Origin of the sequence: Streptomyces sp. Tue6028 (genome assembly GCF_002300165.1) — a bacterium.
Classification (GTDB): Bacteria; Actinomycetota; Actinomycetes; order Streptomycetales; family Streptomycetaceae; genus Streptomyces; species Streptomyces siamensis.
Map to the genome: position 1 here is coordinate 1 of NZ_MLCE01000035.1, position 57,671 is coordinate 57,671.

Annotated in this window: 45 protein-coding genes and 1 pseudogene (1 of these 46 running past the window's edge); 19 read left to right on the plus strand and 27 right to left on the minus strand. The window is 72.0% G+C overall.

Annotation, left to right across the window (positions count from 1 at the left end; translation table 11 throughout):
• The 5 genes and pseudogenes from BKI49_RS31810 to tkt form a co-directional block, all read right to left on the minus strand.
• Window positions 1-714: pseudogene (locus tag BKI49_RS31810) on the minus strand (glucose-6-phosphate isomerase); the annotation flags it as partial.
• A complete protein-coding gene (gene opcA / locus BKI49_RS31815) occupies window positions 707-1,642 on the minus strand; it encodes a glucose-6-phosphate dehydrogenase assembly protein OpcA (RefSeq protein ID WP_095937757.1) in 936 nt (311 codons plus the stop codon). The gene opcA and the pseudogene BKI49_RS31810, both read right to left, overlap by 8 nt.
• Complete coding sequence (gene zwf / locus BKI49_RS31820; protein ID WP_095937758.1) at window positions 1,639-3,360, minus strand: glucose-6-phosphate dehydrogenase; 1,722 nt, start codon at window positions 3,358-3,360, stop codon at window positions 1,639-1,641. The genes opcA and zwf overlap by 4 nt, the downstream gene beginning before the upstream one ends.
• Window positions 3,357-4,502, minus strand: a complete 1,146-nt coding sequence (tal, locus tag BKI49_RS31825) for a transaldolase (RefSeq protein ID WP_095937759.1) — start codon at window positions 4,500-4,502, stop codon at window positions 3,357-3,359. Before tal ends, zwf begins: the two co-directional genes overlap by 4 nt.
• Window positions 4,503-4,521: 19 nt before the next feature.
• Window positions 4,522-6,621, minus strand: coding sequence for a transketolase (tkt, locus tag BKI49_RS31830; protein ID WP_095937760.1), 2,100 nt, complete (start codon window positions 6,619-6,621; stop codon window positions 4,522-4,524).
• A gap of 156 nt (window positions 6,622-6,777) precedes the next feature.
• On the opposite strand from tkt, the gene BKI49_RS31835 reads away from it, so the two are divergent.
• A complete protein-coding gene (locus BKI49_RS31835; RefSeq protein ID WP_095937761.1) occupies window positions 6,778-7,689 on the plus strand; it encodes a helix-turn-helix domain-containing protein in 912 nt (303 codons plus the stop codon).
• A 114-nt stretch (window positions 7,690-7,803) separates the two neighbouring features.
• Here BKI49_RS31835 and BKI49_RS31840 read toward each other — a convergent pair whose 3' ends face one another.
• Both BKI49_RS31840 and BKI49_RS31845 read right to left on the minus strand, forming a co-directional pair.
• On the minus strand, window positions 7,804-9,192 hold the full coding sequence (locus BKI49_RS31840; protein WP_095937762.1) for a glycoside hydrolase family 16 protein: 1,389 nt from the start codon (window positions 9,190-9,192) through the stop codon (window positions 7,804-7,806).
• Window positions 9,193-9,365: 173 nt separating this feature from the next.
• Window positions 9,366-10,196 (minus strand): Ig-like domain-containing protein, encoded by an 831-nt coding sequence (locus BKI49_RS31845; protein WP_095937763.1) that lies wholly within the window; start codon window positions 10,194-10,196, stop codon window positions 9,366-9,368.
• Between the two features lie 303 nt (window positions 10,197-10,499).
• Here BKI49_RS31845 and BKI49_RS31850 point away from each other — a divergent pair, with 303 nt between their 5' ends.
• Both BKI49_RS31850 and BKI49_RS31855 read left to right on the plus strand, forming a co-directional pair.
• Window positions 10,500-13,178, plus strand: a complete 2,679-nt coding sequence (locus tag BKI49_RS31850) for an FAD/NAD(P)-binding protein (RefSeq protein WP_179332649.1) — start codon at window positions 10,500-10,502, stop codon at window positions 13,176-13,178.
• Window positions 13,179-13,262: 84 nt separating this feature from the next.
• On the plus strand, window positions 13,263-14,321 hold the full coding sequence (locus BKI49_RS31855) for a hypothetical protein (protein ID WP_143658541.1): 1,059 nt from the start codon (window positions 13,263-13,265) through the stop codon (window positions 14,319-14,321).
• Window positions 14,322-14,377: 56 nt separating this feature from the next.
• Here the strand turns inward: BKI49_RS31855 and BKI49_RS31860 are convergent, their stop codons facing one another.
• Together BKI49_RS31860 and BKI49_RS31865 are read right to left on the minus strand one after the other, a co-directional pair.
• Entirely contained in the window at window positions 14,378-16,540 is a 2,163-nt protein-coding gene (locus BKI49_RS31860; protein ID WP_095937766.1) for an MMPL family transporter, read from the minus strand.
• Window positions 16,541-16,716: 176 nt separating this feature from the next.
• The gene (locus BKI49_RS31865) at window positions 16,717-18,156 is read right to left on the minus strand and encodes a multicopper oxidase family protein (RefSeq protein WP_257005039.1); all 1,440 of its coding nucleotides are present in this window, start codon (window positions 18,154-18,156) and stop codon (window positions 16,717-16,719) included.
• A 319-nt stretch (window positions 18,157-18,475) separates the two neighbouring features.
• Here BKI49_RS31865 and BKI49_RS31870 point away from each other — a divergent pair, with 319 nt between their 5' ends.
• Window positions 18,476-19,273: a carbon-nitrogen family hydrolase gene (locus BKI49_RS31870; protein WP_095937767.1), complete on the plus strand. Its 798-nt coding sequence runs from the start codon at window positions 18,476-18,478 to the stop codon at window positions 19,271-19,273.
• Between the two features lie 60 nt (window positions 19,274-19,333).
• Here BKI49_RS31870 and BKI49_RS31875 read toward each other — a convergent pair whose 3' ends face one another.
• The 9 genes from BKI49_RS31875 to BKI49_RS31915 all read right to left on the minus strand — a co-directional run bounded on the left by BKI49_RS31875 (window position 19,334) and on the right by BKI49_RS31915 (window position 31,146).
• Window positions 19,334-20,005, minus strand: coding sequence for a response regulator (locus tag BKI49_RS31875; RefSeq protein ID WP_095937768.1), 672 nt, complete (start codon window positions 20,003-20,005; stop codon window positions 19,334-19,336).
• On the minus strand, window positions 20,002-21,243 hold the full coding sequence (locus BKI49_RS31880) for a sensor histidine kinase (RefSeq protein WP_095937769.1): 1,242 nt from the start codon (window positions 21,241-21,243) through the stop codon (window positions 20,002-20,004). Before BKI49_RS31880 ends, BKI49_RS31875 begins: the two co-directional genes overlap by 4 nt.
• A 106-nt stretch (window positions 21,244-21,349) precedes the next feature.
• Complete coding sequence (locus BKI49_RS31885; protein ID WP_095937770.1) at window positions 21,350-22,117, minus strand: IclR family transcriptional regulator; 768 nt, start codon at window positions 22,115-22,117, stop codon at window positions 21,350-21,352.
• A gap of 76 nt (window positions 22,118-22,193) precedes the next feature.
• Window positions 22,194-23,861, minus strand: a complete 1,668-nt coding sequence (locus BKI49_RS31890; RefSeq protein ID WP_095937771.1) for a histidinol-phosphatase — start codon at window positions 23,859-23,861, stop codon at window positions 22,194-22,196.
• A 129-nt stretch (window positions 23,862-23,990) separates the two neighbouring features.
• Complete coding sequence (locus BKI49_RS31895) at window positions 23,991-26,936, minus strand: glycoside hydrolase family 2 TIM barrel-domain containing protein (RefSeq protein WP_095937772.1); 2,946 nt, start codon at window positions 26,934-26,936, stop codon at window positions 23,991-23,993.
• On the minus strand, window positions 26,936-27,772 hold the full coding sequence (locus tag BKI49_RS31900) for a carbohydrate ABC transporter permease (protein WP_095937773.1): 837 nt from the start codon (window positions 27,770-27,772) through the stop codon (window positions 26,936-26,938). The genes BKI49_RS31895 and BKI49_RS31900 overlap by 1 nt, the downstream gene beginning before the upstream one ends.
• 12 nt (window positions 27,773-27,784) lie before the next feature.
• Window positions 27,785-28,747, minus strand: coding sequence for a carbohydrate ABC transporter permease (locus BKI49_RS31905; protein ID WP_095937774.1), 963 nt, complete (start codon window positions 28,745-28,747; stop codon window positions 27,785-27,787).
• A gap of 1 nt (window position 28,748) precedes the next feature.
• Window positions 28,749-30,035 (minus strand): ABC transporter substrate-binding protein, encoded by a 1,287-nt coding sequence (locus BKI49_RS31910; protein ID WP_095937775.1) that lies wholly within the window; start codon window positions 30,033-30,035, stop codon window positions 28,749-28,751.
• A gap of 46 nt (window positions 30,036-30,081) precedes the next feature.
• Window positions 30,082-31,146, minus strand: coding sequence for a carbohydrate kinase family protein (locus BKI49_RS31915; RefSeq protein ID WP_095937776.1), 1,065 nt, complete (start codon window positions 31,144-31,146; stop codon window positions 30,082-30,084).
• 126 nt (window positions 31,147-31,272) lie between these two features.
• Between BKI49_RS31915 and BKI49_RS31920 the strand changes: the two genes are divergently transcribed.
• The 4 genes from BKI49_RS31920 to BKI49_RS31935 all read left to right on the plus strand — a co-directional run bounded on the left by BKI49_RS31920 (window position 31,273) and on the right by BKI49_RS31935 (window position 38,019).
• Window positions 31,273-32,022, plus strand: a complete 750-nt coding sequence (locus tag BKI49_RS31920; RefSeq protein ID WP_028798993.1) for a DeoR/GlpR family DNA-binding transcription regulator — start codon at window positions 31,273-31,275, stop codon at window positions 32,020-32,022.
• A gap of 528 nt (window positions 32,023-32,550) precedes the next feature.
• Window positions 32,551-33,888 (plus strand): 6-phospho-beta-glucosidase, encoded by a 1,338-nt coding sequence (locus tag BKI49_RS31925; RefSeq protein ID WP_095937777.1) that lies wholly within the window; start codon window positions 32,551-32,553, stop codon window positions 33,886-33,888.
• 25 nt (window positions 33,889-33,913) lie between these two features.
• Entirely contained in the window at window positions 33,914-36,961 is a 3,048-nt protein-coding gene (locus tag BKI49_RS31930) for an alpha-mannosidase (RefSeq protein ID WP_095937778.1), read from the plus strand.
• A gap of 173 nt (window positions 36,962-37,134) precedes the next feature.
• Window positions 37,135-38,019 carry a sulfotransferase family protein gene (locus BKI49_RS31935; RefSeq protein WP_257005040.1) on the plus strand — a complete coding sequence of 295 codons (885 nt, stop codon included), beginning with the start codon at window positions 37,135-37,137 and terminating at the stop codon, window positions 38,017-38,019.
• Here the strand turns inward: BKI49_RS31935 and BKI49_RS31940 are convergent.
• From BKI49_RS31940 to BKI49_RS31950, 3 genes are all read right to left on the minus strand, one after another.
• Window positions 37,979-38,992 carry a D-cysteine desulfhydrase family protein gene (locus BKI49_RS31940; RefSeq protein WP_095937924.1) on the minus strand — a complete coding sequence of 338 codons (1,014 nt, stop codon included), beginning with the start codon at window positions 38,990-38,992 and terminating at the stop codon, window positions 37,979-37,981. The two genes, BKI49_RS31935 and BKI49_RS31940, sit on opposite strands and share 41 nt — an antisense overlap.
• 155 nt (window positions 38,993-39,147) lie before the next feature.
• Complete coding sequence (locus BKI49_RS31945) at window positions 39,148-40,833, minus strand: carbohydrate binding domain-containing protein (protein WP_373557620.1); 1,686 nt, start codon at window positions 40,831-40,833, stop codon at window positions 39,148-39,150.
• Between the two features lie 149 nt (window positions 40,834-40,982).
• Entirely contained in the window at window positions 40,983-42,149 is a 1,167-nt protein-coding gene (locus BKI49_RS31950; protein ID WP_095937926.1) for an ATP-grasp domain-containing protein, read from the minus strand.
• A 264-nt stretch (window positions 42,150-42,413) separates the two neighbouring features.
• Here BKI49_RS31950 and BKI49_RS31955 point away from each other — a divergent pair, with 264 nt between their 5' ends.
• Window positions 42,414-43,313 (plus strand): metallophosphoesterase family protein, encoded by a 900-nt coding sequence (locus BKI49_RS31955; RefSeq protein WP_095937780.1) that lies wholly within the window; start codon window positions 42,414-42,416, stop codon window positions 43,311-43,313.
• Window positions 43,261-43,950: a 4'-phosphopantetheinyl transferase family protein gene (locus tag BKI49_RS31960; protein WP_095937781.1), complete on the plus strand. Its 690-nt coding sequence runs from the start codon at window positions 43,261-43,263 to the stop codon at window positions 43,948-43,950. Before BKI49_RS31955 ends, BKI49_RS31960 begins: the two co-directional genes overlap by 53 nt.
• On the opposite strand, the gene BKI49_RS31965 is transcribed toward BKI49_RS31960, so the two are convergent.
• Window positions 43,941-44,177 (minus strand): hypothetical protein, encoded by a 237-nt coding sequence (locus BKI49_RS31965; protein WP_095937782.1) that lies wholly within the window; start codon window positions 44,175-44,177, stop codon window positions 43,941-43,943. The genes BKI49_RS31960 and BKI49_RS31965 overlap by 10 nt on opposite strands.
• Window positions 44,178-44,559: 382 nt before the next feature.
• Between BKI49_RS31965 and BKI49_RS31970 the strand changes: the two genes are divergently transcribed.
• Window positions 44,560-45,603: an alpha/beta fold hydrolase gene (locus tag BKI49_RS31970; RefSeq protein WP_179332650.1), complete on the plus strand. Its 1,044-nt coding sequence runs from the start codon at window positions 44,560-44,562 to the stop codon at window positions 45,601-45,603.
• 79 nt (window positions 45,604-45,682) lie between these two features.
• Here BKI49_RS31970 and BKI49_RS31975 read toward each other — a convergent pair whose 3' ends face one another.
• From BKI49_RS31975 to BKI49_RS31985, 3 genes are read right to left on the minus strand one after another with little or no spacing between them, the layout of a single operon-like run.
• On the minus strand, window positions 45,683-46,900 hold the full coding sequence (locus tag BKI49_RS31975) for an MAB_1171c family putative transporter (protein ID WP_095937783.1): 1,218 nt from the start codon (window positions 46,898-46,900) through the stop codon (window positions 45,683-45,685).
• A gap of 12 nt (window positions 46,901-46,912) precedes the next feature.
• On the minus strand, window positions 46,913-47,443 hold the full coding sequence (locus tag BKI49_RS31980) for a toxin-antitoxin system, toxin component (RefSeq protein WP_095937784.1): 531 nt from the start codon (window positions 47,441-47,443) through the stop codon (window positions 46,913-46,915).
• Window positions 47,444-47,475: 32 nt separating this feature from the next.
• Window positions 47,476-48,126: a helix-turn-helix domain-containing protein gene (locus tag BKI49_RS31985; protein ID WP_095937785.1), complete on the minus strand. Its 651-nt coding sequence runs from the start codon at window positions 48,124-48,126 to the stop codon at window positions 47,476-47,478.
• Window positions 48,127-48,348: 222 nt separating this feature from the next.
• On the opposite strand from BKI49_RS31985, the gene BKI49_RS31990 reads away from it, so the two are divergent.
• A complete protein-coding gene (locus tag BKI49_RS31990; protein WP_095937786.1) occupies window positions 48,349-49,011 on the plus strand; it encodes an MmyB family transcriptional regulator in 663 nt (220 codons plus the stop codon).
• Window positions 49,012-49,015: 4 nt separating this feature from the next.
• Here BKI49_RS31990 and BKI49_RS31995 read toward each other — a convergent pair whose 3' ends face one another.
• Together BKI49_RS31995 and BKI49_RS32000 are read right to left on the minus strand one after the other, a co-directional pair.
• Window positions 49,016-49,795: a cache domain-containing protein gene (locus BKI49_RS31995; RefSeq protein ID WP_095937787.1), complete on the minus strand. Its 780-nt coding sequence runs from the start codon at window positions 49,793-49,795 to the stop codon at window positions 49,016-49,018.
• Window positions 49,752-50,558 carry a FadR/GntR family transcriptional regulator gene (locus BKI49_RS32000; protein ID WP_095937928.1) on the minus strand — a complete coding sequence of 269 codons (807 nt, stop codon included), beginning with the start codon at window positions 50,556-50,558 and terminating at the stop codon, window positions 49,752-49,754. Before BKI49_RS32000 ends, BKI49_RS31995 begins: the two co-directional genes overlap by 44 nt.
• A gap of 134 nt (window positions 50,559-50,692) precedes the next feature.
• Between BKI49_RS32000 and BKI49_RS32005 the strand changes: the two genes are divergently transcribed.
• The 7 genes from BKI49_RS32005 to BKI49_RS32035 all read left to right on the plus strand — a co-directional run.
• Window positions 50,693-51,730, plus strand: coding sequence for an ABC transporter ATP-binding protein (locus tag BKI49_RS32005; RefSeq protein ID WP_028798981.1), 1,038 nt, complete (start codon window positions 50,693-50,695; stop codon window positions 51,728-51,730).
• 37 nt (window positions 51,731-51,767) lie between these two features.
• Window positions 51,768-52,967, plus strand: a complete 1,200-nt coding sequence (locus tag BKI49_RS32010) for an ABC transporter substrate-binding protein (protein ID WP_095937929.1) — start codon at window positions 51,768-51,770, stop codon at window positions 52,965-52,967.
• A 9-nt stretch (window positions 52,968-52,976) separates the two neighbouring features.
• The gene (locus tag BKI49_RS32015; RefSeq protein WP_095937788.1) at window positions 52,977-53,867 is read left to right on the plus strand and encodes an ABC transporter permease; all 891 of its coding nucleotides are present in this window, start codon (window positions 52,977-52,979) and stop codon (window positions 53,865-53,867) included.
• Window positions 53,868-53,877: 10 nt separating this feature from the next.
• The gene (locus tag BKI49_RS32020; RefSeq protein WP_095937789.1) at window positions 53,878-54,693 is read left to right on the plus strand and encodes an ABC transporter permease; all 816 of its coding nucleotides are present in this window, start codon (window positions 53,878-53,880) and stop codon (window positions 54,691-54,693) included.
• A 76-nt stretch (window positions 54,694-54,769) separates the two neighbouring features.
• Window positions 54,770-55,927: an NAD(P)/FAD-dependent oxidoreductase gene (locus BKI49_RS32025; RefSeq protein WP_095937790.1), complete on the plus strand. Its 1,158-nt coding sequence runs from the start codon at window positions 54,770-54,772 to the stop codon at window positions 55,925-55,927.
• Window positions 55,924-56,223, plus strand: coding sequence for a (2Fe-2S)-binding protein (locus BKI49_RS32030; protein ID WP_095937791.1), 300 nt, complete (start codon window positions 55,924-55,926; stop codon window positions 56,221-56,223). The genes BKI49_RS32025 and BKI49_RS32030 overlap by 4 nt, the downstream gene beginning before the upstream one ends.
• Window positions 56,216-57,671, plus strand: the 5' portion of a protein-coding gene (locus tag BKI49_RS32035; protein WP_095937792.1) for an NAD(P)/FAD-dependent oxidoreductase. 158 nt of this gene lie beyond the right edge of the window; only the first 1,456 of its 1,614 coding nucleotides appear in the window; the start codon lies at window positions 56,216-56,218; its stop codon lies beyond the right edge, outside the window. Before BKI49_RS32030 ends, BKI49_RS32035 begins: the two co-directional genes overlap by 8 nt.

A 57,671-nucleotide genomic window follows, 5' to 3' on the forward strand; every position in this document is an offset into this window, starting at 1 on the left:
GGCCTTCTCCTCGCCGCCGAGTCCGTCGAGCAGCCATGAGCGCGCCGAGGTCGCGTTGGTGATCGTCTCGATGGTGGTGAAGGTCTTGGAGGCGATGATGAACAGCGTCTCGGCCGGGTCGAGGTCGTGGGTGGCCTCGTGCAGGTCGGCGCCGTCGACGTTGGACACGAAACGGACCGTGAGGTCGCGGTCGGTGAAGGAGCGCAGCGCCTCGTAGGCCATCGCGGGGCCCAGGTCGGAGCCGCCGATGCCGATGTTCACCACGTTCTTGATGCGCTTGCCGGTGTGACCGGTCCATTCGCCCGAACGGACCCGGTCGGCGAAGCCGGCCATCTTGTCCAGGACCGCGTGCACGGCCGGCACCACGTTCTCACCGTCGACCTCGACGACCGCGTCCCGCGGGGCGCGCAGCGCGGTGTGCAGCACCGCCCGCCCCTCGGTGACGTTGATCTTCTCGCCCCGGAACATGGCGTCCCGCAGCCCGAACACGTCCGTCGCGGTGGCGAGTTCCTGGAGGAGGGCCAGGGTCTCGTCGGTGACGAGATGCTTGGAGTAGTCGATGCGCAGATCGCCGACCTGCACGACGTACCGTTCCGCGCGACCGGGGTCGGCGGCGAACAGCTCACGCAGCCGCGGGTGCAGCAGAGCGCCCGCGCGATGGTCCTCCAGGGCCACCCACTCGGGGCGCCGGGTGAGCTTGGGATGGTCAGACATGACGGGAGGTCTCCTTGGTGCCCTCGCCCCGCAGGGCGACGGCGTACATCTCGTCCGCGTCGAGGCGGCGCAGCTCCTCCGCGATCAGCTGGGCGGTGGAGCGCACCTTCAGCGCGAGGGTGCGCGAGGGCTGTCCCGGCAGGGTGAGCGTGGCCAGCGGGCCCTCGGGGCGGTCGATGACGATCTCGCCGTTCTCGGTGCCCAGCCGTACGGCGGTGACCACGGGCCCCGCGGTGACGACGCGTTCGACGGGGACGTCGAGGCGCGCCTCCAGCCAGCGGGCCAGCAGTTCGGCGCTCGGGTTCTCCGCCTCGCTCTCGACGGCCGCCGAGATCACCTTGGTACGGGCCTGGTCGAGCGCGGCGGCCAGCATGGACCGCCACGGCGTCAACCGGGTCCAGGCGAGGTCGGTGTCACCGGGCGCGTACGAGGCGGCGCGGGCCTCCAGGGCCCGGAGCGGGGCCTCGACGGCATACATGTCGGTGATCCGGCGCTGGGCGAGCGCGCCCAGCGGGTCCTTGGCGGGGACTTCGGGCGCGTCCACCGGCCACCAGACGACGACGGGCGCGTCGGGCAGCAGCAGCGGCAGGACCACGGAGTCGGCGTGGTCGGACACCTCGCCGTACGTCCGCAGGACGACCGTCTCCCCGGTGCCCGCGTCCGAGCCGACGCGCACCTCGGCGTCCAGCCGGGAGTTGGTCCGGTCGCGCGGTGTGCGGGCGACGCGCTTGATGACGACCAGGGTGCGCGAGGGGTGCTCGCGCGAGGCCTCCTCGGCCGCCTTGATCGAGTCGTAGGCGTTCTCCTCGTCGGTCACGATGACCATCGTCAGGACCATGCCCACGGCGGGGGTGCCGATGGCTCGGCGCCCCTGCACGAGCGCCTTGTTGATCTTGCTTGCCGTGGTGTCGGTCAGATCGATCTTCATGGCCTGCGCCAGCTCCGTCCGTCTCGTGCGAGCATCTCGTCGGCTTCCTCGGGTCCCCAGCTTCCCGAGGGGTACTGCGCGGGCTTGCCGTGCTCGTCCCAGTACCCCTCGATCGGGTCGAGGATCTTCCAGGACTCTTCCACCTCCTGGTGACGGGGGAAGAGATTGGCGTCGCCGAGCAGGACATCCAGGATCAGCCGTTCGTACGCCTCCGGGCTGGACTCGGTGAACGACTCGCCGTACGCGAAGTCCATGGTGACGTCCCGGATCTCCATCGACGTACCCGGCACCTTGGAACCGAAGCGCACGGTCATGCCCTCGTCGGGCTGGACCCGGATGACGATCGCGTTCGCGCCGAGTTCCTCGGTGGCGGTGGAGTCGAAGGGGGAGTGCGGGGCGCGCTGGAAGACCACCGCGATCTCGGTGACCCTGCGGCCCAGACGCTTGCCGGTGCGCAGGTAGAAGGGGACGCCCGCCCAACGGCGGTTGTCGACCTCCAGCTTGACGGCCGCGTAGGTGTCGGTCGTCGACGCGGAGTCGATGCCGTCCTCCTGGAGGTAGCCGCGCACCTTCTCACCACCCTGCCAGCTCGCCGCGTACTGGCCGCGCACGGTGTGCTCGCCCAGGTTCTCCGGCAGCTTCACGGCCTTGAGGACCTTCAGCTTCTCGGTGAGCAGCGACTCGGCGTCGAAGGCGGCGGGCTCCTCCATGGCGGTCAGCGCCATCAGCTGGAGCAGATGGTTCTGGATGACGTCACGGGCGGAGCCGATGCCGTCGTAGTAGCCCGCACGGCCGCCGATGCCGATGTCCTCGGCCATCGTGATCTGGACGTGGTCGACGTACGACCGGTTCCAGATCGGCTCGTACATCTGGTTGGCGAAGCGGAGCGCCAGGATGTTCTGGACGGTCTCCTTGCCGAGGTAGTGGTCGATGCGGAACACCTGGTCCGGGTCGAACACCTCGTGCACGATCTTGTTCAGCTCGCGCGCGCTCGCCAGGTCGTGGCCGAAGGGCTTCTCGATGACCGCGCGCCGCCAGGAACCCTCCGGCGCGTCCGCGAGCCCGTGCTTCTTGAGCTGCTGGACGACCTTCGGAAAGAACTTCGGCGGCACGGACAGGTAGAAGGCGTAGTTGCCGCTGGTGCCCCGCGAGGCGTCCAACTCATCCACGGCAGAGCGCAGTTGCTTGAACGCGGTGTCGTCGTCGAAGTCGCCCGGGATGAACCGCATGCCCTCGGCGAGCTGCTGCCAGACCTCCTCGCGGAACTCGGTGCGCGCGTGTTCGCGCACCGAGTCGTGGACGACCTGGGCGAAGTCCTGGTCCGCCCATTCGCGGCGGGCGAAGCCGACGAGCGAGAAGCCCGGCGGCAGCAGCCCGCGGTTGGCGAGGTCGTATACGGCCGGCATCAGCTTCTTGCGGGACAGGTCGCCGGTGACGCCGAAGATGACCAGGCCGGACGGTCCCGCGATGCGCGGGAGACGGCGGTCGCGCGGGTCGCGCAGCGGGTTGTCCCAGTCGGCACCCGCGAGGCCGAGCGCCTCGGCGACGTCCCGGTGCGTCGCGTCGCCCGTGCCCGCGGCGGCCGTGCCCGGCTCCACGGCCGGGTCTCCCTGTGCCGTCGTCACGTCGCCCGGTTCCACGGTCTGGTCACCGGATCCCTCCGGCGCGGCGGCCGCAGCCGCCGTCGTGCCCTCGGCACGCTGTCGACTCCTGGTCATTCCCCTTCAACTCCCTTGCCGCGCAGCGACTCCGTCACCGCTTCGAGGAGGTCCTCCCAGGCCGCCTCGAACTTCGAGACGCCCTCGTCCTCCAGCTGCCCCACGACCTCGTCGTACGAGATCCCGAGCCGCTCGACGGCCGCGAGGTCGGCCCGGGCCTGGGCGTAGCCGCCGGTCACCGTGTCGCCGCGGATGTCGCCGCGGGCGGCGGTGGCGTCCAGCGTCGCCTCCGGCATGGTGTTGACCGTGCCCGGCGCGACCAGCTCGTCGACGTACAGCGTGTCCTTGTACGCGGGGTCCTTGACGCCCGTCGAGGCCCACAGGGGGCGCTGCTTGTGGGCGCCGGACGGGGCGAGCGCGGTCCAGCGGGCACCGCCGAAGACCTCCTCGTACGCCTCGTAGGCGAGCCGCGCGTTGGCGAGCGCCGCCCTGCCCTTGAGCGCGAGCGCCTCGTCCGTGCCGACCTTCGCCAGCCGCTTGTCGATCTCGCTGTCCACGCGGGACACGAAGAAGGACGCCACGGAGTGGATCTGCGACAGGTCCAGACCCCGCTCGCGGGCCTTCTCCAGGCCGGCGATGTAGGCGTCCATCACCTCGCGGTAGCGCTCCAGCGAGAAGATCAGCGTGACGTTGACGCTGATGCCGAGGCCGATGACCTCGGTGATGGCGGGGAGGCCCGCCTTCGTCGCCGGGATCTTGATCATCACGTTCGGGCGGTCGACCAGCCAGGCGAGCTGCTTGGCCTCGGCGATCGTCGCGGCGGTGCGGTGGGCCAGTCGGGGGTCGACCTCGATCGAGACCCGGCCGTCGCGGCCGCCGGTCGTGTCGTACACCGGGCGCAGGATGTCGGCCGCGGCGCGCACGTCGGCGGTCGTCATCATGCGGACGGCCTCGTCGACCGTCACGTCGCGCTCGGCGAGGTCGGCCAGCTGCTCCTCGTACCCCTCGCCGGAGCCGATGGCGGCCTGGAAGATGGACGGGTTGGTCGTGACGCCCACCACGTGCCTGGACGCGATGAGTTCGGCGAGGTTGCCGGACGCGATGCGCTTGCGCGAGAGGTCGTCCAGCCAGATGGAGACGCCTTCGTCGGAGAGGCGCTTGAGGGGTACCGCGGTCGCGGTCGCTTCGGTCACAGTGATCATCTTCCTTCGTGCGAACGGATCAACCGCGGAGGGCGGCAAGGGATTCCCGCGCGGCGGCGGCGACGTTCTCGGCCGTGAAGCCGAACTCGGTGAACAGGGTCCTGGCGTCGGCGGAGGCACCGAAGTGCTCCAGCGAGACGATGCGTCCGGCGTCACCGACGTACCGGTACCAGGTCAGACCGATACCCGCCTCGACCGCCACGCGGGCCTTCACCGACGGCGGAAGGACCTGCTCCCGGTACTCGGCGGGCTGCTCCTCGAACCACTCGACCGACGGCATCGACACGACACGGGTGCCGACGCCCTCGGCCTCCAGCAGCTGCCGTGCCTCGACGGCCAGCGCGACCTCGGAGCCGGTGGCGACGAGGACCACGTCGGGCGTCCCGGTGGAGGAGTCGGCGAGCACGTAACCGCCGCGTGCCGCGTCCGGGTTGACGGGGTAGGTCGGTACGCCCTGACGGGTGAGCGCCAGGCCGTGCGGCGCCGGGTTCGTGGCGTGCCGCTTGAGGATCTCGGCCCAGGCCACGGCGGTCTCGTTGGCGTCCGCGGGACGGACGATGTTCAGGCCCGGGATGGCGCGCAGCGAGGCGAGGTGCTCGACCGGCTGGTGGGTGGGGCCGTCCTCGCCGAGGCCGATGGAGTCGTGCGTCCACACGTACGTCACCGGGAGCTGCATCAGGGCCGACATGCGGACGGCGTTGCGCATGTAGTCGGAGAAGACCAGGAAGGTGCCGCCGTAGACGCGGGTGTTGCCGTGCAGGGCGATGCCGTTCATCTCCGCGGCCATGGAGAACTCGCGGATGCCGAAGTGGACCGTGCGGCCGTACGGGTCGGCCTCCGGCAGCGGGTTGTCCGCCGGCAGGAACGACGACGTCTTGTCGATGGTCGTGTTGTTCGAGCCGGCCAGGTCGGCGGAGCCGCCCCACAGCTCGGGGATGACGGCGCCGAGCGCCTGGAGGACCTTGCCGGAGGCGGCACGGGTCGCCACGGACGTGCCCTCCTCGAAGACGGGAAGCCGTGCCTCCCAGCCCTCGGGGAGCTGGCCGGCCACGATCCGGTCGAACAGCTTCGCGCGCTCCGGGGTGGCCGTGCGCCACTCGGCGATCCGCTTGTCCCAGGCGGCGTGCGCCTCGGCGCCCCGGTCCAGCGCGGTGCGGGCATGCGCCAGCACCTCCGGCTCGACCTGGAAGGTCTGCTCCGGGTCGAAGCCCAGGACCCGCTTGGTGGCGGCGATCTCCTCGGCGCCGAGCGCCGAGCCGTGGGAGGCCTCGGTGTTCTGCGCGTTCGGGGCGGGCCAGGCGATGATCGTGCGCATCGCGATGATCGAGGGGCGCCCGGTCTCGGCCTGCGCCGCCTTGAGCGCCGCGTACAGCGCGTGCACATCGACGTCGCCGTCGGCGGACGGCTCGATCCGCTGGACGTGCCAGCCGTAGGCCTCGTACCGCTTCAGGACGTCCTCGGAGAACGCGGTCGCGGTGTCGCCCTCGATGGAGATGTGGTTGTCGTCGTAGACGAAGACGAGGTTGCCGAGCTTCTGGTGGCCGGCGAGGGAGGAGGCCTCGGCGGAGACGCCCTCCTCCAGGTCGCCGTCGGAGACGATCGCCCAGACGGTGTGGTCGAAGGGGGACTCGCCCGCGGGGGCCTCGGGGTCGAACAGGCCGCGCTCGTAGCGGGCGGCCATCGCCATGCCCACGGCGTTCGCGACACCCTGGCCGAGCGGTCCGGTCGTCGTTTCCACGCCGGCGGTGTGTCCGTACTCGGGGTGCCCCGGGGTCTTCGAACCGTGCGTGCGGAACGCCTTCAGATCGTCCAGTTCGAGTTCGTAGCCCGAGAGGAAGAGCTGGGTGTACAGGGTCAGCGAGGTGTGGCCGGGGGACAGGACGAAGCGGTCACGGCCGGTCCACTCGGGGTCCGCGGGGTCGTGTCGCATCACCTTTTGAAAGAGCGTGTACGCGGCCGGGGCGAGCGCCATCGCGGTGCCCGGGTGGCCGTTCCCGACCTGCTGGACGGCGTCGGCGGCCAGGAGACGTGCGGTGTCGACGGCACGCCGGTCGAGCTCGGTCCACTCCGGACCGTCCGGGGAGCCGTCGGGTGTCGGGGTGCTCTGCTGCGTGCTCATCTTCAAGAAGTCCTTGATCGAAGCGTCGTAACTGCTCGGACGCGTTCAAACCTAAAAGTCTGACTTTTGCTGGGGAAGGTGCCCGTGTGTCAGCCTTCGGTGAAAGTGGGACACGCAGGGCCGCACAGAGCCGCACCGAGCCGCCGCGAGAAGGACATGCCAGACAGAACCACCCAAGGCGCCGCCGGGGGCGCCGACGGGTCCCGGGACGGGATCAAGACCTTCCCCTTCCCGGTCGACCTGAGCCTTTCCGGCGTCGGGATGCAGATCGGCTCGATGGGGCCGGGGCGCACCTGGCACGTGGACGCGCCGCTGGAGCGCGTGCACCGCATCGACTTCCACGTCGTGATGCTCTTCGACTCGGGCCCCGTCCGGCACATGGTCGACTTCGCCGAGTACGACGCCGCCGCGGGCGACGTCCTGTGGATCCGGCCCGGCCAGGTGCACCGCTTCTCCTCGACGGACCGCTACCGCGGCACCGTCCTGACCATGCAGCCCGGCTTCCTGCCGCGGGCGATCGTCGAGGCCACCGGTCTCTACCGCTACGACCTGCCTCCGCTGCTGCACCCCGACGCCGCCCAGCTGGCCGCCCTGGAGCACGCGCTGGCCCAGCTGGAACGCGAGTACGTCGACACGACCACCCTGCCGCTCAGCCTGCACACCTCGGTGCTCCGGCACTCCCTCACGGCGTTCCTGCTGCGCCTCGCCCATCTCGCCGCGAGCTCCGCCGAGGCGGCCCGCGAGCAGACCGACACCACCTTCACCCGCTTCCGTGACGCGGTCGAGAAGAGGTTCGCCACCGTCCACAGCGTCAGCGCGTACGCCGACGCCCTCGGATACTCGCGCCGCACCCTCGTCCGCGCGGTGCGCGCCGCCACCGGCGAGACGCCCAAGGGGTTCATCGACAAGCGCGTGATCCTGGAGGCCAAGCGTCTCCTCGCGCACACGGAGATGCCCATCGGCCGCATCGGCGTCGCGGTGGGCTTCCCCGACTCCGCCAACTTCTCCAAGTTCTTCCATCAGCACACCGGCACGACACCGGTGGCCTTCCGGGCCGAACTGCGCTGAGAGGGGCGGGCCGCACGGCCCGCCCCTCCCGGAGCCGGGCGTCCGCCGGTGACGGATGCCCGTGGTGCGTCGGTCGTGCCCGTGGTGCGTCGGTCGCCGGGCGACCGTCGTGCGTCAGTGACCGAAGTCGAACCAGTTGACGTTCACGAAGTCGGCCGGCTGGCCGCTGGTGAAGGTCAGATAGACGTCGTGGGTGCCCGTGACGGCACCGATGTTCGCCGGCACCGTCCTCCAGGACTGCCAGCCGCCCGTGTTGGCCAGCGCGAAGCTGCCGATCGGGGTGCTCGTACGGCTGTCGAGGCGCACCTCGACCAGGCCGCTGACCCCGCCGGCCGCGCCGCTCGACACCCGGCCGTAGAACTGGTGCGCCGCGGAGGAGCCGAAGTTGACGCCCTTGTAGACGGCCCAGTCGCCGTTCGCCAGCGCGCCGATGTTCTGCCCGCCCCCGGTGTCCGTGGTGCTCTCGGTGATGGTGCCCGACTGGCTGTCGTAGGACTCGGCCTGGATGGCCGCGTAGGCGTCACGGTTGCCCGTCGGAGGAGGTGTGGTACCGCTCCCACTGGACTGGAGCACCTGGACGTAGTCCACGACCATGGGGTGGCCGGGCTCCGTGCCGCTGTCGGGTCCGCCGCCGAAGGCCGCCGGGAAGCCGCCGCCCATCGCCACGTTCAGGATCACGAAGTAGCCGTGGTTGGTGGCGTTCGCCCAGGTCGTCGCGTCGACCTGGTTCGCCCGCACCGTGTGGAAGTTGACGCCGTCGAGGTAGAACCGGATCTCCTCGGTGCTGGTCGACTTGTCCCACTCCATCGCGTAGGTGTGGAACCCCGCCTGGCACGTCGTCCCGGTGCACGGAGTGTTGCCGCCGATCCCGGACGTCTCGTTGCACGGGCCGCCCGGGTTGGTGCCGCAGTGCATCGTCGCCCATTCGGTGTTGAGCCCCTGGACGTTCTCCATGATGTCCAGCTCGCCGACGCCCGGCCAGTTCTGGTAGTTGCCGCGGTACGGCGCGCCCAGCATCCAGAACGCGGGCCAGTAGCCCTTGGCCGCCGCGCCGGTCACGTTCGGCATCTGGATCCGCGACTCGACGCGCAGTTTGCCGCCGGCCGGCGGCTGGAAGTCGGTGCGGTTGGTCTCGATCCGGCCCGAGGTCCAGTTGCCGGAGGCGTCGCGCCGTGGCGTGATCAGCAGATTGCCGTTGCCGTCGAGAGCGACGTTGCTGGTGCTGGAGGTCATGGTCTCGACCTCGCCGGTGCCCCAGTTGGCGGCGCCGCCCGGGTAGCTGGTGCCGGTGTCGTACTGCCAGTTGGCGGTGTTGACGCCGGTCCCGGCGGAGCCGTTGAAGTCGTCGAGGAAGACCTGGGACCAGCCGGAGGGGGGAGTGGGGGCGGAGGCGTTCGCGGGGAGGGTTGCGGCCGTGGCGGCGGCGGCCGCCAGGCCGAGTGTGCTGAACACGGCGACGAGCACGCGCCTGAGGGGGCGAGGTCTGCCGGGCGTTTCTCTCATGGGGGGCCTCTTCGGGTACGGAGTGGGGTGTGCGAGTGTTTTTTGAGAGCGCTCTCAGATCAGCTGCGCGGCCAATGTGCTCTCTGTCACTCCGGTCGTCAAGAGGTAAAGCCCAGAAACTCCTTTGCGCGCTGGGGAGTTCATGAGGTGAAGGGGGTACTTCGCCGGACCCGTCAGCGCAGGGCGCTGCCCGCCTTCCATTGCGTCCACGACAGGTTCCAGCCGTTCAGGCCGTTGGCCGGGTCCACCGTCCGCTCGCCCGAGTTCCGCACCACGACCACGTCGCCGAGCATCGAACTCGTGTAGAACTCGTAGCCCGGCACGGAGCGGTCGGCCGCACCCTTGGCGTCGTGCAGGCCGATGCATCCGTGGTTGGTGTTGCTGCTGCCGAAGACCGACGGGGACGCCCAGTAGTTGCCGTGGACGAAGGTGCCCGAGGTGATCGCCCGCTCGACGGCGGCCCGGTCCGTGACGGCGTGGGTGAAGTCGAGGGACACGGGCATGCCGACGCCGCAGGTCGTGTTCGCCTCGGGGGTGAAGTAGCCCACGAAGGTCTCGCCGGGCGCCCTGGTGACGAAGCCCGCCGTGTGCGTGCCGGCACCGGGCACCTTCGCGGTGACCGTGTACTTGGTCCCCGAGGAGGGGTTCCGGTCGGACGTCCACTTCGTACGGGCGTCGTCGAACGACCCGCTCAGCGTGCCGCCGTCGTTCCCGGCGACCTCCACGTCCGACAACGTGCCGTCCGCCACGGTGACCTCGACCGGGCTGGTGAAGGCGGCCTTCCTCGTCCCGTCGGCCGGGGTGACGGTGACGGTCGGCGTCCGGGCCTCGGCACTGCCGCTCGCCTTCGTCGTCGGTGAGCCGCCGCTCTCCTCCGAGGCGTCGCCCGCGTCGGCGCACCCCGTCAGGGCGACGGCCGGCACGGCGGCACCGAGCGCGGCCAGGACCCCGCGCCGCGACCACGCCGTCCGACCCGACCGGTTCGATATCTGAGGGACGCTCACGGCACGCCTTCCCCGGGTTCTTCGATCACCGCCACGACGCGTGCATCCTGCGCCCCTTACCTGGGTTGATTCTTTGAATCCGAGGGCCGCCACCTGAGATTCCTGTGAAGACACGGCAACAGACGGCCGGAAACCCCGGTTGTCCAGCCACCCCCGGAGGTGAACACAGTATGAGCAGCCGACCGGCACCCTCAGTTTCCGGTGAGATCCCCGACCCGGAAGCCCTCCCCACACGCTTCCGGCCGGACGGCGAAGAAGGAGAACCGCACACCGAGCCCGCCGCAGAACCCGCCGGAGGTATCCGTGAACCCAGCCCGCAAGCGGCACACCGTGGCCATCGTCGGAGCGGGCGCCGCCGGCGCGCTGACCGCCGTGCACCTGTGCGAGACCGCCGCCCGCCGGCGGGCGGCGGTCGACCTCGTGCTGGTCGATCCGGCCCCGGAGGCGGGGCGGGGCACCGCGTACGCGACCCCCGACCCGCGGCACCGCCTGAACGTGCCCGCGAGCGGCATGAGCTGCTACCCCGACGATCCCGGCCACTTCACCCGATGGCTCTGCCGCCACGGCGAACCCGACGTCAGAGGAACCGACTTCGCCACCCGCTACCGCTACGGCGCCTACCTGGCCGACACCCTGGCCGGGGCGATCGTCCGCGCCCACGGCACGGTCGCCGTGCGACGGTTGCGGACCCGGGCGGACGCCTGCACCGGCGCGCCCGGAGACGCGCTCGAGCTGCACCTCGCCGACGGGAGCCTGCTGCGGGCCGACAGCGCCGTGCTCGCCACCGGGCCCGCGCCCGCGCGCGCCGACCGGGTCCCGCCCGCGCTGCGCGCCAGCGCACGCTTCGTGCCGTCGCCGTGGGCGCCGGGCGCCCTCGACGGACCGCTCGCCGACTCCGCGGACGTCCTGCTGGTCGGCACCGGACTCACCGCCGTCGACCTCGCCCTGAGCCTCGACCGGCCGGGCCGCACCGTGCACGCCGCGTCCCGCAACGGACTGCTGCCCCAACCGCACGCGCTCAGCCCCGCCCCGGCCATGTCCGCCCCGGACGACCTCGACACGCCCTCGCTGGCCGCGCTGCGCAGGACCGTCTACCGCCACATCGGCCGCGCCGTGCGCACCCGGGGCGACTGGCGTCCCGCCCTCGACAGCCTGCGGCCGCACACCGCCCGGCTGTGGCGCAGCCTGACGCCCGACGAGCGTGCCGCGTTCCTGGAACGTGAGGGCGCGCTGTGGAACACCCACCGCCACCGGATGGCACCCGTGACCGCCGAGTCGGTGGCCCGCGCCCGTACCGCCCGGCGGCTGCGCGTGCACTCCGGCGCGGTCACCGGCGCCGTGGTCCGTGACGACGACGTGCTGGTCGCGCTCTCCGACGGCACGCGGATCCGGGTGGGCTGGGTCGTCGACTGCACCGGGCCGGGGCCCCGTCCCGAAGACCCCCTGTGGCGTTCGCTGTTCGACTCCGGCGCCGCGGTCCCCGGCCCGCTCGGCATGGGGGTGGCGACCCGCGACGGCCGTCTCCTCGACGCCGAAGGCCGCGCCGGGCGCCCGCTGTTCACCCTCGGCGCCCCGCGCCGCGGGGAGCTGTGGGAGACCACCGCCGTCCCCGAGATCCGCGCCCAGGCGGCCGCGCTCGCCGGACAGCTCCTCGCCCCCGTCCCCGGTCCGCGCCGCGGCACCCGCCGGCGGCCCGTCGACGCGCACGGACTCGCGCTGTCCACCCACGCCGAGGCCGCCGCCGCCTACCGCACCGGACTCGACCGGGTCCTCAGGGTCAGGGCGGGTGCCGAGGACGCCTTCGAGCGCGCGGTCGCCCTCGATCCGGGCTTCGCGCTCGGACACGCGGCGCTCGCCCTGCTCGGCCACGAGTGCGGTGCCGCCGTCGACGTGCCGCGGGAACTGGCCGACGCCCAGCGGTCCGCCCGTGAACGGGCCGACGAACGGGAGCGCTCCTTCGTCGACGTCGTCACGCGCCGCATCCACGGCGACGACGCGGACCACGGCGCCGGCGCCCTGCTCGGACACCTCGACACGTATCCCGCCGACGCGCTCGCGCTGTCCACCGCCGTGCCCACCATCGCCTTCTCCGGCCTGCACGACCTCGACGACGGATACGCGCTGCGCCTGGTCGAGCGCACGGCACCCGCCTACGACGGGCACTGGTTCCCCGCCTCCCTCCTCGCCTTCCTGCGCCAGGGGCAGGGCCGTTTCGACGAGGCCGCCGAACTGGCCCACCGAGCCCTGGCCGCCGAACCCGCCTCCGGGCACGCCGTGCACGCGCTCGCCCACGTCCACTACGAGTCCGGCGCCCACGAGACGGGCCGTGACTGGCTCGACGCCTGGGTGTCCGGGCAGGGCCGGGGTGCCGTCCACCGGGCGCATTTCTCCTGGCACGTCGCGCTCCACGAACTGGCCCTCGACGACAGCGCGGCCGTCCGCAGACGCTGGTACGCGCAGCTCGCCCCGGGCCGGGTGACCGGGATCCGGGCGCTGGTCGACTCGGGTTCCCTGCTGTGGCGGGCCCGGCTCAGCGACAGCTGGCGGGGCCGAGTGCCCGCCGAGGACGTCCTCGGCACGGTCGGCCGCCAGATCGTGGAGCGGCCCGCGACCGCCTTCACCGCACTGCACGCGGCGGTCGCCCTCGCCGCCGCCGGAGACCTCGCCGCGCTGAGCCGGCTGCGCGACCACGCCGCGGGCGCCGACCCGGTGCAGCGCGAGGTCGTCGTCCCGCTGTGCGAGGCCTTCGCCGCCCTCGTCGAGGAGCGGTTCCACGAGGCCGTGCGCGGACTCGACGCGCTCCTGCCGGCGCTGCGCAGGGTCGGCGGCAGCGCGGCACAGCGCGAGGTCGTCGAGGAGACCCTGCTGTACGCCCTTGTCGCGGCGGGCCGTTGTGACGCCGCCCGGCGGCTCCTGGACGCCCGCCTCGACCGCGGGTCCGCGCCGCGCGATCGCCGTCTGCTCGCCGCGCTGCCCGGCTGAGCGGTCGTCTCGTGGCGGGCCCTGTTCGATCACGTGTCGGACACGAGGGCCCTCGGGGGAGCACGGGCCGGGCAGTCTGCGGACATGGCGCAACGCGGGGGATGCATGCTGAACGGCTGTCTGGCCGTGCTGACGACGGCGCTGGTCCTGGTGCTGTTCGGGGTGTGGCGGCTCAGTACGGCGCCCGGACGCGCCGACGACCGGGCCCGGCACATGATGCAGGAGAGTGTGGACCGGTCCCGGGACCGGTTGTCCCGGGCGGCGGGGGACGGAGCCCTCCTCGGCACCGAGATCGACCGGTCGTTGGGCGTCGGCAGGGGGGACGAGCCCGAGGTCCGACGGCGGGGCCGGCGGGTCACGGTCACGTCGAGGTTCGCGCATCAGGGGTCCGGCTGGTACGCCGCCCCGGTGCACGGCTGCTACCGCTTCGAGGTCGTCCCGGCGTCCGCGCCACCGCCCGTCTCCGTGCACGAACTGCCGTACGCGGCCTGCGGGGAGCCGGTGCCGCCCCCGGCGCCGCGCAGTCCCGCGGCGGTCGCCGCGGACGTCGTGGTGGAACTGCGGGCCGCCCTCGCCCGGGACGGCTTCCTGGCCGTCCAGAGGGCGGAGGTCTGGCAGACCTACGGCATCCATCTCGCGGACCAGAAGGTGACCGACGGCCGGCTGACCGACCTCGTCCTGCTGGACGCGGGCACGAACGAGCAGGTCTGCTACGAGTTCCGGGCACGTCGGGACACGGACACCGTGACCTCCGAGCAGTCGACCGTGGACGACTGCCGGCGCTTCCAGCGCGAACGCGAGAAGCAGGCCGAGGACGAGGAACGGGCCCTGCTCGACGCGAGCTCCGCCGCGATCGTCCGCCGGCTCGACCACGCGGTCGCCGACGGGACGCTCACGGACGCCGAGTTGAGGCGGGCCCTCGCGATGCAGCAGACGGACGAGGGGAGGGAACTCGTCGGGTACCCCTCGCCGGTCGCCGTGCCCGTCAGCGTGGAGCGCTCGCCCGCCGAGGTCGTCGTGTTCGCCAGGGTCAACCCGCTGGACACGCACGGGGTGGCCCTCGGCTGCTACGAGTTCCGCGCGCATCTCACGAAGCATTCCGTCACCCGCCGCCGGACGGCGGGGACGGAATGCTTCGCTTAGGGCCCGTCCGGCCGTTCGGGGGGAGACGGCCGGACGGGCCCCCGGGGGGATGGTCCTCAGACGCGCGTCAGCTGGGGACTGGGGGCCGGTGCCTCCTCGCTCAGCCCGAACCGGTCGTGCGCCCGCCGCAGTGCGGCCGGCGCCCACCAGGCGCGCTTGCCGAGCAGCGCCATCGTGGCCGGTACTAGGAGCATGCGGACGACGGTGGCGTCGATCAGGACCGCCAGGGTCAGCCCGAGACCGATCTGCAGGATGGGCGAGAAGCCGCCGGTCATGAAGGCGCCGAAGACGATCGCCAGGAGCAGCGCGGCACAGCTGACCACACGGCCCGAGCGGCGCAGACCGGTCACGACGGCGTCGTGCTCGTCACCGGTGCGCAGCCAGGTCTCGCGCATCCGGGCCAGGATGAACAACTCGTAGTCCATGGCGAGTCCGAAGGCGATCGCGATGATCAGCGGCGGTGCCGTCAGACTGAGCGAACCCAGGCCGTCGGCGCCCAGCAGCCCGGCCAGATGCCCGTCCTGGAAGACCCAGACCACCGCGCCGAGTGCGGCACCCAGGCTGAGCAGGGTGGTCACGATCGTCCGCAGCGGGATGAGCACGGAACCGGTGAACGCGAACAGCAGGGCGAAGATGCCGAGGAGAACGGTGGCCGCCGCCCAGGGAGCCCGCTCCGCGAGCATCGAGCGGAAGTCGACGAGCCGGGCCGCGACGCCGGTGACCTCGACCGGTTCGTTCCCGCGCACGTCCCGTACGCGCTCGACCAGGTCGGTCGCCGCCGTGCCGTCGACGCTCCCGCCCGGCCGCAGGTGCACCAGGGTGGAGCCGTCCGGCAGGGCACGCGCGTCGCTCGTGTCCGACAGGGCGCGGATGCGGGGCACCGTGTCCGGGCCCGCGCCGGGCCGCACCAGCACGGTGACCGGGGAGACCCCGGTGCCCGGCGGGAAGTGCGCCTCCAGCGTGTCGTACATCTGCCGTGCCTCGGTGTCGGTGGGCAGCTGCCTGGCGTCGCCGATGCCGATCCTCATCCCGGCCGCGGGAAGGGCCACGACGAGCAGGGCCGGGACGAGGACGGCCAGTACGGCGAGGGGGCGGCGGGACGCGAAGCGGGCGAGGCGGGCGAAGACGCGGCCCTCCTCGGCGGAGCCCCCCGTCGGCGAACCCTCCGGGGCGGCCGCCGCGTCGCCGCTCTCCGCCACTGCCTTGCCCTTGCTCCCGGCCGGTGCGATCCGTGCGCCGAAGCGCGCCAGGAGCGCGGGCAGCAGGGTGACCGCGGCGAGCATGTCGACGACGACCACGGCGGCGACGGCGAGCCCCATGCTGCGCAGGAACGGGCTGGGGAACACCAGGAGTCCGGAAAGGCTGACGGCCACCGTGAGCCCGGAGAACAGGACGGTCCGCCCGGCTCCCGCGACCGTGCGGTGCACCGCGTCGAGGACGTCGTCCGTGTGCCGTCGCTCCTCGCGGAACCGGACCACCATCAACAGCGCGTAGTCCACGGCGAGTCCGAGGCCCAGCATGGTGGTGATCTGGATCGCGTACACCGAGATGTCGGTGACCTGGCTGAAGAGGAAGAGCGCCAGGAACGCGCCCGCGACCCCGCTGACGGCGATCAGCAGGGGCAGTCCGGCGGCCCGCAGCCCGCCGAAGACGACGAGCAGCAGCGCCAGGACGACCGGCAGGGAGATCAACTCGGCACGCTGCACGTCCTCCTGGGCGCGCCCGCCCATCTGCTGCCCGAGCAGCGGGCCGCCGCTGACGTGGACCTCGGGCGCGTCGATCTGCCGGATGCGGTCGGCCGCCGTGTCCACGGCCTTCTTCTCGTCCTTGAACTTCATGTCGCCCTTGAGCGTCACCGGGATGACCAGGGCCCTGCCGTCCTCGGCGGTGAGGCCGCGGGTGGTGTAGGGGTCGGGCACGGAGGCGACCCCGGTGACCGTGCGCAGGTCGGCGACGGCACGGCCCACCTGGGAACGCAGCGCCGGGTCGGAGACCGTCGTGCCGGAGATGACGGCGGTGATCGACTCACCGCTGGTGTCGACGCGGTCGAGGTACGCGGCGGCCCGGTCCGACTCGGTGCCCGGGACGTCGGGCACCGAGTCGACGAGCCGGCCGAAGACGCCCGTGCCGAGGCCGAAGCCGACCAGCAGCATGACGAGCCAGACGAGGATCACGGTGAGTGGGCGGCGGGTCGCCGCCCGGGAGATCGTGGCGAGCACGGTACGCCTCCCGGCGGTCGGTACGGTGAATGACATCGCCACTCAGCGTCGTGCCCGAGGAGGGGTCGGCGGATCGCCGGAGGGAGCGGTATCGGGGGCTCCCCCGTACGACGGATACGGGACGCCGACTCACTCCGGGGAGGGAGGGCGGGAGGGTGCGGCCGGCCCGCGCGCGGTCACTTCTCGATCTGCAGCACCGACATCATCCCCGCGTCCTCGTGGTTGAGGATGTGGCAGTGCAGGACCGACTTGCCCGGATAGTCGAGGAACCGGATGCGGACGACCATGTCTCCCCGGGGCGGGACGTCGACGGTGTCCTGCAGGCCGTAGTTGGTCTGCGGCTTCCCGTCGATGCTCATCACCTGGAAGTCGTTGGTGTGGACGTGGAACGAGTGGACCTCGTCGCTGTCGTTCTTGACGGTCCACTCCTCGACGGTGCCGAGCTTGGCCCGGAAGTCGACGCGGTTGTGGTCGAACTGCTTGTGGTTGATGTAGAAGAGCGTGCCCGCCTTGTTCTCCGTGAAGGTGATCGTCTTGCGGTCCGCGACGGTCTCCTTGCCGAGGTCGTCCTCCGGGGCGAAGTCCGTGGGCAGGGCCGCGGGCCGCACCGGTTCACCTTCGGACCGGACCGTGGCCAGCGTCGCCCGGGGGAACCGGTTGCCGGCCTTTCCGCTGTTGTACGGCAGGGTCAGCAGTTCCGACGTGCCGGCCGCCGGCCCCTGGACGAGCACGTCGTAGCGGGCACCGGCGGGGATGACCAGGGAATCGACCGCGTACACCTTGCTCACCGGGTAGCCGTCCTGGGCGACGACGTGGAACTTGGTGCCCGGCAGCGCCACTTTGTAGAAGATGTTGGCCCCGACGTTCGCGAGCCGCCACAGCTGCGTCTCGCCCGGCCTGATCCTGATCCGCGGGTTCAGCTGTCCGTTGACGGTGCGGGTGGTGGGCGCGCCCATCTTCAGATGCGCGGTCTTGATCCGGTCGCCGACCAGCTGGAAGTCCTTGAGAGCCACGACGCGTTCGGTGATGCCGCGCAGCGGGGCGGGCAGGTAGTCGTCGAGGCCGTCGACCACGACGAGGCCGGCCATGCCGCCGGCGGTCTGCGCGGCGGACAGGGTGTGCGGGTGCGGGTGGTACCAGTACGTGCCCGGTTCCAGGCTCTTGGGGAAGGTGTACTCGTAGGTGAACTTCTTCCCCGGCGCGATCCTGAGGAAGACGTTGTCCGAGCGACCGACGGGCGAGACGTGCATCCCGTGCACGTGCAGGTTCGTCTGCTGGTCCAGCTTGTTCTCGAAGGCGACCTCCATGCGGTCGCCGGGCCGCAGTCGCAGCGTGGGCGGCGCGTACATGCCGTTGTACGTCAGCGCCCACACGTCGTTGCCCGCCAGGCGGACCTTCTTGCGTTCGACGACGATCCTGGTCCTGAGCAGTCCGTCCTTGCTCACGATCTGGGGCGGGTCGCGCAGGTCCTCGGTAGCCCGGGCGGTCAGGGCCGGCGACGGCGACAGGCTCGCCAACGGGACGGTCGACGCCGTCGCACGGCCGTGGGTGCTCGTCCCGGTGTGCCCGGTACAGCCCGCCGCCAGGGCGAGTACGACAAGTGCGGATCCGGTCACGGTCCGGGGTCGACGGGCGGGTGCGGACAAGCTGGACCCCTCTGGGCTGCGGCTGCGGGAAGCGGGCGGTCATGGGCTGCCATCATGCCTCCGAACCAGGAGAAAACGGTCATGATCCGAGGGGGTGGCGCGGGCGTCACCTTGATGAGCGAGGACCCTCCCGGACCCCCACGGCCCCGGGGCGACACGGGGCCGCCGCCCGGGAGGCACCCGCGTACGGGGCGCAGATGTGCGCACGGCTCCCTACGCTCGTAAGGGAACAGGTTTCTCGGGGCGTGCGACAACGGGCCGGACGACGACGGCCCCGGAGGAGACAGCCATGCGTGCCTCACTGATCCAGCTGTCCGTGGACGCGTCCGGCACGGCCGACGAGCGCCGGGACAGGGCGGCCTCCCTGGTCCGCGGCCGGGCGGGCGACGATCTGGTGGTCCTGCCGGAACTGTGGACGGCCGGAGCCTGGGCCTACGACGACTGGCAGCGCGACGCCGAGGGTCTCGACGGACCCACCACCGAGATCATGTCCGCCGCCGCTCGTGAGGCCGGCACCTGGCTCCATGCCGGAACGATCGTCGAGCGGGACCGGGACGGCACGCTGTACAACACCGCCCTCCTCTTCGACCGGACCGGCGACCTGCGCGGCAGCTACCGCAAGATCCACCGGTACGGCTTCGACACGGGCGAGGCGACCCTGATGGGCGGCGGCCGGGACGTCGTCACCGTGCCCACCGACTTCGGCGTCGTCGGCCTCGCCATCTGTTACGACCTCCGCTTTCCCGAACTCTTCCGCGGGCTGCTCGACGCGGGCGCCGAACTCGTCGTGGTGCCAGCCGCATGGCCCGCGGCGCGGCTGAACCACTTCCAGCTCCTGACCCGTACGAGAGCCCTGGAGGAACAGGTCTTCCTGCTGGCCTGCGACGCGGCCGGCACCCACGGCGGCATGCGGCAGGCCGGACACAGCGTGGTCGTCGACCCGTGGGGGACCGTCCTCGGCGAGGCCGGCGCCGGGGAGGAGACGGCGACCGTGGACGTCGACATGGCCGAAGTGGCCCGGATCCGCTCCGAACTCCCCGTCCTGCGCGACCGCGTCCTCGCGATCCAGGCACCCCGACAGCGGTGACCCCGGCGCGCCGTCGCACGCGACGGCACCGTGCTCGGCCTGGCAGGAGCCGGCGCGGCGCTACGGGGCGGAGCCGGGCGTCACCAGGCCCGTCTCGTACGCGCAGATCACCGCCTGCACCCGGTCCCGCAGCCCCAGCTTGCTCAGCACGTTGCTCACATGGGTCTTGACGGTGTGTTCGCTCACGAACAGCGTCGTCGCGATCTCCGCGTTGGACAGCCCCCGGGCGAGCAGCCGGAGGGTCTCCTCCTCGCGGGCGGTGAGCACGTCGAGCCGGGCCGGCGCCGGCTCGGGGACGGACTCGGCGCGGCGCCGCCGGATGATGTCGGCGACGAGACGACGCGTCACCGAGGGCGCGAGGAGCGAGTCGCCCGCCGCGACGACACGGACCGCGTGGACGAGGTCGTCCCGCCGGACGTCCTTGAGCAGGAAGCCGCTCGCCCCCGCGTAGAGGGCCTCGTACACGTACTCGTCGAGATCGAAGGTGGTCAGCATGACGACCTTGCAGCCGGACTCGGCGCACACCAGCCGGGCCGCCTCCAGGCCGTCCATACGCGGCATACGGATGTCCAGGAGCAGCACGTCGGGCGTGTGCAGCCGCACGGCGGCCACCGCCTCGACGCCGTCCCCCGCCTCCGCCACCACCTCGATGTCCCGCTGCGCCTCCAGGATCATGCTGAAGCCGCTGCGGACCAGTTCCTGGTCGTCGGCGACCACCACGCGGATGCTCACCCCAGGGCCGCCTGCCGGTCGACGGCGGCGGGCAGCCGTACGGCGACACGGAAGCCGCCGTCGGGACCGCCTCCCGTGTCGGCGCTGCCCCCGCAGGCCACGGCCCGCTCCCGGATGCCGATCAGCCCGTGACCGCCGGCCGGAGTCGCCGGACCCCGTGCGCCCGGCGAACGCGCCGGCCCCCGACCGTCGTCCGTCACCGTGAGCGTCAACGCGTCCTCCGTCCAGTCCAGTTCGACCCGCGCCGTGGAAGCGTACGCATGCTTCACGGTGTTCGTGAGCGCCTCCTGCACCACGCGGTAGGCGGCGACCTCGGTGTCCGGATGCAGCGGGCGGGGGCTGCCGGTCGTGCGCAGGTCGACACGCAGCCCGGTGGACTCCGTGACCTGGCGCACCAGTTCGCCGAGGGCGGCGGTGCCGGGCTGCGGCACCCGGGCCGAAGTCCCCTCCGCCGGTTCCTCCTTGAGGACCCCGAGGATCCGCCGCAGCTGCGTCATCGCGTCCCGCCCGCTCGTCGCGATCGCGTCGAAGGCGGCCTCGGCGCGCTCCGGATCGCTGCGCACCACCACCGGACCGGCCTCGGCCTGGACGACCATCAGGCTCACCGCATGGGCCAGGATGTCGTGCATGTCCCGGGCGATCCGGGCGCGTTCCTGCGCCGTCGCCCGCGCCGTGTCGGAGGCGCGTTCCCGTTCGAGACGACGGGCCCGGTCCTCCAGTTCGGCGGTGTACGCGCGTTGGACGCGGGTGAGGATGCCCAGCGCGTAGGCGCTCAGGAAGCTCGTGAGGTGGAACGAGTACTCGAAGGGCTGCGCGTGCTCCTTGGCCATCATCGTGAGCGAGGCGCCGACCAGCCAGGTCACCAGCGTTAGGCGGCGCTGCGCGGGCGGGCAGAGCGTGGCGACCGTGTAGAGGACCACCAGTCCGCCGTAGGCGACGTTCGGCGGTGGCGCGTGGTAGAGCGCCATCGCGGGCGTGCACAGCGACACCGCGCAGGCGGACAGGAAGGGCGCGCGACGCCGCCAGACCAGGGGTGCCGCCGTGCCGGCCGCCAGCAGGAAGCCCTGCCAGGTGAGCCGGTCGTCGCCCTCGTCGGGGAACATCCACTGGAGCGAGGCCGCGAACAGCACGAGCGCGGCGAGCGCGGTGTCGACGACGTACGGATGCGTCGTCCGCAGGCGCGAGCGGACCGACCGCCATCGGGAGACGGCGGGGGCGAACCAGGACTGGGCGGGCATACGCGGCTCCTCCGGGCACGGGCCGTCCCAGTATTCCGACCCCGTCATGCCGAAGTCCTCACCGACGAGAGGGATATCCGGAGCTCCGGCGACCCGCATCGCGCACTCAGCGGCTCGGGTCCGGGCGTGCCTCGGGCTGCCAGCCGAGCGCCCGGGAGATGCCGCGCGCCGCCAGCCGGACCGCCGGGACCAACGCCGGCACCTGAGCGTCGGCTTCGGGCACCACGACCGAGACCGCCGCGACGACCACGCCGCCCGCATCGCGTACGGGGGCCGCCACCGACAGGGCGTCGTCGGTGACCTGACGACTGCTCACGGCGACGCCGGTGCGGCGCACTTCGGCCAGCTCTCGGCGGAGCACGGCCGGGTCCGTCACGGTGTACGGGGTGAAGGAGGCCAACGGGCCCTCGCAGTACGCCTTCTGGAGACCGGGCTCGCCGTGCGCGAGCAGCGCGAGCCCCACGCCGGTCGCGTGCAGCGGCCAGCGCGCGCCGACCTGGATGCGGACACCGACCGCGGAGCGCCCCGAGATCCACTCGATGTAGACGACTTCGGAGCCGTCACGGACCGCCAACTGCACGTTCTCGTGGGTGGCTTCGTACAGGTCCTCCAGGTACGGCAGCGCGGTCTGCCGGAGCCCGAGGCCGCGCGGGGCGAGCGCCGCGACCTCCCACAGACGCAGGCCCACGTGGTACACGCCGTGCTCGTCGCGCTCCAGGGCGCCCCAGTCGGTGAGGGCGCCCACCAGCCGGTGGGCCGTGGTGAGGGTCAGTCCGGCCCGCCGGGAGATCGCCGTGAGGGACAGCGCCGTGTGCTCGTGGTCGAAGGCGGCGAGCACGGCGAGCAGACGGCCGGGCGCGGACTGCGCGGTCATGAGGCGGGTTCCCGCTACCTGAGCTCGTAGGAGTGGACCGTGGTGGCGACGACGCACGCGCCGGGCTGACGTCTCATCAATCACCTGCCACATCGACGAACACCGGGTTGGCATAGAACCACGTATCGGCCCAGGGGTCACCGTCGCCGGGCACGTGCGGGACCGGGCCGTGCGGGTCGACCGAGGCGCCGAGGTATCCGGCGCCGTTGCGGTTGCCGTCGCTGCCGCGCAGCCGGACGTAGAAGGACTCCTCGCCCGCGGTCAGCGGGATGCGCAGGGTGTACGTGCCCTTCCTGCCGGTCACGTCGAGGGTCCGCACGACCCGGGTGTCGGGCGCCCGCCAGTCGTCACGGTCGGCGGCGGGTCCGCGCACCGCGCCGCGGATCACGTCGACATGTGCCAACTCGGGCAGGATTCCTTGCGGGTTGGGGCGCGAGGCCGACGTCACCGTGACGGACAGCGTGAGCCTGTCGCCCCTGCGCACGCGCAGCCGCCCGCCCGTCGTGACGCCCCGGCCGTGGTCGCGGTCCCGCTTGAGCCGGACGTCGAGCCCGTCCAGCAGGTGCCCGTGGTCGACCCAGACCCGGCCGGCCCGCAGCCCCGCCATCACCGCGCGGTACCCGTACCGGGTCACGCCCACGTGCGTACGGCTGAACTGGCCGGGCCAGAAGTCGCCGCCCGGCTGCTGCGTGTCCGTGTTCACCGGGTCGGGCAGGCGCCCGGTGTTGTCGAAGTTCCGCCCCGGCGCCCAGTCGCCGTTCTTCCAGGTGTCGAAGACGACGCGGTGCACGTCGGAGTTGCTGGTGACGGTGAAGAGCCTGCCCTCCGCGAGCATCGCGTCCCACATGCCGCCCACGGTCGCCGTCATCCAGTCGAAGCCGCCGTACAGGACGTACGCGTCCTCCGGGTATCCGGGGAAGGAGTTCACGGACGGCTTGTTGACGTACTCGCCGCGCTGCTGTCCCGAGCCGACCCAGCCCGGTATGCCGCCGCCCTGGGCGCCGGGCGCGCCCTCCATGCCGATCATGATCTCGGGGGCCGCGTCCCGCCAGTTGCGCATCTCGTGCGGGGAGTCGATGCCCAGGCGCAGCGGGTGGTTGGCGAGGACGAGCACGTCGTCGACGTATCCCGTGCGACGCTGCTCGGCCAGCCACTTGACCGCCTCGACGGCGTGCGCCTCGTTGCGTGCCGTGTCCGGGTGCGAGGCCGCCCCGTCCGTGTAGCCGAGCAGCTTGCCGTCGTAGGCGAGCTCGAACCGGGTCAGCAGGTCCACCTCGTGGGGGCCGGGCGCCGAGAACACCGTGGCGTGCTCGGCGGCAGGGATGTACCACTCCAGGCCCTGGAAGATCAGCTGGCGCGGGTTCTCCGCGCGCGCCGCGACGATCTCCTGGTGCTCCAGCCGGGCCCCGTACTGTGCGTGGCCGACGTTGGAGTGCTCGTTGAAGACCATCCAGTCGAGGCCGTACCGGGCCCCCGCCCGGGCGAGCTGGGAGAACGTGTACTTCGCGTCGTGGCTGTAGACGGAGTGCACGTGGTGGTCGCCGACGAGGTGGGCGAGACGGGGGTCGTCGCCGCCGCAGCGCCGTCCGTCGGCCGCGGCGGGGGCCGCGAGCGGGCCGGCCGCGAAGGCGGCGCCGAACAGGCCCGCACGGCGCAGCAGTCCGCGCCGGGACACGCCCTGCGCGTCGAGGCGGGCGGGGGAGACGGACGGATCGGCCCAGGCGGGCAGCCGCTGCTCGGTCATCGGTGTGGGGTCCTCCGGGTCAGTGGTTCACCAACGGCGTGACGGGAAGGGCGCGTTCGACGGTCCGCACGCCGCCGTGCCGGCCCTGCGGGAGGGCGAGGCGGGCGGCGCGGGACGGGCGAGGCCGCGTCAGAGCAGGCGCAGCGTCCAGGACCAGCGGTGCGTGCCCGCCCGGACGAGATACGCGGCGGACGTGTCGGGCCCGCACGAGGCGGTGCCCAGGCCCCGGTGGGCGGCGTCGATGTGCACGACGCAGCCCGCCCGCGGCACCAGCTCGTCGTGGTGGGCGGCGGCGGCCAGGTCCTCGGCACCGAAGCGGGTCACGGACACCTGGCGCGGCGCGTCCAGGGCGACGGCGAGGCCGGTGGCGTCCGGCCCCGACAGCCTGAAGTTCCGTACGCCGTGCCGCCCGCCGCTCTCCTGGGGCCGCAGATACGGGGTGAACAGGTCGTCGACGCGGGCCCGGTGGTGGCCCACGGGCGCGCCCGCGCTCCGGTCCGGATACGACTCCCAGGGGCCCTGCCCGAACCACTCCAGGACGTCGAGCCCCGCGACGGTCTCGAACACCGACCCGACGCGTGCCACGTCGTCGAGCCCGTCCGGCAGTTCGGCCGACTCCTCGACCCGCACGCCGCCCGGGACACGTGTGAACACCTGCTCATGACGCACCACACCCGCCGGTGTGCCGTACTCGGCGACCACGGTGACGCCCTGGCCCGCACGGCGCACCGACACGACCTCACGCGTCAGCCGGTCGAGGCCCCACGCGCGCCAGCGCGCCGCCGTCCCACCGAGCTCGTCGTTGTCGGTCGGTGCCCGCCACAGGGAGAGAACCGGGGCCGCGGCCAGCAGCGGATGGACGAGCAGTCCGTCCTCGTCGACCTCGACGGGCGGGCCGTCCACGCCGGCGTCCGGCGCCGCGGCGGCAGGGCGCAGCCGGACCTGTGGCACGCACACCTCGGTGCCGCGCGGCGCCCACGGCTCGTCCACCGCCGTCGTCACACGCAGTGTCAGCCAGGCCTCGCCGCCGTCCTCCGGCAGGTCGAAGGGGACCGGCAACGAGGCGGACCCGCCCGGTGGTACGTCGGGCAGTTCTGCCGGAGCGGTCAGGGTGCCGCCGTCCGCGAGCGCGAGGCGCCACTCGGCCGCCAGCCGGTCGAGGCCCCGGAAGTGCCGGCGGTTGGTGATCCGCAGCCCGTCGCCCGCACGTTCCAGCCGCACCGGTGCCGCGATCTCGCGGTGCTCGTACATCACCGGTTTCGGGGTGCGGTCGGGAAAGACGATCCCGTCGGCGATGAAGGCGCCGTCGTGGATCGTCTCGCCGAAGTCGCCGCCGTACGCCCAGCGGTGGCCGGGCGCCGCGACACCTTCGGCGTACTGCCCGGCGCCACCGCGCCCGGCCGGTCGTCCGTCGTTCACACGCTGCAGGATGCCGTGGTCCCAGAACTCCCAGATGAAACCGCCCTGAAGCCCCGGGGTGGACTCGATGGCCGCCCAGTGGTCCGCGAGGGTGCCGTTGCTGTTGCCCATGGCGTGCGAGTACTCGCACTGGATGAGCGGCTTCGTCTGCTCGCCCGACAGCGCGTGCGCGACGCACTCCTCGACGGGCGCGTACATGGGGCACGCGATGTCGGAGGCGACCGTGGGGTCGGCCCAGCCCTGCTTGGCCGCACCCTCGTACTGGACCGGACGGGTCGGGTCCTGGCGGCGCAGCCGGCCCGCCGCGGCGTCGTGGTTGGCGCCGTAGTCGGACTCGTTGCCGAGCGACCAGACGACGACGCTCGGGTGGTTCCGGTCGCGCAGCACCATCCGCATGACACGGTCCACGTAGGCGGCCGTCCAGCGCGGGTCGTCGGCGAGTTCGTGGGCGTGGTCGTGGGCCTCGATGTTCGCCTCGTCGACCACGTAGAAGCCGAGTTCGTCGGCGAGGTCGAGCAGGGAGGGGTCGTTCGGGTAGTGGGCGGTGCGGATCGCGTTGAAGCCGAAGCGCTTCAGCACCGCCAGGTCCGCGCGCATCTCCGCGTACGTCACGGTGCGTCCGGTCAGCGGGTGGAAGTCGTGCCGGTTCACGCCCCGGAAGTAGACCCGCTCGCCGTTGACGAGCAGGTCCCGGCCGCGGATCTCGACCTTGCGGAAGCCCACCCGGTGGTGCGTGGAGTCGGCGACCGAGCCGTCGGCGCGGTGCAGCCGCACGGTCAGGCCGTACAGCTCGGGCGTCTCCGCGCTCCAGAGGCGGACGCCGGGGACGACCGTGCCGAGGCGCGCCTCGCCGAGGAAGCCGGAGACACGGCCGTCCTCCGCGTTGGCCCGGTCGAACGCGGTGTCCGGCGTCAGGGGCCGGCCGTCGAGTTCACCGGACACGGACCAGCCCTCCGGCAGCGTGCCGGCCGCGTGCCGCACCTGGCAGTCCACCCGCAGCTCCCCGTCGAGCCCGGTCCGCGCCGTCACGTCGGCCAGGTACAGCGGGTCGGTGGCGTACAGCAGGACGGAGCGGGTGATCCCGCCGTGCCACCACTGGTCCTGGTCCTCGATGTGCGAGGCGTCCGACCACTTGACGACGGTGAGCCGCACGGTGGCCCGCCGCCCCGGACGTACCACCCGTGAGAGGTCGAACTCGGCGGCGAGGTGGGAGTCCTTGGAGATCCCCACGGGCCGCCCGTCCACATGGACGAGCAACACGCTCTCGGCGGCACCGACATGGAGGACGATCCGGCGGCCGGCCCACTCGGCGGGCACGTCCACCTCGCGCTCGTACACGCCCGTCGGGTTCGCGGCGGGGGACGCGGGCGGGACGTCACCCCACGGCATCCGGAAGTTGGTGTACTGCGGCAGGTCGTCGGTGTCCTGGAGGGTCCAGGCGCCAGGGACCTCGGCCCGGGCCCACCCGCCGTCGGGCGCGTCGGGGGCCGGCAGCAGCTGGAAGCGCCAGTCGCCGTCGAGCGACAGCGCACCCGCCCGCCGGTCCACGGCGTTCATCGGCAGCCGCCCCCAGGAGGTCACCTCGGGTGCTTCCCAGGGGCGCAGGGCGATCAGCGGATCGAGGGCGTGCGCGCCGTCGGCCGTCGGACCGGGCATCAACGGATGGCCCCCTTGCCGAGGTCGCCGATGATCTGCTTGGCGCCGATCGCGAAGACGGCCAGCAGCGGGAGGAGGGCGAGCAGCGCGCCCGTCATGACCATCCCGTAGTCGGTCGTGCCGTGGACGCCGTTGAGCTGGGACAGGGCGACCTGGAGGGTCACGTTGTGCGGGTCGGTGAGGGCGATCAGCGGCCAGGCGTAGTCGTTCCACTGGCCCATGAAGGTGAAGATGCCGAGGAAGGCGAGGCCGGGCCGGACGACCGGGAGCGCCACGTGCCAGTACTGGCGCAGGAACCCGGCGCCGTCGAGCTTCGAGGCGTCGAGCAGTTCGTCGTGGATGGCGCTCCGCATGTACTGGCGCATCCAGAAGATGCCGAACGCGTTGGCGGCCGCCGGGACGACCAGCGCGGTCATCGAACCGATCCAGCCCAGCTTCGCCATGATCACGAACTGCGGGATCGCCTGGAGCTGCGCCGGCACCATGAAGATCGCCATCATCAGCGCGAACAGGAACCGGCGGCCGGGGAACCGGAACTTGGCGAAGACGAAGGCCGCCAGGGAGTCGAAGAACAGCACCAGGAACGTCACCGTGCCCGCCACCAGCAGCGAGTTGGCCATCGACCCGAAGAAGTCGACGTTGTCGAAGAGGTGGCGGACGTTCTCCGCGAAGTGGGAGCCGGGCAGCAGCTTCGGCGGATAGGAGAAGATCTCCGTCGAGGCGTGCGTCGACATGATCACGGCCCAGTAGAACGGGAAGACCGAGATCAGCAGGCCGACGACCAGGACCAGATGGAGCGCGACGCCCCGCTTCCGTGAACCCTTGATGGATGCCATGGTGGCGGGCTCCTAATCTTCGCCCCGGCGCTGCACCAGGCGCCAGTTGACGATCGAGAAGAGGACGACGACGAGGAAGATGCCCCAGGCGACGGCGGCGCCGTACCCGAAGTCGTTGTTGTCGAAGGTCTGCTGGAAGAAGTAGAGGACCATGGTCTGGCCCGCGTGTCCGGGGCCGCCCGCGAAGGACGAGTTGTTGTCCGTGGTCTGGAGCAGCACCTGCGGCTCGGAGAAGCTCTGCAGCCCGGTGACCGTCGAGATGACGAGCACGAAGAGCAGCACCGGGCGCAGCAGCGGCAGCGTGATCCGGAAGAAGGTCTGCACGGGTCCGGCGCCGTCCATCCGCGCCGCCTCGTACAGCTCGCCCGGGATCGTCTGCAGACCGGCGAGGAAGATGATCGCGTTGTAGCCGGTCCACTGCCAGGTCATCAGTGTGGCGATGGCGACCTTGATGCCCCAGGGCGTGTTCAGCCAGGCCACCTGGTCGAGACCGACGGCCTGCAGGAGAGCGTTGACCAGGCCGAAGTTGGTGGAGAAGACCGAACCGAAGATGATCGCGACCGCCACGATCGACGTGACGTTCGGCAGGAAGAAGGCGAAGCGGTACACGTTCTTGAAGCGGACCGCGGAGTTGAGCATCACGGCCGTGACCATCGCCAGGAAGATCATGGGGAAGGTGGCCAGCGCCCAGATGACGACGGTGTTCCCGATCGAGCTCCAGAACTGGCCGTCCGCGAGCAGGTACCGGTACTGCGACAGCCCCGCGTACTCCATCGCGCCCAGCCCGTCCCAGCGGTGGAACGACAGATAGAGCGAGAAGCCGACCGGGATCAGACCGAAGGCGAGGAAGAGCAGATAGAAGGGGGAGATCGCGGCGTACAGCCGCCAGTGGCTCAGCACGCCCTTTTTGGGGTGCGGAGCGGGTGCGGCGGCCAAGGGCGCCGGATGCGTCTCCACCACGGGTGCGGTAGCCATGTCAGTAGCTCACCCCCACGTGGTCCGCGATGCGCCGGCAGCTGCTCATGGCGTCCTTCCAGGCCTTGTCCGGGTCCTTGCCGAGCACGGAGAAGTTCCGCAGCTCGTCGCTGATCGGGGTGCCGAGCGCGATGTCGTAGGGGCTGTTGAAGGCGACGGGGATCTTCCGCGCCGCCGGGCCGAAGACGTCCATCGTGATCTGGCCGCCGAAGAACGCGTCGGGTTCGCGCAGCTCGCTCATGCCGTACGACGCGGGGGTCGACGGGAAGAGCACCGAGTCGACGAAGCCCTGGGCCTGGTTCTCGGCGTCGAGCATCCAGGTGATCAGCTCGAAGGCGCGCTCCGGCTCCCGGCAGGCCTTGGTGATCGACAGGAAGGAGCCGCCGATGTTCGACGGTCCGCCCGGACACTGGGCCACCCGCCACTTGCCCTTGGTCCGCGGTGTGTTGAGCTTGATGTCGCCGGCCGCCCAGGAGGCGTTGAGCTGGCTGGGCAGCAGGCCTCGCTCGGTGGCGGATATGTTGTCCGGCGTCCCGTTGACGATCTTCGAGACCAGTCCGCGGCGGGTGGCCTCGACCGCCCGGTCCCAGGCGGTGCGCACATGCTCCTGGTCGCCGATGAAGTGCCGGTCCTCGTCGACGTACCGGCGGGTCGACTGGTTGACGGAGATGCCGAAGACGCTGAGCGCGTCGGTGAGGATGAAGGTGCCGGGCAGACGCTTCTTGAGCTGCTCGCCCGCGGCGAAGAACTTCTCCCAGGTGTCGAGTTCCGCGGAGACGTCCGCCGGCTCGTGGGGCAGGCCCGCCTTCTCGAAGACGGCCGGCTGGTAGTAGTGGGCGACCGGGCCGCAGTCGATGGGGAAGCCCACCATCGAGCCGTCCGGGGCGATGCCCTGATCCCACTTCCAGGGCAGGTACTTGTCGCGGTACCGCGCCGCGCCCAGCGTGCGCAGGTCCACGAACTGGTCGGAGTTCGGCAGGTACGAGGCCATGTCCTCGCCCTTGAGCCCGGCGATGTCCGGGATGTGGGCGCGTCCGGTCATCGTGGTCATCAGCTTCGAGCGGTAGTAACCGCCGATCTGGATGGCCTGGAGGTTCATCGAGTCGTCGTAGCGGGCCTTGGCGTTCTGGACGACCTTCGGACTCAGCCCGCCGCTCCAGTACCACAGGACCATGTTCCGGCCGGTCGAGCCGGTCGGAACGGCACAGCCGGTCGCCAGGCCGCCGAGCGCCGTGGCGGCCGTACCGGCCAGGCCCGCGCGCAGCAGGCCTCTTCGTGAGAGCCGCACAGCTCCCACCGCCTTTCGGATCTGTTCGGGTCTTCGCATGAGGGGGTCAGTGCCGCCGGGTGGGGCCGGGCGGGGTCACGGGCGCGTACGGGACGGGCGGCCCCGGGTCGGCAGGGATCCGGTCCGTCAGGAAGCCGTACGCGCGCCGCAGCGCGGGGTCGTCGACCGAGCGCCACCAGCGGTCGACGCCGTACCAGCCGGGCGCGGCCAGGGCGCCGCCGTGCCGTCGCACGGAGAGCCCGGCGCCGAGCACGGCGAAGCGCAGCCGTTCCTCCAGCGGCCAGCCGCCGAGCGACGCCGCGACGAAGCTCGCGCCGAAGACGTCTCCGGCGCCCGTCGGGTCGACGACATCGATGTCGAGGGCCGGCACCTCGGCGTACTCGCCGGTCGTCTGGTCCACGGCGATCGCGCCGTCGCCGCCGCGGGTGACGACCGCGACCGGCACCAGTTCGGCCAGCCGGCTCAGGGCGGCTGCCGCGCTGCCGGTGCGCGTGTAGGCCATCGCCTCGGTCTCGTTGGGGAGGAAGGCGTGGCACAGCGCGAGCTGGTCCAGGAGGTCCTGCGACCACCGCTGGGTGGGGTCCCAGCCGACGTCGGCGTAGATCTGCGTGCCGTTCGCCGCCGCCTTGGCGAGCCAGGCGCGCGGCTCCGCCTCGATGTGCACGAGCGCGGTGCGCGCCGCCGGCGGGTCGCTCATCAGCGCGTCCTGCGAGTGGGGCGGTTCCTGGCCGTGGGTCACCAGGGCGCGGTCGTGGACGGGGGCGTGTCCCGCGGGGGCGGGAGGCCCGGTCCGGGGGAGCGCCAGGGAGACGGTGACCGGGGTGTGCCAGCCGTCCGCGGTACGGGAGAGCGCGAGGTCGACGCCCTCCTGGCCGGCGAGCACGTCATGGCAGTACGCGCCGTAGGCGTCGTCGCCGAAGACCGTGGCCAGGGAGGTGCGCAGGCCGTAACGCGCCGCCGCCACCGCCAGGTTGGCGATGCCCCCGGGGCTGACGCCCATGCCCTCGGTCCAGATCTCCTCGCCCGGCGTCGGCGGCTTGCCCAGTCCGGTCAGGACGAGGTCGTAGAAGAGCAGACCGGTCAGCAGGACATCGGGCCGTTCGTCGCCCACGGGTACGTCCTCTCGTCAAAAGTCTGCAAGCGGTGCACAGGATCGTGCGCGCCGCCGCGGAATTTGGCAAGAGTCGAGCAGAACAGAGCATGGAAATGAAGAAAGATGACGACTATTGTTCAGGGCGTGCTGGCAGAGCGACGACATCAACTCATCCTGCGGGCCCTGCGTTCCGGCGGTCCCGCGGCCGTGACCGACCTCTCCGAACAGCTGGGCGTGAGCCCCGCCACGGTCCGCCGCGACCTGGTGAAGCTGGAGGAGGAGGGCCTGCTGACGCGGGTGCACGGCGGTGCGGTCGTGGACGAGGGCGACCAGCCCTTCGCCGAGGTGGCCGAGGTCCGCGTGCCCGAGAAGGACGCCATAGCCGTACAGGCCGCGTCGATGATCCAGGACGGCGAGTCCGTGCTGCTCGACATCGGCACCACCGCCTACCGGCTGGCCCGGCAGCTGCACGGCCGCCGGATCACCGTCATCACCAGCAACCTGGTGGTCTACGAGGAACTCGCGGACGACGAGGACATAGAGCTGGTGCTGCTCGGCGGCATGGTCCGACGCGAGTACCGCTCGCTCGTCGGCTTCCTCACCGAGGACAACCTGCGCCAGCTGCACGCCGACTGGCTCTTCCTCGGCACCAGCGGAGTGCGGCCCGGCGGCCAGGTGATGGACACGACCGTCGTCGAGGTGCCCGTCAAGCGGGCCATGATCAGGGCGGGTGAGCGGGTGGTCCTGCTCGCCGACCGGGCCAAGTTCCCGGGCACGGGCATGGCCAAGGTCTGCGGCCCCGAGGAACTGGACATGGTGGTGACCGACGCGCCGGTGGACGCGGCGACACGCTCCGCGCTGGAGGAGGCGGGCGTGCGGGTGGTCGTGGCATGAGCCCCGGCCACGGACCCGCCGCGGGGGCCCGGCCGTGAACGCCCGCCGCGGGCACGCGTGGCGGCCCGCGCGTACGGCGCCGGGCATGCACGACGCGCCCGGCACGTGGCCCACTCGGCGCGGGCGGCTTGTGCCGGACGGCCGGTTCGGGCGTCGCGTGCCGGACAGCCGGCATGGGCAGCATGCGCCGGACGGCCGGCACGGCCGCAACGCGCCGGACAGTCGGCGCGGACGGTACGCGTCGGACAGCCGGCACGGCCCCACCGCGCCCGACGGCCGCCATGGGCGTCACGCCCGCGGTGGATCGTACGGGCAGCATGCGCGGCCCGCGCCGTCCGGAGATCACGCGCGCGGCGCACCGTATGGGCACCGTGCGCGGCCGACACCGTATGGGCGCCATACGTGGACCGCACCGTTCGGGCGCCACGCGCGGCCCGCACCGAACGTGTCGTACCGGCAGGAACGCGCGCGGCATGCCGAGCGTGCCCGGCGCGCAGAACTCGCAGAACTCGCAAAGGTGGTAATCGCGTGAGGCTGACCATTCTCGGCGGCGGAGGATTCCGTGTGCCGCTCGTGTACGGGGCGCTCCTCGGGGACCGTGCCGAGGGACGCGTCACCCGGGTCGTGCTGCACGACCTGGACCCGGCACGGCTGTCCGCCGTCGCGCGGGTGCTCGCCGAACAGGCGGCGGGCGTACCGGACGCGCCCGAGGTGACCGTCACCACCGACCTCGACGACGCCCTGCGCGGCGCCGACTTCGTCTTCTCCGCGATCCGGGTCGGCGGCCTGGAGGGACGCGCGGACGACGAACGCGTGGCGCTCGCCGAAGGCGTCCTCGGCCAGGAGACGGTCGGCGCGGGCGGCATCGCGTACGGACTGCGCACCGTGCCCGTCGCCGACGACATCGCACGCCGCGTCGCACGGCTGGCCCCCGACGCCTGGGTCATCAACTTCACCAACCCGGCCGGCCTCGTCACCGAGGCCATGGCCCGGCACCTCGGCGACCGAGTCATCGGCATCTGCGACTCGCCGGTCGGCCTCGGCCGCCGGATCGCGAAGGTGCTCGGCGCCGACCCGCGCGAGGCGTGGATCGACTACGTGGGGCTCAACCACCTCGGCTGGGTGCGGGGTCTGCGGATCGCGGGGCGGGACGAACTCCCTCGCCTGCTCGCCGATCCGCAGCTGCTCGGTTCCTTCGAGGAGGGGCGGCTCTTCGGGCCGGACTGGCTCCGGTCCTTGGGCGCCGTCCCCAACGAGTACCTGCACTACTACTACTTCAACCGCGAGACCGTCCGCGCCTACCAGCAGGCGGACCGGACGCGCGGCGCCTTCCTGCGCGACCAGCAGGCGGGGTTCTACGAGGAGATGACGCACCCCGACGCCGCCGCGCTGAGCGCCTGGAACCGTACGCGCGCCGAACGCGAGGCCACCTACATGGCGGAGAACCGGGACGCGGCCGGCGCGGGCGAACGCGACGCCGACGACCTCTCCGGCGGCTACGAGAAGGTCGCGCTCGCCCTGATGCGGGCCATCGCCCGCGACGAGCGCACCACGCTGATCCTCAACGTCCGCAACCGCGGCACCCTGGCGGTCCTCGACGACACGGCCGTCATCGAGGTGCCCTGCCTGGTGGACGCCAACGGCGCGCATCCGGTCGCCGTCGACCCGCTGCCGGACCACGCCACCGGCCTGGTGTGCGCGGTGAAGGCGGTGGAGCGGGAGGTGCTGTCGGCGGCCGAGTCGGGGTCCCGCACGACGGCGGTGAAGGCCTTCGCGCTGCACCCCCTCGTGGACTCCGTGAACGTGGCACACCGGCTGGTCGACGGCTACACCGCCGCGCACCCCGGCCTGGGTTACCTGAAGTAGAGACCGAGCTAGGAGACGTACGGCCATGCATGACGAACGCCGCCGCATCGAGGAGCGCGTCGAGCGCATCCACGACCAGCGCATCAAGCCCGCGACCTACGCCGCCACCGTTCCCCTCGTGGTGGAGGCCTGGCAGGCCCCGGGGGAGCCGGTCCCCTTCGAGGAGGCCGCGGCCGCCCCGTACGAACCCTTCGCGATGGACACCCCGTGGGGCCCGCCGTGGGGGACCACCTGGTTCCGGATGCGCGGGCAGGTGCCGGCCGCGTACGCGGGCAGGCGCGTCGAGGCCGTCATCGACCTCGGCTTCGTGGGCGACTGGCCGGGCAACCAGGCCGAGGCCCTCGTCCACCTCGCCGACGGCACACCGCTGAAGGCGGTCAACCCGCTCAACCAGTACGTCCCCATCGCCCGTCCGGCGGTCGGCGGGGAGCCGGTCGAGTACCTCGTCGAGGCCGCCTCCAACCCCGACATCCTCGCCGGCGACTTCGCCGGCCCGACCCCGCTCGGTGACGTGCTCACCGCGGGCGACACACCGCTGTACACCTTCAGGCGCGCCGACATCGCCGTGCTCGACGAGGACGTCTGGCACCTGGACCTCGACATCCAGGTGCTGCGCGAACTGATGCTGGAGCTCGGCGAGCACGACCCGCGCCGGCACGAGATCATGCACGCGCTCGACCGGGCCCTCGACCTGCTGGACCTGGACGACATCTCCGGCTCGGCGCCCGCCGTGCGCGCGGCCCTGGAGCCGGTGCTGTCGAAGCCCGCCCACGCCAGCGCCCACATCGTCTCCGGCGTCGGCCACGCGCACATCGACTCGGCCTGGCTGTGGCCGATCCGCGAGACCAAGCGCAAGACGTCCCGCACCTTCTCCAACGTCACGTCGCTGGCCGACGAGTACGAGGAGTTCGTGTTCGCCTGCTCGCAGGCCCAGCAGTACGAGTGGGTGCGCGACAACTATCCGCACGTGTGGGCCCGCATCCAGGAGTCCGTGAAGAAGGGCCAGTGGGCACCGGTCGGCGGCATGTGGGTCGAGGCCGACGGCAACCTGCCCGGCGGTGAGGCCCTCGCCCGCCAGCTCGTGCACGGCAAGCGGTTCTTCATCGAGCACTTCGGCGTCGAGACCAAGGGCGTGTGGCTGCCGGACTCCTTCGGCTACAACGCCGCCTACCCGCAGCTCGCCAAGCTCGCCGGCAACGAATGGTTCCTCACCCAGAAGATCTCCTGGAACCAGACGAACAAGTTCCCCCACCACACGTTCTGGTGGGAGGGCATCGACGGCACCCGGATCTTCACCCACTTCCCGCCGGTCGACACCTACAACGCCGCCCTCAGCGGCGAGGAGATGGCCCTCGCGGTGCGCAACTACCGCGAGAAGGGCGGCGCCACCCGCTCACTGGCCCCCTTCGGCTGGGGCGACGGCGGTGGCGGCCCCACCCGCGAGATCATGGAGCGGGCCCGCAGGCTGAAGGACCTGGAGGGCTCCGCGAAGGTCGAGGTCGAACACCCCGACGCGTTCTTCGCGAAGGCACGCGCGGAGTACCCGGACGCCCCGGTGTGGGTCGGCGAGCTCTACCTCGAACTGCACCGCGCAACCTACACCTCCCAGGCCCGCACCAAGCAGGGCAACCGGCGCAGTGAGCACCGGCTGCGCGAGGCGGAGCTGTGGGCCACCACGGCCGCACTGCACGCGCCGGGCTACGCCTACCCGTACGAGGCGTTCGACCGGCTGTGGAAGACGGTGCTGCTGCACCAGTTCCACGACATCCTGCCCGGGTCGTCGATCGCCTGGGTGCACCGCGAGGCCGAGGCCGAGTACGCCCGCGTCGGGCGGGAACTGGAGGAGCTGACGACGGCCGCGATCACCGCCCTCGGCTCCGGCGGGACGCGTGTCTTCAACACCAGCCCGTACGACCGCGCCGAGGTGGTCCGCACGACGGGCGGCACGCCGGCGTACGTACAGGTGCCGGCGAACGGCAGCGCGCCCCTGGCCGACGCCCGCCCCCCGCAGCCGGTGACGGTGTCCGGCCGCGTCCTGGACAACGGGCTGGTCCGGGTCCGGGTGGCGGAGGACGGCACCCTGTCGTCCGTGCGCGACCTGCGGGCGGACCGCGAGGTCCTCGCGGACCCGGGCAACCTGCTCCGCCTGCACACCGACCTGCCCAACTACTGGGACGCCTGGGACATCGACAAGCACTACAAGAACCGGTACACGGACCTCCTGGAGTCCGATTCGGTCACCGTCGTCGAGGACGACCCGCTGGCCGGCGCGATCCGCGTCATCCGCTCCTTCGGCAAGGGCTCGACGATCACCCAGACGATCACGGTCCGGGCCGGCAGCCCCCGTATCGACTTCGAGACGGACATCGACTGGCACGAGAGCGAGAAGATCCTCAAGGCCGCCTTCCCGGTGGACATCCGCGCCCCGCACTCCTCGGCCGAGATCCAGTTCGGCCACGTCCAGCGCCCCACGCACACCAACACGAGCTGGGAGGCGGCCCGCTTCGAGGTGTACGGCCACCGCTGGGTGCACATCGGCGAACCTGGCTACGGCGTCGCGGTCATCAACGACTCGACGTACGGCCACGACGTCTCCCGCACGGTCCGTGAGGACGGGGGCACGACCACCACGGTCCGGCTCAGCCTGGTGCGCGCCCCGCGCGTCCCCGACCCCGGGGCCGACCAGGGACGCCACCGCTTCACGTACTCCCTGCTGCCCGGGGCGAGCATCGAGGACGCGGTCGCCGAGGGCTACGCCCTCAACCTGCCGCTGCGGCCGGCCGAGGCGCACGGCCCCGCCGAACCCGTCGTCTCCGTCGACGGGGAAGGAGTCACCGTCGAGGCGGTCAAGCTCGCCGACGACGCCTCCGGCGATGTCGTCGTGCGTCTCTACGAGTCCCGCGGCGGCCGTGCCACCGGCACCCTGCGCACCGGGTTCCCGCTCGCCGCGGCCCAGGTGACCGACCTGCTGGAGCGTCCGCTCTCTCGCGCGGACACCGAGGGGAACGCGGTCGCGCTCACCCTGCGGCCCTTCGAGGTGCTGACGCTGCGGCTGGCCGTGGAGACGACGTGACCGCACGCGACAGGAATCCGGCAGCACTTCCCATGAAGAATTAAGGAAGAGGTAAGAGGCCTGGTCACGGTGGGTCCGACGCCCGCCGTGACCACGGCTCGTTCCCCGCACGACACCTGGAGTTCGCCCTTCCCCCCTGTGATACGGGGGAACGACGAGAAAGAGGTGGCACGGTGCGAGACCCGCGTATGTCCGCGATCGGCAAGGGCCTGAGGCGTCGGGGGAGGCTGATGGCCGAGGCGGTCCGGCCGCCCAGAAGGGCCCTGGACGCGGTGCCCTCGCCCCGGGGGCCGGGCGATCCGGCCGACGGCGGGTACACCGCCCCGCCCGCCCCACGCCTGGTCGAATCGCCGGTGTTCGTGCTGTCGTCCGTGCGCTCCGGATCGACGCTGCTGCGCGTCCTGCTGAACAGCCACAGCCAGATCCGCGCTCCGCACGAGATGCATCTGCGCACCGTCCACGTCCACCTGTCCCGCGACTTCACCGCGGACGCGATGCGGGCGCTCGAACTCGACAAGACCGAGCTGGAGCACGCCCTGTGGGACCGGCTGCTGCACCTCGAACTCACCCGCAGCGGCAAGCGGATCATCGTCGACAAGACTCCGCCCAACACCCTCGTCTGGCCGCGCCTGCACCGATGTTGGCCGCACGCCCGCTACATCCTGCTGCTCCGCCACCCCGGGGCCGTCATCACCTCCCTCATGAACCGTCGCACCGATCCCGACCACGCGGAGATCTCCGCCGAGGTCCTCGACTACAGCGAGAAGCTGGAGGAGGCCCGCCGGAACCTCGACGCCCACGTCGTCACCTACGAGGCGCTCACCGCCGACCCGGAGAGCACCACCCGCGGCATCTGCGACTACCTGGGCGTCCCCTGGGAGCCCGCCATGCTCGACTACGGGGCCCAGGACCACGGCACCTTCCGCCCTCAGCTCGGCGACTGGAGCGAGACCATCAGGTCCGGCCGCGTGCAGCCCGCCCGGACCGCCGATGCTTCGGTCGAACTCCCGCTCAGGCTCAGGCAGTTGGCGCGTGCCTGGGGTTATCCGGAGAATTGAGCAGCGCGGCGCCCGCCCGGGCGAGCGTGGCGGGATGGCCGAAGAGGCCGGGCAGCCCCCCGGTGTGCAGGAAGACGGTGCGCCGTCCCGGGGTGATGTCGCCGTCCGCGACGGCCGCGATCAGCCCCGCCATCGCCCGCCCCGTGTAGATCGGGTCGAGGACGATGCCCTCGGTGCGCGCGGCCAGGGTCAGGGCCTTCATCACCGGCTCGCCGGGCGTGTCGTATCCGTCGCCGACCTGGTCGAGTCGCAGCCGCGGGGCCTCTTCGACGCCCCGTGTCCCGGACAGCTCGCCGACCAGTTGTGTCACCGTCCCGGCGGGGTCGGCGACGGCGCCGCAGTGCACACCGAGGACGCGGGAGGACCCGAGGTGCGCGACCAGGCCGGCCATGGTGCCGCCCGAGCCGAGCGCCACCACGACGGTCGCCAGGTCCGGTGCCTGGTCGAGGAGTTCGCGTGCGCACTCGACGTAGCCGCGGGCACCGAGCGCGCTCGATCCGCCGAAGGGGATCAGCGCCGGGACCTCACCGCGCGCCCGCTCCTCCTCCACCACCTCGCGGGCGCGGGAATCCAGGGGCTCGCCGTCCCCGGCCCAGACGACCGTGGCGCCGAAGAGTCCGTCGAGCGCCAGGTTGCCGGAGGCCGTCCCGCCGGGTGCTCCGGCCAGCACGAGGACGACGCGGAGCCCGAGCCGGGCACCGGCCGCCGCGGTCAGGCGCGCGTGGTTGCTCTGCGGCGCACCCGTGGTCACCAGGGTCGTCGCGCCCTCGGCCAGGGCCGCGCCGCACGTCCACTCCAGCTTGCGGATCTTGTTGCCACCGCCGCCGAGGCCGGTGAGGTCGTCGCGCTTGACCCACAGGTCCTCGGGTCCGAGGCCGAGCGCGCGGGCCAGCCGGGGCGCGGGTTCGAGCGGGGTGGGCCAGGTGCCCAGCGGAGCGCGTGGCGAGGTGCCGTCCTCGGGGTGTGTCGTCATCGCCACGGGCCTTTCCGACGCTGGTGGTGTCGCGGCGAGAGTAACCCGTGACCTGCCCGGACCGTCGGCTCGGGGCCCCTGCGCGGACGGCGGTGGGCCGCCCGGGTGTCCGGGCGGCCCACCTGTGTCTCCTGCTCCGTCCTCCTGGCGGTCCGTCAGCCGGTGAAGCCCGCGGTGATGGAGGTGAACTGCCAGGTGCTCTGGCTGATGCCGGAGCAGTTGCTCACCACGCCGCCGCCGGGGCAGGGCCGGTCACGGTTGACCGCCCAGAAGGCGAGCCGCGCGATGTGGTGGGAGTTCGCCCAGTCGCGGATCTGCGTCCAGATCGCCGGGGTGGTGTTCTCCTGCTGGTCGGACAGACCGTTCATGCCGGAGATGCCGATGTGCGAGTAGGCCGTCGCGTCGTCCCAGCCGAAGGTCGACTTCAGCTTGGCCTTCAGCCCCTCGGTGGCGTTGACCGTGTTGCCGTACATGTCGGAGCCGCCGCCGAAGTCGAACGGCATGATGGTGAAGACGTCGATGCCCGCGTTCAGGGACTGCGCCTGCTCGATGAGACGGTTGCCGTAGTACGTCGGGCCGGTCGTCGAGGTGCCGAAGGTGACGATGGTCTTCAGGCCGGGGTTGTTGGCCTTGACCGTCTTCAGCGCGGTCAGGATCTTCGCCTGCACGGCCTCGTTCTCGAACTCGTCCGTGTTCTCGATGTCCATGTCGATCGCCTTGAGGCTGTAGGCGTCGATCACCTTCTGCAGGGCTCCGGCGAGCGCGCTCGCCGAGGAGCAGTTGGCGCCGAGCTTGCTGCCCTGCCAGCCGCCGAAGGAGGGGACGATGTCGCCGCCCGCGGAGCGGATCTGGTTGATGGCGGTCTGGTCGACGCCGCCGGTCAGCGCCCGGTTGCCGTCCCAGGCGGGGTTGCAGCCGCCCGAGTCGAGCACGAACGCCATCGTGAACCACTTGACGCCGGTCGCGTTCATGACGGTGGTCGGGCTCGGCGGGTCGCCCCAGCCCTCGAACAGGTACGGTGCCGCCTGCTTGAAGCCGGTGCCGCCGCCACCGCCCGCGTTCGTCGTCACCGACACGGCGTTGGACGCGGGGGAGGCGTTGCCGGCCGCGTCACGCGCCTTGACGGTGAAGGTGTAGGCGGTGCTCGGGGACAGTCCGCTGACGGTGGCGCTGGTGCCGGACACCGTGAGCACCTGGTTGGAGCCACTGTAGACGTCGTAGCCGGTCACGCCGACGTTGTCGCTCGACGCGCCCCACGACAGGGACACGCTCGACGAGGTCTTGCCGGTGGAGGTCAGGTTTGTGGGGGCGGTCGGCGCCTGGGTGTCGGAGCCGCCGCCGCCCGGCCCGTCCAGGCTGATGTCGTCGGCGTAGTAGGTGCCCTGCGCGTACCAGCCGTGCACGTAGATCTTGGCGCTGGTCTGCGAGGCGCCGGTCGTGAAGGACACGGTCAGCTTGCTGTAGGCCGACGGGGACGTCGTCCAGGTGGAGGCGCCGCCGTCCACGCCGAGGTACACGTAGCTCCCGCGCACCCAGCCCGAGAGGCTGTACGTCGTGTTCGGCTGGACCGACACGGTCTGGGTGCACTGGGCGTTGTCGCTGGCGCTCACCGCTCCCGAGAGCGCCTTGGAGCCGCCGTGCACCGGGCTGGAGACGACGGAGCCCAGGTTGCCGGAGCAGGACCAGGGGGAGAGGCTTCCGGTCTCGAAGCCGGGGTTGGAGAGGATGTTGGCGGCCTGCGCCGTGCCGGGGAGGGCGACCGCCCCGGCCAGGGCCAGCGCGGCGGTGCCGAGCAGGGCCAGGAAGCGATGTCTGGAACGTCTGAGGTCTGCGATGCGCACGCGATCTCCCTGAAGAAATGGGGGTGTTCGGGAGTGCTGAGAGGTGCGCAACCAAGTTGGTATGGACCAATCTCGCTGTCAAGACGCTGCGCGAGAATTGGTCCAGACCGGTAGGCGTGACGGAGGAGAAGGGGGACGAGGGGGGGAGGCTAGGCCGGCTGGATGGCCGCCGTCGCGGGCGCGCCGGCTGACGCGGACGGTCCGCCGGAGGAGGGAGCCGCCGGCTCCGTGGCCGGGGCCGGCACGGCGGGCAGTGACGGCACGGGCGACTCGGTCCGCTGCTGCGGCAGCGACACCGGACGCACCGCGCGGGGCCCCGAGACCACCGTGTAGTCCTTCCCGAGGGACGCCGGAACCACCTCGCCCGTCTCCTCGCCGAGCGCCAGCCGCACCGCGGCCCAGGGAGCGTTGATCCCGCACAGCGCCAGCTGGTGCAGACCGCCCGCCGGACGCGTGTTCACGTCCATCAGCACCGGCTGGTCCCCGAACATGCGGAACTGGATGTTCGACAGATAGTGCAGTCCGAACGCCTCCGCGAGCAGCCGCGCGGGCTCGGTCCACGACGGGTGCAGCGTGAAGCCGCGGCGCCGCCCGTTCTTCGTGCGACCCACCGCCATGCGGACCCGCCCGTCCGGTGCGGTCAGGCAGTCGACGGACACCTCGGGCTGCTCCAGCCGGGGCATCACCAGCCAGTCCACCGGCTCGTCCGCCTCGCGCAGCGCCGCCACGACCAGGTCCAGCGGCACGAAGGGGCTCGGGAAACCATTGAGGTGCATGAGCGAGAAAGGAGCCCGCGTGATGACGCGGAAGCCCACTCCGCCCGCTCCGGCCGCCGGCTTGAAGCAGGCCGTGTGACCCGCGGCCTCCAGCGTCTCGACGGCCGTGAGGAGCTCCTCCTCGGTGCGCACCCGCCACCACGGCGGCACCGGCACACCCACCGCCTGCACCGCCTGGTAGGCGGTGGCCTTGTCCTGGAAGACGGCCACCGCCTCGGGGGGCGGGGCCAGCAGAGCCGTACCGAGCGCGGCGAACTCGGCGCGCTGGGCCACGATCGCGGCCTGGTGCAGCACCGGCACGAACACGTCTATGGAGTGACGCGCGCACTGGTCCAGGGCGTACTCGACGTAGGCGCGCGGGGACAGGCCCTCGGGCTCCAGCTCGGCGGTGTCGGCGGCGGCCAGCACGGGGGAGTCCGGGTCGCCGTGCGTGGCATGGATCTCGACCGGGCGGCCCTGCGGATTACTTCGCAGCTGATCCATGAAGAACACGTTCTCCGCGTACGTGCGGTTGAGCCAGACGCGTACGCGGAAATCCATGCAGGCCGCCTTTCGGGGGTTCACGGGCACGGCGGAGCGGGCCGTGCCCGGCCAGGGGAGAGGGAGGAACACCAAGCCGCCGTACGCCAAGAAAGGTTCGTGGCAGCCGTGTTGGGGCGATCATAAGGGGCGCGCACCCCCCGTACGGCTACGGGCGTGTTACGGATTTCCCGGGTGTCGTGTCCGGGCATCCTTGTCCCGTGCCGGGCGTATGTGTTCTTGTGTTGCCATTCGTCTTCTACGGGGGTGCGGAGAGTGCGGTCGATGGACGCCGGGCACGGGAATCTGCTGGCCATCAGCGATCTGCACATCGGATACCCCGAGAACCGCGCCCTGGTCGAGAAGATGCGCCCGGAGACCGACGAGGACTGGCTGCTGGTCGCCGGTGACGTCGGAGAGATCGTCAGCGACATCCGGTGGGCCCTGGAGACCCTCGCCGCACGCTTCTCCAAGGTGATCTGGGTGCCCGGCAACCACGAGCTGTGGACCCATCCGAAGGACCCCGTGCAACTGCGCGGCGTCGCCCGCTACGAGCATCTGGTCGCCGTCTGCCGGGAGTTGGGCGTCATCACCCCCGAGGACCCCTACCCGGTCTGGGAGGGGCCCGGCGGGCCCGTGGTCGTCGCTCCGCTCTTCCTGCTCTACGACTACTCGTTCCTGCCGCAGGGCTGTGTGACCAAGGCGCAGGGACTGGCCTACGCCGAGGGGACGGGCGTGGTCTGCACCGACGAGCACGTGCTCCACCCCGACCCCTACCCCAGCCGCGACGCCTGGTGCCAGGCCCGGGTCGCCGAGACCGAGCGCAGACTCGCCGAACTGCCCGCCGACCTGCCGACCGTCCCGGTCAACCACTACCCGTTGGACCGCCATCCGACGGACATCCTGCGCTACCCCGAGTTCGCCATGTGGTGCGGCACCCGGCGGACCGCCGACTGGCACCGCAGGTTCCGTGTGGAGGCCATGGTCTACGGTCATCTCCACATCCCCCGGACCACCTGGCACGAGGGCGTGCGCTTCGAAGAGGTGTCCGTGGGTTATCCCCGAGAATGGCGCAAGCGCCCCGGACAGCCGGGCACGCTGCGCCGCATTCTGCCGATGGAGGTCGGAGCCGGTGATGGAGGAGCTGCTCCCGGAGTCGGCCGTGGCAGTGGAGAGCTACGGTGACGACTGGGCCGAGGGCGCGAGCCTGTACCCCGAGGAGCAGGCGCTGCTGACACGGGCCGTGCAGAAGCGGCGGCGGGAGTTCACCGCCGTGCGCGCCTGCGCCCGCCGTGCCATGGAGAAGCTCGGGGTGCCCCCCGCTCCCGTCCTGCCGGGCGAGCGCGGAGCACCCCAGTGGCCCGCCGGCCTGATCGGCAGCATGACGCACTGCGACGGCTATCGCGCCGCCGCACTCGCCCGCGCCACCGACCTGGCCTCCCTCGGCATAGACGCCGAACCTCATCAGCCGCTCCCGGAGGGCGTCCTGGAGGCCGTGGCCCTGCCCGCGGAGACGGGCCGCCTCGACCGGCTCGCCGCCGAGCACCCCGCGGTCCACTGGGACCGGCTGCTGTTCAGCGCCAAGGAGTCGGTCTACAAGGCGTGGTTCCCGCTCACCGGGAAGTGGCTGGACTTCTCCGAGGCCGACATCGACCTCCTTCCGCACCCCGGCTCCCCGGGCCAGGGCCCCTCGGGCCGCCTGCGCGCCCGGCTGCTGGTCCCAGGGCCCCTGCTGGACGGCCGGCGCGTCGAGGTCTTCGACGGACGCTGGACCGTCCAACGGGGCCTGGTCGGCACGGTCGTCACGGTGCCTCATCCCTGAGTGGGCTCCGGGCACCAGGTCTGCAACAGCCGGAAGAACGCCTCCTCATTGCCCGCGAGACCTGCCGCGGCCAGGGACCGCTCCGCCTCCGCTAGCACGGCGGGGGGCACCACGGGTGGTCGGCGCCCGTCCGGCGGGCCGTCGAAGGCGGCTCGTACGGTCTGGAGGAGGCGGAGGTAGGCCTGCACGGCGGCGCGTTCGTGATCGGTCAGTACGGCGGTCTGCATCGGACGGCTCTCCCCGGGTCGGCTGGTCGTGTCAGGTGCTGCCTGACTCCAGCTTGCCGTCCGCCACTGACAATCCCGTTTCGGTACGTGGAGGTTCGCCCGCTTAGCGGAGGCGAAACATCCCGGAAATCCCTTGTGGAACAGGGGCCCTAGGCTGGACAGGAGAGCCTCGGGGCCGCCCTCGCGACGGCCGGACGGCGCCTGCCCGGGACCGCTGCGGCACCCGCACGGCGGGCGGGCCGCGGCCGCGACCGGCGGCGCGGGCGCCGCGTGACGGGCGGCCCGGCCGCCTGCCCGGACGGTGTGCCGAGGAGGACGGGAGACGCCCGGACGAAGGGCGTGGGAACCGCCGCACGGCGGCGTGGCGACAGGAGGTGGGCCGGTGGCCGACGCACCGCTCGGACGACCGCGGAGAACCGTGCGCCTGCGCTCCGTGGGCGACGGGGAACTGCGCCTGCACCACCGCGTCGTGCACGGCTACCGGCGCGCCTACCGGATGGCCGGCGAGGGCCCCGCGCTCGTCCTGATCCACGGCATCGGCGACTCGTCGGCGACCTGGGCGGAGCTGATCCCCGACCTGGCCCGCACCCACACGGTGATCGCGCCCGACCTGCTCGGCCACGGCGCCTCCGACAAGCCGCGGGCCGACTACTCCGTGGCCGCCTACGCCAACGGCGTACGCGATCTGCTGGCCACGTTGGACATCGAGTCCGCCACCCTGGTCGGCCACTCGCTGGGCGGCGGCGTCGCGATGCAGTTCGCCTACCAGTACCCCGAGCGCACCGAACGGCTCGTCCTGGTGAGCGCGGGCGGTGTCGGCGGCGAGGTCAACCCCGTCCTGCGGGCGGTCTCGCTGCCCGGCGCGCACCTCCTGCTCTCCGCGCTGCGGCTGCCCGGCATGCGCCTGCAAGTAGGCCTGTTCGCCCGGCTCATGAGCCTGCTCGACACCGATCTCGGCCAGGACGCACCCGAGTTGCTGACCCTGGTGGACGCGCTGCCCGACACGACCTCCCGCAGCGCCTTCATCCGCACCCTGCGGGCCGTCGTCGACTGGCGCGGCCAGGCGGTCACCATGCTCGACCGCTGCTACCTCACGGAGGGCATGCCCACGATGCTCCTCTGGGGCGACCGGGACAGCGTGGTGCCCGTCAGACACGCCCACGGCGCGCACCGGGCCATGCCGGGCAGCCGACTGGAGGTCTTCGAGGGCGCGGGCCACTTCCCCTTCCACAGCGACCCGGCGCGCTTCCTGGCCCTGGTCGAGGAGTTCACCACCACCACGGCCCCCGCGGACTGGAGCCGTGAGCACTGGCGCGAGCTGCTGCGCGCGGGCCGCTCCGGCACGAGCGTGGGCCGGCCGGACACGCCCCAGAACCGCGCGGTGGAGCGGGACCTGCGCGAGGCGAGCGAACGCAGCGCCACATGACGTTCCGCCAGGCCCTGTCCGACACGTCCCCGCCTGCCCGGCGGGCGACGCCGGGGATCGGGGGACTGTCGGACAGGCGCTAGCTGGTGCGCTCCCGGACGTCGCGCTCCGGACGCCTCGCCGCCCGCCCGCGGGCGGCCGCCACGACCGGGGACTCGCGCAGGGCGATGGACATGCCCACCAGGTCGCGCGGCCCGTCGGTGGACGCGACCTGGGCGGCCGGCCCCCCGGCGGCCTCCGCCGAGTCGATGACCCTGCCCTCCGGATCGGCGGCCCTGGCCCGCACCGCGGCCGTCACCATCACCGCATCCGCCTCCGCCTGCGCCCGGGCGGGCGGCGATCCCGCCGCGACGGCCGCGTCGTAGGCGTCGGAGCGCACCTCGGGGTCGAAGTAGGGGTACAGGCTCAGCATGCCGTCGTGGATGTCGGACTCCCGCTGGGTGACCTGGAGTTCGGCGGGGGACCACCAGGAGATGCGCACCGCCCGGTCCTCGTCCACGGCGACCGGCTTCAGCTCGCGCCACAGCGGACCCAGCCTGCGGTACGTCGACCAGGTGTTCCAGCTGTCCCCGATGCGCTGGCAGGCCAGCGGGACGCAGAAGCCGACCGCGGTGATCTGGGCTCCGGCGGAGGCCAGCACCGGCGCCACGTTGGTGCTCAGGCCGTCCAGGTCGCCGCCGTTCCAGCGGGCGACCACGGCGATGAACTTGGCGGCCGAGTAAGGGATGTTGCACAGCGAGCCGAACGCGATGATCACCAGTCCGGCCCGCAGCCAGCCGCGCACCTGGAGCGCCCAGCGCCAGCACATGATGTTCATCGCGATGCCCGCGGTGGACAGCGCCACGAGGTACAGCACGATCATCTCGCGCAGGAACGGCGTGTTCGCGTAGTAGGTGTCGAAGTCGCGCAGCCGCTCCTCGGGGGCCTCCCCGAGGGCGAAGAGCACGATCAGCGCCGCACCCACCACGCTGTATCCGGCGATCCAGCGGCGCGAGAGGCGGCGGGTCACCTCGGGCCGGCCACCCCGCCAGTTGATGATCAGCACCAGACAGGAGGCACTGAAGGCACTCAGCAGGCAGTAGACCAGTGGCGCCGAGACGTTGGGGACCCTGGTGACCTCGTTGACCTTGCCGATGGTGGGCGGGGCCGCGAAGAGGAACACCAGGCCCGCGAGCGCCAGGAGCACACCGACGGAGCGCAGCAGCGGATCGCGCCAGCCGCGCAGGAGCGCCGGGCCCTTGAAGGCGATGGCGGCACCCATGGCGGCGGCGGGGATGTAGTAGCTGGATCCGTCCATGTTCCGGGACCTTCAGCCCTGCGGTCCGCGGTAGCCCAGCGACGCCTCGATGCGGCCGGCCAGACCGTCACGCTGCACGGGCCCGCGCAGGGGTGAACCGGCGAGCCAGGTACGGCACTTGCTGGCGAGCAGCAGGCCGAAGCTCTCGGCCTCCTTCTCGTCGTCCATGTCGAAGCGGGTGCGCGCGGCCACCTTCAGGACGGTCTCCTGGAGGTCGGCGCCGTCGCTCAGTAGACGGGCGGCGACGGCCGCGCCCTCGACGTGGTGGCTGCAGTGCCCGGCCTTCATGTGCCACAGCTCGTGGCCCAGGATGACCAGCTGGTGGTCCGGCGCGGTGCGCTCCTCGATGACGACGAGGTCCTGTTCGGCCATGTCGAGCCAGAGCCCGCTCGCGGTGCCGGGCGGAAAGGCGGCCGTGCGGAACTGGACGGGGCGGCCCCGGCGTCTGCTCATCGCGCCGCACAGCGCCGCGTACAGCTCGGCGGGTTCCGCCGGTGCCGGGAGCGACAGCTCCGCTACCAACTCGCCGCACAGGCGGCGCATTTCCCTTCCGATGCCCACAGCTCTCCCCCGGCTCACGACTCTGGCCGTTTGACGCTCTCCAGGAGCATGTCCAGCCACTCGGCGACCTTGTCCCGGTGCTGGTCGGTGGGCAACTGCGCGGCCCGCCAGGCGATTCCGCGGACACCGTGGTCCAGGAGCAGCCGCTCCAGCGGGTCGGCGGCGGCCGCCGCGCGTTCGCGGTCGGCGAGTCTTTGCAGGAGTTCCTGCTCCGAGCGCTGGAGGGCGCTCACGAGGGCCTCGGAGTCCTCGGCCGTGAGGAATCCGGCGTGGACCCGGAAGAAGCGCTGGATGGCGTCGCAGTGTTCCATGGTGGGGCGCCGGTCGCCGTTGATGAGGGCACCCGCCTGCTGGCGCGACATGCCGGCGCCGTCGGCGATCTCCTGCTGGGTGTAGCGGCGTCCGTTGGGCTTCAGGCGGGTGCGGCGCAGCAGGTCGAGTCGTTGCAGGAAGCGGGCCTGGAGGTCGGGTTCGCCGGTGTGGCGGCCGCTCAGCAGGGCCTTCACCACGGGTTCGGGGACGCCGGAACCGGCGGACAGGCGCTGGATGTCGAAGACCTCGGAGAGCTGCACGCCGAGCCTGTGGGCCAGGTCGCTGACCCGGGTCACGACGGCCTGCAGCAGAACCGTCGCCGTGGCGCCCGGAACCTCGAAGCCATCCGTCACCGACAGATCTCCTACGTCTCTCTACAGGTCGCTCTCAAGAAGGTCAGGAACCATCGGGAGACTAGCCCCTCGGTCGAACTCACATCCAGGTCTCGCCACAACTGTGGCGAGATTCAGCCGTCAACGGTCGCCAAATGCCACGATAGTTGACACGCCTGTGCCCTGGGCAGCAGGATCGGGGCGCCGCGTGAAGGCCGCAGAGGCAAGAGGGGTGACCTCCCGATGGCGTACCAGGCAGGAAGGCAGCGGTCCCAGCCGCGACCTGTCCCCGAGACCGTCGAAGCTCAGGCGTACCTCCAGGACTACGCAGCCCTCCTCGAAGCCGTTCAGTTCCCCTCCGTCGTCTTCGACCACCGCTGGGACGTCGTCCTGTCGAACGCCGCCTTCGAGACACTTTTCGACGGCGTGGGAGCCCATCCGACGGCCATGCCGGGTGACAACTTCCTCCGGTTCGTGCTGTTCCACCCGGACGCGAGCACGGTTCTCGGCGAGCACGAGTCGAGCTGGTGCCTGCCGATGCTGGCGCACTTCGCCGCCGCCGTGGAGCGGCACGGCCAGGACCGCGGCCTCCAGTCGATCCGTCGGGAGATCGCCCAGGACCCCATCATGGACGCCGCCTTCCGCCACGGGCTGCCCCACTGGATCCGCGCGGTCGGCCCGGACGCCGTCGAGCACGACGGCGCCGTACGTCCCCTGGTGCACCCCGATCCCCGCTGGGGCCGCACGGACTGCCGGATCGTCGACGACACCCCCAAGACCCTGCGGGACATGGGGTACACGCGGATGACCCTGGTCCTGCGCGACGCGGCCCGGCCCCTGCCGGCCGGCGGACCGCGCAAGTCCCGCACCACGCGCAACGGCGCGGCGGAGCTGCGGGCGGTCTGAGCGCTCAGTCGGCCGGTGTCACGAGCACCAGCGGTACGCCGTCGCACGGCACCAGTCGCAGCCGCTCGAAGAGAGTGCTCCGCCCCGCCGCGAGGACGGCCCCGAAGTCCGGTCCCCGGGTGAGGGAGCCGGCCAGGTGGTCGGGGTCGGCGGAGGCGGCGACCCGGCCGCGGGCGTTCACCAAGTGGGCGGGACCCGGGAGCCGTTGGAGCAGCGGGACGACCGCGGCCTCGAAGTGCCGCAGATACACGTCGGCCGCGGCGACCCCCACGAAACGGCCCTCCACGTGCACGGGCGCGGACAGCGTCAGGCTGTACTCGTCGGAGCACAGGTAGTCGACGTAGGGCCCGGCGACGGCGCGCTGTCCGGTGTCGCGGGGGAGGGCGAACCAGTCCCAGTGCGTGTAGTCGGAGTACGCCGAGTGCCGCGGGTCGAGGTCGAGCAGCAGCGGTCGTACATCGCCGTCGGGGCCCGTCTGCCACCATTCCAGCCACGCCGGTACGTCGGCGAGCAGCCCGGGCGCCGCGACGAACCCGGCGCCCGACACCAACTCCTGCCGGGCGAGGCGCAGATGGAGCCCCGGGCGCAGTGCCGCGAGGTCGACGGTGGCGGGCCGGTCGCCCCGCGCGGCGACCCGGGTGAGCAGGGCCGCGGTGTCGGCGCGGGTCTCGGTGACCGCCTCGAAGACGGCCTCCAGCGTGGAGCGGACCTGCGCGGCGACGGCCGCCCGCGGTGTCGCGTCAAGCGTCGCCGTGGCGCCGACCTGGCCGGGGCTCCTGCTCATGGGTGCCCTCCAGCGGACGGGGACCGGACGCGGTGCGCGGCATCGCGAGGCGGAGGGCGATGAGCCGCGCCGTCGAGTCCTGGACGCACCGCTCGGCCAGCGCTCTGGCCGATTCGTGGGCCCCATCTTGCACCGCCGAGATTACGGAGCGGTGACGGTCGGCGACTTCTTCACGATATTCGTCGTCCCCGAGCACGAGACACAGCAGTGCGCCCACATCCGTCTGGAGCGCGACCTGTTCGCGGGTGAGCCGGGCGGACTGCGCGGCGGCGGCGAGCTCGACGTGGAAGCGGCCGTAGACGCGGCTGCGCGCGGCGGCGTCCTCGGCGGACGTGAGCTCCTCCAGGGTGCGCCGCAGTGGCTGGAGGTCGGCCGGTTCGGTGCGCTGCGCTGCGAGCCGGGCCGCCGCCCCCGTCACGGCCGCCCAGTGGTCGCCGAGATCGCGCAGCTCCTCGGTGCTCCAGCCGGCCAGCCGGGTCAGCAGCCGTTCCTCGCCGGGGACCTCGGGCAGGGACACGAAGCTGCCGCCGCCGCGGCCCCGGCGCGTGGTGACCAGTCCTTGCTGCCGCAGCGCCATCAGCGCCTCGCGCAGGGTGACCGTGGACACGCCGAGCTGCCCGGCCAGCTCCATCTCGCCGGGCAGCTGCTCCCCGTCGGCGAGCAGTCCGAGCTCGATGGCGTCGCCGAGCCTGCGGACCACCGTCTCGACCCGGGCGCGGTTGTCCACGGGTGTGAAGACGGCTCTGCGGACACCGTCGCCCATGTGTTGCTTCACGGTCACCACCTCGTGCGTTGACTCAACCTTTACTCTAAGGGGGTCTTGAGCTTTGAACTATGACTTCATATCTTTCCGGTCAGTGTTTCAACGTGGACATGGACCAGAAAGGTTCCCCACCCATGCAGGGATTGGCGATCCGGCTCCAGGGCCTGCGGAAGGCGTTCGGAGAGACGACCGCCGTGGCCGGAGTCGATCTGGACATCACCGACGGCGAGTTCTTCTCGATGCTCGGCCCGTCCGGTTCGGGCAAGACGACGGTGCTGCGGATGATCGCGGGCTTCGAGACCCCGACCGCCGGCCGCATCGAACTGGCGGGTCAGGAGGTCACCGGCCTCGCCCCCTTCGAGAGGGACGTGCACACCGTCTTCCAGGACTACGCCCTGTTCCCGCACATGACCGTCGAGCAGAACGTCGCCTACGGCCTCAAGGTGCGCAAGGTGCCCAAGCCGGAGCGGCTGGTGCGGGCCCGCAAAGCGCTCGCCGACGTACGGCTCGAAGGGTTCGGCAAGCGGCGCCCCGCCCAGCTCTCCGGGGGCCAGCGCCAGCGCGTGGCACTCGCCCGTGCCCTCGTCGGCCGCCCCCGGGTACTGCTGCTCGACGAGCCGCTCGGCGCCCTCGACCTCAAACTGCGCGAGCAGATGCAGGTCGAACTCAAGGCGATCCAGCGCGAGGTCGGCATCACCTTCGTCTTCGTCACCCACGACCAGGAGGAGGCCCTGACGATGAGCGACCGCATCGCCGTCTTCAACCAGGGCCGCGTCGAACAGGTCGGCACCCCGGCCGAGATCTACGAACGCCCCGCCACCGGCTTCGTCGCGGGCTTCGTCGGCACCTCCAACCTCCTCGAAGGGGCCTCGGCGGAGCAGGTCGTCGGCGCTCCCGGCACCTACAGCATCCGGCCCGAGAAGATCCGGGTCCTCAAGGAGTCCGCCGAAGCCGACGAGCCCGAGCACTCCACCGCCACGGGCACCGTCGTCGAGGTCGTCTACCTGGGCGACTCCACCCGCTTCCTCGTGGACCTCGACGCGGGCGGTCGCCTCACCGCCCTCCAGCAGAACCTGGAGACCTCGTCCGAGGACGTCGCCGCCCTGCGCGGCACCCGGGTCCGGCTCCAGTGGCACCGCCGTCACGCCTTCAAGGTCCCCGACCCCCGCTGACTCCCACGCTCAGTCCCCGTCACGTATGGAGTACGTCGTGCGCCTCACCCGAACCCTTCCAGCAGCCGCCGCCGTCGCGGTGCTCCTCGCGGCCACCGCCTGCGGGTCGTCCGACTCGGGCGGCTCCTCCTCGTCCACCGGACTCAACCCGCCCGACCTGAAGGCGCAGTCGAAGCTCGGCAAGACCGAGGGGCAGGTCAACCTGATCGCCTGGGCCGGCTACGTCGAGGACGGCTCCAACGACCCGAAGGTCGACTGGGTGAGCGACTTCGAGAAGCAGACCGGCTGCCAGGTCAACTCCAAGGTCGCGGCCAGCTCCGACGAGATGGTCAAGCTGATGAAGACCGGCCAGTACGACGCCGTCTCCGCCTCCGGCGACGCCTCGCTGCGTCTCATCGCCTCCGGCGACGCGGCCCCGGTCAACACCGGCCTCGTGCCGAACTACAAGAACGTGTTCAGCGGCCTGAAGAACGGCGGCTGGAACTCCGTCGACGGCCAGATGTACGGCATCCCGCACGGCCGGGGCGCCAACCTCCTGATGTACAACACCGAGAAGGTCACCCCCGCCCCCACCTCCTGGTCCGCCGTCTTCGACGACGCCGCCGCCCACAAGGGCCACGTGACCGCGTACGACTCGCCCATCTACATCGCCGACGCGGCGCTGTACCTGAAGTCGGCCCGGCCCGAACTGAAGATCAAGGATCCGTACGCCCTCGACCAGAAGCAGTTCGACGCGGCCGTCGACCTGCTGAAGAAGCAGAGCGCGAACGTGGGGGAGTACTGGAGCGACTACCTCAAGGAGATCTCCGCGTTCAAGAGCGGCGACTCCGTGATCGGCACGACCTGGCAGGTCATCGCCAACCTCACGCAGGACGAGGGCGCGAAGGTCAAGGCCTTCGTGCCCAAGGAGGGCTCCACGGGCTGGTCCGACACCTGGATGCTCTCCGCCAAGGCCAAGCACCCCAACTGCGCCTACAAGTGGATGGACTGGATCATCTCGCCGAAGGTGAACGCCCAGGTCGCCGAGTACTTCGGCGAGGCCCCGGCCAACACCGAGGCGTGCGCCGAGACCAGCGACAAGTCGTTCTGCGACACCTTCCACGCCGCCGACGAGGGCTACTGGAAGAACATCGCCTTCTGGAACACGCCCATCGAGCAGTGCCTCGACGGCCGCACCGACGTCAAGTGCGTCCCGTACGCGAAGTGGGTCCAGGCCTGGACCGAGATCAAGGGCTGAGAGACACCCATGACCTCCACCGCGCAGGCCGCCGGACGGTCCCCCGTCCGGCGGCTCGCCGGGACCCTGCACCGCCGGCCGCGGCTCAGGCTGTCCCTGCTCCTGACCGCGCCCCTGCTCTGGCTCGCCGTGCTCTACCTCGGCTCGCTGGCGGTGCTGTTCGTCTCGGCGTTCTGGACGACCGACTCCTTCACCTCCGAGGTCGTGAAGGTCTGGTCGACCGACAACTTCCACGAGCTGTTCACCACGCCGGTCTTCCGGCAGGTGATCCTGCGCAGCATCGGCGTCGCCCTCGCGGTCACCGCCCTGTGCGCGCTGATCGCCTTCCCGGTCGCCTTCTTCACGGCCCGGATCGCCAGGCCCACGTGGCGTCCGCTGCTCGTCGTCGCCATCCTCACGCCGCTGTGGGCGAGTTACCTCGTCAAGGTGTACGCCTGGCGGCTGATCCTCTCCCAGGGCGGACTCGCCGACTGGATGCTGGAGCCGTTCGGGCTGAGCGGACCCGGCTTCGGACTTCCCGCGGCGGTCATCGCACTGACCTACCTGTGGCTGCCGTACATGATCCTGCCGATCCACACGGCGCTGGAGCAGCTGCCCGACAACCTGCTCGACGCGTCGGCGGACCTGGGCGGGCGCCCCGCGCGCACCTTCCGCTCGGTGGTGCTGCCGATGGTGCTGCCGTCCGTGGCCGCGGGCTCGGTCTTCACCTTCTCCCTCAGCCTCGGCGACTACATCACCGTGCAGATCGTCGGCGGCAAGACCCAGCTCATCGGCAACCTCGTCTACTCCAACATCGAACTGAACCTGCCCATGGCCGCCGCGCTCGGCACGGTCCCCGTCGTGGTCATCGTGGTGTACCTGCTCGCGATGCGTCGCACGGGCGCCCTGAGCAGCCTCTGAGGAGCCCGCAGTGCAACTCTCCCGTCCCGCGCGCATCGCGCTGCGCGTCGCCGCCGGGCTCGGCTTCGCGATCATCTACGTGCCGCTCGCGCTCGTCCTGGTCAACTCCTTCAACCCGGACCGCAGCGCGAGCTGGCCCCCGCCCGGCCTCACCACCCACTGGTGGTCGACCGCCTGGCAGAACGAGGGCGCCCGCGCGGCACTGTGGGTCTCGGTGAAGGCGGGTCTCGGTGCCACGGCCATCGCCCTGGTGCTCGGCACGCTGATCGCCTTCGCGGTGGCCCGGCACCGGTTCTTCGGCCGCGACGCGATCTCCTTCGTGGTCGTCCTGCCGATCGCGCTGCCCGGCATCGTCACCGGCATCGCGCTCAACTCGGCCTTCGGCACGGTGCTCGAACCGCTCGGTGTCGGCCTCGGCATGTTCACCGTGATCGTCGGACACGCCACCTTCTGCATCGTGGTCGTCTTCAACAACGTGGTGGCCAGGCTGCGGCGCACCGCGGGATCGTACGAGGAAGCCGCCATGGACCTCGGCGCGAACACCTTCCGGGCCTTCGTGGACGTCACCTTCCCGCTGGTGCGCTCCGCCCTGCTCGCGGGCGGAATGCTCGCCTTCGCGCTCTCCTTCGACGAGATCGTGGTGACGACGTTCACCGCCGGACCCGGCATCGAGACCCTGCCGATCTGGATCTTCAACAACATGACACGGCCTCAGCAGGCCCCGGTCGTCAACGTCGTGGCGGCGGTCCTCGTCCTGCTCTCGGTGATCCCGATCTACGCGGCGCAGCGGCTGTCGGCCGACACGGCGACCGGGAGCAGGATCTGACGGTGCCGTGGGGGTGCCGTGGGATCCTCCCCACGGCACCCTGTGCGCGCACAGAAGTATGTGACATAGTACTGGCGTGGCCAAGCCATTTACCTGCGATGTCGTGGTTGTCGGAGCCGGAATGGTCGGCGCGGCCTGTGCGCTGTACGCGGCCCGCGCGGGCCTCGACGTCACCGTGGTGGACCGCGGCGCGGTGACCGGCGGCACGACCGGCGCCGGCGAGGGCAACCTGCTGGTCTCCGACAAGGAGCCCGGACCCGAACTCGATCTCGCCCTGCTGTCCGGGCGGTTGTGGTCCGAGCTCGCCGCGGAGGACGGACTCGGACCGGCGATCGAGTACGAGGCCAAGGGTGGCGTGGTGGTGGCCGCCACGCCCCGGGAACTGGCCGCCCTGGAGGCCTTCGCGGACGGCCAGCGGGCGGCCGGGGTCACGGCGGACCCGGTCGCGGCGGACCGGCTCCACGACCTGGAGCCGTACCTGGCCCCGGACCTGGCGGGCGCCGTGCACTACCCGCAGGACTCCCAGGTGATGCCTGCCCTGGCCGCCGCCCACCTCCTGCGCGCCTCGGGAGCGCGACTGCTCACCGGGCGGACCGTGACCGCGGTGCTGCGCGCGCCGGCCGGACCGGTCCGCGGCGTACGGACCGACCGGGGCGACATCCACGCCCCGGCCGTCGTGAACGCGGCCGGGACCTGGGGTGCGGACGTGGCCGGTCTCGCGGGCGCCCCGCTGCCCGTGCTGCCCCGCCGCGGATTCGTCCTCGTCACCGAGCCGTTGCCGCGCCGGGTGCGCCACAAGGTGTACGCGGCCGACTACGTCGCCGACGTGGCCAGCGACTCGGCGGCCCTCCAGACCTCGCCCGTCGTCGAGGGGACGGCGGCGGGGCCGGTCCTGATCGGGGCGAGCCGCGAACGGGTCGGATTCGAGCGCTCGTTCTCGCTGCCGGTCGTCCGGGCACTGGCCGAGGGCGCGACCCGGCTCTTCCCTTTCCTGTCGGAGGTGCGCGCGCTGCGGACGTACCTGGGCTTCAGGCCGTACCTGCCGGACCACCTGCCCGCGATCGGCCCCGACCTCCGGGTCCCCGGACTGCTGCACGCCTGCGGGCACGAGGGCGCGGGCATCGGACTCGCCACAGGCACCGGGCAGTTGATCGCGCAGGTCCTGACCGGCACGACACCCGGCCTCGACCTCACCCCGTTCCGCCCCGACCGCTTTCCCGAGGAGGCCGTGTGAATCCGCTGCGACGGGCCGGGGCCCGGCCCGGCCCCGCCTTCACCGTCACCCTCGACGGCCGGGAGATCGAGGCGCTGCCCGGCCGGACCGTGGCCGCCACCCTGTGGGCGGCGGGCGTCACGTCCTGGCGCAGCACACGCGGCGCGGGCCGTCCGCGCGGCGTCTTCTGCGGCATCGGCGTCTGCTTCGACTGCCTCGTCACCGTCAACGGCCGCCCCAACCAGCGGGCCTGCCTGGTCCCGGTGCGCCCCGGCGACGAGATCCGTACGCAGGAGGGCACGGGCCACGATGACTGACCGCCCTCGCCTCGCCGTCGTCGGCGCCGGCCCGGCGGGCCTCGCCGCCTCCCTGGCCGCGACCTCCCGCGGCATCCATGTCACCCTGGTCGACTCGGCGGCACGGGTGGGCGGACAGTTCTACCGCCGGCCCGCGGCCGCGCTGGGCGCGCTGCGGCCCCAGGCGCTGCACCACGCGTGGCACACCTGGGAGAGGCTGCGCGACGGGCTCGCCGCGGCGGACTCCGTCGAGCACCTGCCGGACCGTCATGTGTGGTGCGTGGAACGGCGGTCCGACGACTTCGTCGTGCAGGCCCTGCTCGGCCCCGACCAGCGGGAGTCCGAGTCCGTACGGGCCGACGCCGTGCTCCTCGCCACCGGCGGATACGAGAAGGTCCTGCCCTTCCCGGGCTGGACGCTTCCCGGGGTGGTCACCGCGGGCGGGGCGCAGGCGATGCTCAAGGAGGGACTCGTGGTCCCGGGACGGACCGCCGTCGTCGCCGGGACGGGTCCGCTGCTGCTGCCCGTGGCGACCGGACTGGCCGCGGCGGGCGTCGAGGTGGCCGCGCTCGTCGAGTCCGCCGACCCCAGGGCGTTCGCGCGCCGGGCCGGGGCGCTGGCGGCCCTGCCGGGCAAGGTCGCCGAAGCCGCCGGGTACACCGCCCGCCTCCTGCGGCACCGTGTCGCGCTCATGCCCCGGCACACCGTGGTGGCGGCCCACGGCGAGCGGCGGGTCGAGGCCGTGACCGTCGCCGCGCTCGACGGCGAGGGACGGGTCGAGGCCGGCACCGAACGGCGCATCCCGTGCGACACGCTGGCCGTCGGGCACGGCATGCTGGCGCACACCGACCTCGCCGAGTCGCTCGGCTGCCGCGTCGAGGGACTGCGGGTGTACGCCGACGACGAGCAGCGCACCGATGTGCCGGGCGTGTGGGCGGCCGGCGAGACCACCGGTGTCGGTGGCTCGGCGCTGGCCCTCGCCGAGGGACACATCGCGGGCCGCTCGATCGCCGCCCGGCTGACCGGCCGGGCGCCCGACCCGCGGGAGTGGGCCCCGGCGGCGAAGTCCCGCAGGCGCCTGCGGGCGTTCTCCGCGCTGCTCGACACCCTGTACACGCCCTCGGCGCACTGGACGGACCAGGTCACCGACGACACCGTCGTGTGCCGCTGCGAGGAGGTCTCGGCCGGGGAGATCCGCACGGCCGTCGCGGAACTCGGCGCGGGTGACGTCCGGACGGTGAAGCTGCTCACCCGCGCCGGGATGGGCTGGTGCCAGGGCCGGATGTGCGAACCCGCAGTCGCGGGACTAGCCGGGTGCGAACAGACCCCCGCGCGGCGGCTGTTGGCCCGGCCGGTGCCGCTCGGAGTGCTCGCCCGGGCGGGTGAGCCGCAAGAGGTCCTCGGTGGTGAGCCACGGGTGGACCGCGGCGGTGAGCCGCAAGAGGTCCTCGGCGGTGAGCCACGGGAGG

Coding starts and splice junctions, on each gene's coding strand:
- BKI49_RS32005 (WP_028798981.1), top strand. CDS start 50,693: ATGCAGGGATTGGCGATCCGGCTCCAGGGCCTGCGGAAGGCGTTCGGA.
- BKI49_RS31890 (WP_095937771.1), bottom strand. CDS start 23,861: ATGACCGAGCAGCGGCTGCCCGCCTGGGCCGATCCGTCCGTCTCCCCC.
- BKI49_RS31975 (WP_095937783.1), bottom strand. CDS start 46,900: ATGGACGGATCCAGCTACTACATCCCCGCCGCCGCCATGGGTGCCGCC.
- BKI49_RS32000 (WP_095937928.1), bottom strand. CDS start 50,558: ATGGGCGACGGTGTCCGCAGAGCCGTCTTCACACCCGTGGACAACCGC.
- BKI49_RS32015 (WP_095937788.1), top strand. CDS start 52,977: ATGACCTCCACCGCGCAGGCCGCCGGACGGTCCCCCGTCCGGCGGCTC.
- BKI49_RS31955 (WP_095937780.1), top strand. CDS start 42,414: ATGGACGCCGGGCACGGGAATCTGCTGGCCATCAGCGATCTGCACATC.
- BKI49_RS31980 (WP_095937784.1), bottom strand. CDS start 47,443: ATGCGCCGCCTGTGCGGCGAGTTGGTAGCGGAGCTGTCGCTCCCGGCA.
- BKI49_RS31905 (WP_095937774.1), bottom strand. CDS start 28,747: ATGGCTACCGCACCCGTGGTGGAGACGCATCCGGCGCCCTTGGCCGCC.
- BKI49_RS31895 (WP_095937772.1), bottom strand. CDS start 26,936: ATGCCCGGTCCGACGGCCGACGGCGCGCACGCCCTCGATCCGCTGATC.
- BKI49_RS31840 (WP_095937762.1), bottom strand. CDS start 9,192: ATGAGAGAAACGCCCGGCAGACCTCGCCCCCTCAGGCGCGTGCTCGTC.
- BKI49_RS31900 (WP_095937773.1), bottom strand. CDS start 27,772: ATGGCATCCATCAAGGGTTCACGGAAGCGGGGCGTCGCGCTCCATCTG.
- BKI49_RS31870 (WP_095937767.1), top strand. CDS start 18,476: ATGCGTGCCTCACTGATCCAGCTGTCCGTGGACGCGTCCGGCACGGCC.
- BKI49_RS31855 (WP_143658541.1), top strand. CDS start 13,263: ATGGCGCAACGCGGGGGATGCATGCTGAACGGCTGTCTGGCCGTGCTG.
- BKI49_RS31930 (WP_095937778.1), top strand. CDS start 33,914: ATGCATGACGAACGCCGCCGCATCGAGGAGCGCGTCGAGCGCATCCAC.
- BKI49_RS31940 (WP_095937924.1), bottom strand. CDS start 38,992: ATGACGACACACCCCGAGGACGGCACCTCGCCACGCGCTCCGCTGGGC.
- BKI49_RS31965 (WP_095937782.1), bottom strand. CDS start 44,177: ATGCAGACCGCCGTACTGACCGATCACGAACGCGCCGCCGTGCAGGCC.
- BKI49_RS31995 (WP_095937787.1), bottom strand. CDS start 49,795: ATGAGCAGGAGCCCCGGCCAGGTCGGCGCCACGGCGACGCTTGACGCG.
- BKI49_RS31835 (WP_095937761.1), top strand. CDS start 6,778: ATGCCAGACAGAACCACCCAAGGCGCCGCCGGGGGCGCCGACGGGTCC.
- BKI49_RS31880 (WP_095937769.1), bottom strand. CDS start 21,243: ATGCCCGCCCAGTCCTGGTTCGCCCCCGCCGTCTCCCGATGGCGGTCG.
- BKI49_RS31885 (WP_095937770.1), bottom strand. CDS start 22,117: ATGACCGCGCAGTCCGCGCCCGGCCGTCTGCTCGCCGTGCTCGCCGCC.
- BKI49_RS31950 (WP_095937926.1), bottom strand. CDS start 42,149: ATGGATTTCCGCGTACGCGTCTGGCTCAACCGCACGTACGCGGAGAAC.
- BKI49_RS31990 (WP_095937786.1), top strand. CDS start 48,349: ATGGCGTACCAGGCAGGAAGGCAGCGGTCCCAGCCGCGACCTGTCCCC.
- tkt (WP_095937760.1), bottom strand. CDS start 6,621: ATGAGCACGCAGCAGAGCACCCCGACACCCGACGGCTCCCCGGACGGT.
- opcA (WP_095937757.1), bottom strand. CDS start 1,642: ATGAAGATCGATCTGACCGACACCACGGCAAGCAAGATCAACAAGGCG.
- zwf (WP_095937758.1), bottom strand. CDS start 3,360: ATGACCAGGAGTCGACAGCGTGCCGAGGGCACGACGGCGGCTGCGGCC.
- tal (WP_095937759.1), bottom strand. CDS start 4,502: ATGATCACTGTGACCGAAGCGACCGCGACCGCGGTACCCCTCAAGCGC.